Source organism: Agrobacterium vitis, assembly GCF_014926405.1.
GTDB lineage: Bacteria > Pseudomonadota > Alphaproteobacteria > Rhizobiales > Rhizobiaceae > Allorhizobium > Allorhizobium vitis_H.
On record NZ_JACXXJ020000005.1, the window covers coordinates 3094652 to 3152322 of the forward strand.

Consider the following 57671-nt stretch of genomic DNA (forward strand, 5'->3'; position numbering starts at 1 on the left):
TTGCCCTCGACCTGAAGCGATGCAATCTCCTCCTGCATCTTCTCCATCTTGGCCTGCATTTCCTTGACCTTGCCCATCATGCCCATGATGTCGCGCATATGACCTGCCTCCTTTAATATAGTCCGTTGTTCTTGGCTTCGTCTGTCAGACGCGCAGCGGTTTCACGCTTCCGCGACAGATGATAAGCCGGCTAAACTCTAAAACTCGATATCATCTCCGGGAAGAATATCGCCCTCGGCGGATTCGGCGGCCGCTGGCGGCGGCAGGGCCTCGTCCTCTTCCTCCGTGACGGTTCGGATGCGCACGTCGGTGATTTTCGCACCGGGAAAGCGCGACAGGATCGCCATCACATCCGGATCGGCGGCTGCATCGGTCATCCGCGCTTCGTGATCGCTCTTTTCCTGCTCGGCCAGGGTCTTTTCCCCCGGCTCGCGGCTAAGGATCACCATCCAGCGGATATCGGTCCATTCCTCCAGCCGCTTTTGCAGATCACCAACCAGCGATTTCGGTGCCTCCGGCGGCAGATTAATCTCCAGCCTGCCGTTTTCCAGCTTCACCAGCCGCACATAGGCGCGGGTCAAGGCTTTCAGCTTCGGATCGCGGTTTGCGGTACAGAGATTGACGATGTCATCCAGCGACCGCACAGGAACCTTGGGCTCCGGCACATCCGGTTGGATGTCAGGTTTTGTCTCTGGGCGGGCGGCAATGTCAGGCGACGGTGATGCCTTGGGTACCACCTGCAAATGCGCGGTCGGCTGTGGTTGGCCTAATGCACGTGGGGCCGGATCGCTCGATGCCCGTGCAACTGCCTGCCCGCCATAGCTGGCCGATGCGCCACCGCCACCATTACCGCCTCTGGGACTGGTCCCCTGCGGCGCACCACCGCCATCCTGCGCCATATCCAGCAGACGGCGCGCCGCTTCTTCCGGCGAAGGCAGATGGGCGGCATGAGCCAGCCGGATTAGCACCATTTCGGCGGCACCGGCCTGACGGGAGGCATTTTCCACCTCAGGAATGCCCTTGAGCAACATTTGCCAGATGCGCGACAGCGTGGTGACGGCAACGCTCTCGGCGTAGTCCGCCCCCCGCACCCGCTCGACTTCACTCAGCGACGGGTCATTGGCACCATTGGGTACATATTTCAGCCGCGTCACCAGATGGGTAAAATCAGCAAGATCGGTCAGCACCACGCTCGGGCTGGCGCCAGCTTCATATTGACTGTTGAATTCCGAAAGAGCTGCCGCGACATCGCCGAGCACGATATGACCAAACAGATCGACCACCCGGGCGCGGTCGGCCAGACCCAGCATCCCACGCACGGCGTCTGCTTCCACCCGCCCTGCACCATGGGCAATGGCTTGATCGAGCAGTGAAAGCCCGTCACGGGCTGAGCCCTCGGCGGCACGGGCGATCATCGCCAGCGCCTCGTCTTCCGCCTCGATATTTTCCTTGGAGAGAATGGTGGAAAACAACCCGACGAGATCGCCAGCGCTGATGCGGCGCAGATCGAAGCGCTGGCAGCGTGACAGCACCGTGATCGGCACTTTGCGGATTTCGGTGGTGGCGAAGATGAATTTGACGTGTTCCGGCGGCTCTTCCAGCGTCTTCAACAATCCGTTGAAGGCAGCGGTGGAGAGCATATGCACTTCGTCGATAATATAGACCTTGTAGCGGGCCGATACCGGGCGGTAGCGTACCTGCTCGATGATTTCCCTGATATCGTCGATGCCGGTATGAGAGGCGGCGTCCATCTCGATCACATCGACATGGCGGCCTTCCATGATCGCCTGACAATGCTCGCCGGGGATTTTCAGGTCGATGGTCGGGCGGTCGATCTCAGTGGTCTTGTAGTTCAGCGCACGGGCGAGAATGCGGGCGGTCGTGGTCTTGCCGACCCCGCGCACACCGGTCAGCATATAGGCTTGGGCAATCCGTCCTGTTTCGAAGGCATTGGTGAGGGTGCGGACCATCGGCTCCTGGCCGACCATCAGGTCCGTAAAATCCTTGGGGCGATATTTGCGCGCCAGAACCCGGTAAGCACCGGAGGCTTGGCCGGACGCGGGAGCAGCTTGTGCTGTTGGTTCCAGATCGGACATCGCGCTGCCAGTCTCCCCGTTTCGGGCGGGATACGGCCACGCTTGAAAAGGACTGGCCATAAACATGAAGGGTGGGAGGCTGGCACGATGACCCGTGCCGCGCTCGTTAGGGCTGCTTCCTTCCGGACCTGACCCGGTTGGCGAGTGGCTCGTCCACCACCAACCTCCCGAGCGACATATCGGCAATTCCGGCGGCAATTGCAAGCCGAGGACCAAAAAAACTGTTCGCCTTTCCGGTAAAAGTGGATATCGGCTTTACGGTCAGGCATGCGTAAAAACAAAATGACCTTGAGGAGACCGATCTTGGAGCTTTTCCGTCTCGATGAACGGCTGGCGCGCGACAGCCAGTCAATCTTGCAGCTGCCGTTAAGCGACCTGCGCCTGTCCAGGGATAGCCGCTGGCCCTGGCTGATCCTCGTGCCGCGCCGCAATGATGTCGCTGAGATTTTCGAGCTTTCCAAGGACGACCAGATCCAGCTGCTGCACGAACAGGTGCACGTCGGCGCCGCCTTAAAAACCGCGACCGGCGCCACCAAGATCAACATCGCCGCCATTGGCAATGTGGTGCGCCAGCTCCATGTTCATGTCGTCGCCCGCTTTGAAAACGACCCGAACTGGCCGGGGCCGATCTGGGGCCATGGGGTGGCAGAGCCTTACTCGGACACAGCCCTTGCGGCGATGACAACGACAATTCTGGACGCGCTGACATGACCCCAATTTCCCTGTTTGAAACCGATACACCGCATCCGGAGGCAAGCGCTCTCACCGCTTTTGCCGGCAACGGACTGGAGCGCTACGCCGAGCATCGCTCGGAAGAGAGCCTTTCCGAGGCTTTCAAGGCCGAGGGCATGCATGTGCTGGCTTTTGCCGGCAACCGGCTGGTGTTCAAGCATGAAGGACTGGTGCTGGACCCGCTATTTGCACCTTACGAGCTGACCGCCCTGCAACCGGACCTCGACAATGCCGTGCTTTTGGGGCGCCGCCCCAGCGGCGAGCCGCGCATTGCCGTACCCGTGACAATCAGCGAAGAGCAGCTTGCCACTGGCTACAAGGCTTTAACGGCGCGCGAGCTGTTTCGTGATCCCAATATTGAGGCCGAACTGGTCGGCGAAGCGGCGCAGGGTTTCAGCCTCTTACACTGGAACAGTGAGAACCGCTTCTGCGGCACCTGCGGCAAGCCGATGGAGCCGCGGCTTGGCGGCTACAAGCGCGAATGTCCTGCCTGTGGGCGCATGGCCTTTCCACGCACTGATCCGGTGGTAATCATGATGACGCTGGATGAGGACAACGACCGCTGCCTGCTGGGACGTGGAGCGCATTTTCCCGAAGGCATGTATTCCTGCCTCGCAGGCTTTGTCGAACCGGCGGAAACCATCGAAAACGCCGTGCGGCGCGAGACCTATGAGGAGGCCGCGATCACCATCGGGCGTGTACGCTACCATGCGTCCCAGCCCTGGCCGATGCCACATCAGTTGATGATCGGTTGCTATGCACAGGCCTTGAGCTTCGAGATTTCCCGCGATGAGAACGAGCTGGCCGATTGCCGCTGGTTCAGCCGGGCCGAGGTGCAGGCAATGATTGATCTTGAGACTGAAACGATAAAGGCTCCCGCGCCCGGCACCATTGCCCATCGGCTGATGAGCGACTGGCTTGACTGGGGCAAGGCTGGTTAAGGTGGTGAATGCTGCGTCTGGAACGGCCTTTAACACCATTTACGCGGAAAACGTGTGAGGCTATGGTAAGCGAATGTGATGTCATCGTCCGATGGGAGGGGTCAGCGGACGATGAAGCAAAACATCACGCGCGATAGCCTATTTCGAGGGAGGATATATCTTTGCTTTCAAAACCCAATGCCACGGTGAAACGGCGGGCTGTGCCTCGATAGGCCTTCCGCGCTCGGCCTTTCAGACATCTGTTTTTTGGCCCGTTTTTCGGCGAAAATTCATCAATTCAGGAAATCATCGATGAAAATGTTTAGCTTGGCGTCCTGCGCCATTCTGATGGCGTCTGTTGCCATCGCTCAAAACCAGCCTGTCGTCACCGCCCGTTCCGCGGCCATCCTCACGGTCGATGGAAAGACCTTCAAGGATCTTAACCGCAACGGCCGCCTGGACCCTTATGAGGATTGGCGACGTTCTCCGGCAGAACGGGCAAGTGACCTCGTCAGCCAGATGACCCTCATCGAAAAGGCCGGGTTGATGATGCATGGGACGGCACCAGCTTTGGCGTCCGGATCGGAGGCCGGACAGGGACGCGGCAGCGGTTACGATCTGGAGCGGATCAAGCCCCTGATCAACGACGCCAAGGTTGCCACCTATATTACCCGGCTATCCCTACCGCCCGAACAGCTGGCCGCAGAAAACAACAAGCTCCAGGAAATTGCCGAGGCAAGCCGACTTGGCATTCCGCTGACCATCAGCACCGACCCGCGCAACCATTTCCAATATGTGCTGGGCGCTTCGGCCCAGAGCGGTGGTTTTTCCAAATGGCCGGAAAGCCTGGGGTTTGGTGCGCTCGACGACGCGAAACTGACACGCCGGTTCGGCGATGTCGCGCGGCAGGAATATCTTGCCGTCGGCATCCAGCAGGCCTTGTCACCGCAAATCGATCTTGCCACGGAACCACGCTGGCCACGCTCGACAGGCACGTTCGGAGAAGATCCGCAGATTTCCAGGCGCATGGCAGAGGCCTATGTCGCAGGCTTCCAGAACGGCACCACGGGTCTGAAACCCGGCAGTGTCAGCGCTGTCGCCAAGCATTGGGTGGGATATGGCGCAGCACCGCAAGGCTTTGACGGCCATAACTCCTATGGTCGCCATGTGGTGTTCAAGGCTAAGGACTTCGAAAAGCATGTCACCCCCTTCAAGGGTGCCTTTGCCGCCAAGGTGGCGGGCATCATGCCGACCTATTCGATTGTCGATGGCGTCAAGCTTGATGGCAAACCCCTGGAGCCCGTCGCCGCAGGCTATAGCAAGCAATTGCTGACGGATCTGCTGCGCAAGCGCTACAAGTTCGACGGCGTCGTCGTCAGCGACTGGCTGATTACCAATGACTGCAAGGATGAATGCCTGAATGGCGAAAAGCCCGGCGACACCCCGATCATCCGGCCCGACACATTCGGCATGCCCTGGGGGGTCGAGGATCTCAGCCGGGAGGATCGTTTTGCCAAGGCGGTGAATGCCGGCATCGACCAATTCGGCGGCGTCGCCAACTCCGATATCCTGGTGAAGGCCGTGGAGGACAAGAAAGTCAGCGAAATCAGGATCGATCAGTCAGCCAAGCGGTTGCTGATCCAGAAATTCGAGCAGGGCCTGTTCGAAAACCCCTATGCCGATCCGCAAAAGGCCAAAGCCATCGTTGGCAACGCGGATTTTGTCGCCGAGGGCGAAAAGGCCCAAGCCCGCGCCATGGTTGTTCTGCAAAACAAGGGGAAGATTCTGCCGGTCAAGCCTGGCAGGAAGGTCTATCTTCTCAATGTCGATGCCGCCACTGCCCAGAAGCGCGGTTATCAGGTGGTGACAAAACCGGAAGAGGCCGATTTTGCCCTGGTCCGTCTGATGGCACCGTTTGAGCGCTTGCATCCCAACTATTTCTTCGGGGCGCGGCATGAGGAAGGCGACCTATCCTTCAAGCCCGGCAACCCCGATTACGACGCCGTCACAGCCATTGCCGGAAAGACACCGATTATTGCCACGGTGTTTCTGTCACGCCCGAGTATTCTCACCAATCTGAAGGACCAGACAAAGGCGTTGGTCGGCAATTTCGGCGCCAGTGACGAGGCACTGTTCAATGTCATCGAGGGCAAGCAGAAGGCGCGGGGCAAGCTGCCGTTTGAACTGCCGTCTTCAATGCAGGCTGTCGAGGCACAGGCGCCCAGCACACCGCATGATTCGAAAAAGCCGCTCTATAAGATCGGCTATTCGCTGAAGTATTGAATACGCAAAGCAATGGCGGCACCGCGCCGCCATTGCTTTGATTAAAACTTGCCGCGCATGGCGTGAGCCTTGTAGACGCCGAGAATGTGGACCTTCTCGGAGAAGAAGCGCAATTCCTCCAGCGCCCGCTTGACCGGCGCATCCTCTGGGTGCCCTTCGATATCGGCATAAAACTGGGTGGCGATGAATTTGCCGCCGATCTGGTAGCTTTCCAGCTTGGTCATATTGACCCCATTGGTGGCAAAACCACCCATGGCCTTGTACAGCGCTGCCGGAATATTGCGGACATTGAAAACGAAGGTGGTGATGAAGCTTTCATCCGCAGCCGTCCGCTTCAACGCCACCTCATCGCGCGACAGCACCACGAAGCGGGTGATGTTGTTTTCCGAATCCTCGACATTTTCGGCGAGAATATCCAGCCCGTAGAGCGAGGCGGCAAGGCGCGGCGCCAAGGCCGCCATGGAGCGGTCGCCCAGTTCCGCAACCTGCTTGGCAGCCCCTGCCGTATCGCCCGCCACCACGGCCTTCCAGCCATGGCTACGGATGATCTTCCGGCACTGGCCAAGCGCATGGATATGGCTGTGAACCGTGCGTATCTCATGGGCCTTCACCCCCGGCAGCACCATGAGCTGAAACCGGATCGGCATGAAATATTCACCGATAATCTTCAGGCGTGACAGCGGCAGCAGATAGTGAATATCGGCGACCCGCCCAGCCAGGGTGTTTTCAATCGGGATCATCGCCAGATCCGCCTCGCCGTTTTCCAACGCCGTGAAGGCATCCTCAAACGTAGGACATGGCAGCGGCTCCATATCCGGGAACATATCGCGGCAGGCCATGTCGGAATTGGCGCCATAATCGCCCTGGAAGGAAATTTTGTTGGTGAGCGTGACCACGGGCTTATCCTTATTTTGCAGCCAGAATGGCGCGGGCTTTTTCCAAATCCGCCGCTGTATCGACGCCAAGCGGCACAGTATCGACAATCTCGACATCGATACGCATGCCCGCTTCCAGCGCCCGCAACTGTTCCAGCGATTCGCGCTTTTCCAGCACCGAGGGAGAGAGCGCCACGAACCGTTCCAATGCGGCGCGGCGATAGGCGTAGAGGCCGATGTGGTGATAAAGCGGTCCTTTGCCATGCGGGGCGGTGGCGCGGGTAAAATAAAGCGCCCGCAGGCGATTGTCCGACAGCGGCGAGCCGACGACCTTCACCACGTTGGGATTGGTCTTTTCCGCCTCATCCTCGATCTCCACCGTCAGCGTGGCGATATCGACTGCGGGATCGTCCAAGGGCCTCAGGGCGGCACGAATCGTCTCCGGGTCAATGGTAGGCAGGTCGCCCTGAACGTTGATGATGATCTCGGCCTCGCCCTTCGGATCGACCGTCATCAGCGCTTCATAGATGCGATCCGAGCCGGATTGATGCTGCTCGCCGGTCATCACGGCTTCAAAACCGGCTGCCGTCACCGTGGCGAACACGTCAGGATGATCCACCGCCACGACGATACGTCCGACATTGGCCTCCGCTGCACGCTTTGCCACCTGCACGATCATCGGCAGACCGGCAATGTCAGCCAGGGGCTTACCGGGAAGCCTTGTGGAGGCCATACGGGCGGGGATGAGAACCAGGGTTTTGAAGCGTGTATGGTCAGACATCGGTATTCGCCTTTGAAAGCAATGGGGGTAAGTGGCAAAACGTCTCAGGGCGGCGGAGCATAATCGGGTTGCAACTGTCAAGCAAAAGTCTTAGCCTTTTCATAGATGGAGGCTTGTCCGATTTCTACTGCGCGGACTGCATGGGGAGCGATAACCAATGAATTCCTACATGAATATGGGAGCAGGCGCATTGCTTGGTACGATCTTCGTACTGATGTCGGTGTCCATTGCGTCGGAGGGGATTTTCCACGCGCCGAACCCCGAAAAGGAAGGCTATGCCATCGTGGCGGCCGAAGCGCCTGCCGCAGGCGGCGGCGAAGGTGCGGCACCAGCCGCAGCCGACAAGCCGATTGCTGAACTGCTGGCATCGGCAGACGTCAAGGCTGGCGAAGCGATTTTCAAGAAATGCACAGCCTGTCATAGCGTCGACAAGGGCGGAGCCAACAAGGTTGGACCCAACCTTTGGGGCGTTGTCGACCGGCCCGTCGCCAGTCATGAAGGCTTTGCCTATTCCGCCGGTATGAAGGATTTCTCCAAAGGCAGCTCCGAGCACTGGACCTTTGAAAACCTCAACCACTTCCTGACCGCGCCAAAGAAATTCGTGGCGGGTACGGCGATGGGCTTTGCCGGTATTCCCAAGGAACAGGACCGCGCCAACCTGCTGGTGTATCTTCACAACCAGTCCGACAATCCGGTGGCGCTACCGACCAATTGATCGACCTCTCGTCGCATGGCGACAGAGGCACCAAACACAAAGACGCCCGGAGCATATGCCCGGGCGTCTTTGTGTTTTGAAGGCTGGGCGTTTGTAAGGGTGGTTAAATGCTGGAGCCGGGTGATTGCACCCGGCTCCAACTATCGGGATGGTTACTTCTGCCAGCTCTTCACCAGTTCGTCGTAATTGATGGTGATCGGCTTTTCCTTTTCGTTGGCAAGCTTGGGCTGCGGCGCAAGGCTGCCGTGGTCCTTGGCATATTTTTCCCAATAGGCTGCGTCCTTCGGCTCGTTCAGCTTGGGGCCAAATTCGCCCTGCACCTTGGCGCGTTCCAGACGGGAGAGAATGCCCTCCTGGGCCTTGCACAAGGCATCCATGGCTTCCTGCGGGGTCTTGGCACCGGCTGCCGCATCGCCGATATTCTGCCACCACAATTGCGCCAGCTTCGGATAATCAGGCACATTGGTTCCGGTTGGCGTCCATTGGACGCGGGCAGGCGACCTGTAGAATTCCACCAGACCACCGAGTTTCGGGGCGCGGTCGGTGAAGGTCTTGTCCATGATGGACGACTGACGGATGAAAGTCAGACCGGTCTGGCTTTTCTTCACGTCAACAGTTTTCGAGGTGACGAACTGGGCATAGAGCCAGGCAGCCTTGGCGCGATCCGTGGGCGTGGATTTCATCAGCGTCCAGGAGCCGACATCCTGATAGCCGAGCTTCTGGCCTTCATGCCAGTAGGAACCATGCGGCGATGGTGCCACACGCCATTTCGGCGTGCCGTCGTCATTGACCACAGGCAGACCGGGCTTGGCCATATCGGCGGTAAAGGCCGTGTACCAGAAGATCTGCTGGGCGATATTGCCCTGGGCGGGAACCGGGCCGGATTCGGAGAAGGTCATGCCCTGCGCTTCTGGCGGGGTATATTTCTTCAACCATTCCAGATATTTGGTGACGGCATAGACCGAGGCCGCCCCATTGGTATCCCCACCGCGATCGACGCAGGAACCGGTCGGCTGATCCTTGTCGTTGACACGGATGCCCCATTCATCGACGGGCTTACCATTCGGCAGACCTTTGTCGCCATTACCGGCCATCGACAGCCAGGCATCGGTAAAGCGCCAACCGAGCGAGGGGTCCTTCTTGCCATAGTCCATGCTGCCATAGACTTTCTTGCCGCCGATTTCGCGGCCGGTGAAGAACTTGGCGATGTCTTCATAGGCCGACCAGTTGACCGGCACACCCAGCTCGTAACCGTATTCCTTCTTGAACTCTTCCTTGATCTTCGGGTCGTTGAACCAATCGTAGCGAAACCAGTAGAGGTTGGCGAATTGCTGGTCGGGAAGCTGGTAGAGCTTGCCATCCGGGGCTGTCGTGAAGGACAGGCCGATATAATCCTTCAAATCCAGCATCGGATCGGTGACATCCTTGCCCTCGCCCGTCATCCAGTCCGTCAGGTTGCGGACCTGACCATAGCGCCAATGGGTGCCGATAAAGTCGGAATCGTTGACCCAGCCGTCATAGAGGTTCTGGCCGGTCTGCATCTGGGTCTGGATCTTCTCGACGACATCACCCTCCTGAATGACGTCGTGAGTAAGCTTGATGCCGGTGATCTTGCTGAACCACGGCGCCAGCACCTTGGATTCGTAGGCATGGGTGGTCAGCGATTCGGAGACGACATTGATTTCCATGCCCGCAAAGGGCTTGGCCGCATCCACATACCATTGCATCTGCTTTTCCTGATCCGCCCGCGACAGCGAGGATTCCCCCTTGATCTCCTGATCGAGAAATTGCTTGGCCTCATCCATACCGGCATAGGCAGCACCAGTCATGGCCAGCAGCATCGCCGCCGTTGTCGTCATTAAGTGCTTTCGCATCATGTCCTCCCAGAGTTTGCGATTGCAGGCGTATTTCAAAATATTTCAGCGTTTCCTTGGAAACACTGAAATATTTTAACTCTTTGCTTTACGCATTTCCGGACGGAAAACCGCTTCACACTTTTCCTGGAAATGCTCTTACCTCTCAAACCGTCCGGAACACGCCGATGGCGTAGATGACCGAAAGACCGAGAGCCCACCACAGGCTGAGACTGGACAGCCCCAACCATGCGAGATGAATGAAGGCAGAGCCGAGCAGCGACACAAACAGCCTGTCGCCGCGTGTCGTCTCGAACCGCAGAATGCCAACGCGGGGATTGCCGCCGGGCGAAACATATTCCCAGACCGACAGGGCGATCAGCAGGGCGAGAATGGTGATGAAGAACAGCGCCGTGGGCGTGGTCCAGGCCATCCATGACAGGTTCATCGTGTCCTCCTCCTCAGACGCGGCCGAGGGCAAAGCCCTTGGCGATATAATTGCGGACGAAATAGATCACCACGGCGCCCGGGATCAGCGTCAGTACACCGGCAGCGGCGAGCAGGCCCCAATCGACGCCGGAGGCTGACACCGTGCGGGTCATGACGGCCGCAATCGGCTTGGCATCGACAGTGGTCAGCGTGCGGGCGATCAGCAGCTCCACCCATGAGAACATGAAGCAGAAGAAGGCCGCGACCCCGATGCCGGAAGCAATCAGCGGTATGAAGATCTTCACGAAAAAGCGGGGAAATGAATAGCCGTCGATATAAGCCGTTTCATCGATTTCCTTGGGGATACCAGACATGAAACCTTCCAGAATCCACACCGCCAGCGGCACGTTGAACAGGCAATGGGCAAGCGCCACCGCAATATGCGTGTCGATCATGTCAAAGGCCGAATAGAGCTGGAAAAACGGCAGGGCAAACACGGCGGGTGGTGCCATGCGGTTGGTCAGCAGCCAAAAGAACAGGTGCTTGTCGCCCAGAAACCGGTAGCGCGAGAAGGCATAGGCAGCCGGAAGCGCGCAGGCGACCGAAATTACCATGTTCTGCACCACATAGATGATCGAGTTGATATAACCCGAATACCAGGAACGGTCGGTGAAAATCGTGATGTAATTCTTCAGCGTCGGCTCATGCGGATAGAGCGTCAGGGAGCTCAGGATTTCCTGGTTGGTCTTGAAGCTCATGTTGACAAGCCAGTAGATCGGTAGCAGCAGGAACAGGATGTAAAGGCTGACAATCAGCACCGGGCGAAGGGATCGGCTGTTGTTCATGGCTTAGTCCCCTTTCGGTGCGGTAGCGCTCTGGGCGTCACTATGGGTCATGACAGTGTAGAAGACCCAGGACAGCAGCAGAATGATCAGGAAGTAGATGATCGACATGGCCGCCGCAGGTCCGAGATCGAACTGGCCGAGCGCCATTTTCACCAGATCGATCGACAGGAAGGTGGTGGAATTGCCCGGACCGCCGCCGGTGACGACGAAAGGCTCGGTATAGATCATGAAACTGTCCATGAAGCGCAGCAGCACGGCGATCAGCAGCACCTGTTTCATCTTTGGCAGCTGGATGTAGCGAAACACCGACCAGCGCGAGGCGCCATCAATCCGGGCCGCCTGGTAATAGGCATCCGGGATCGACACCAGACCGGCATAGCACAGCAGCACAACAAGGCTGGTCCAATGCCAGACATCCATGACGACGATGGTCGCCCAGGCATCGAATGGATTGGCCACATAATTATAATCGAGACCAACGGCGTTGAGGGTATAGCCGAGCAGGCCAATATCGCTGCGTCCGAACACCTGCCAGATGGTGCCGACCACATTCCACGGGATCAACAACGGCAGGGCCATCAGCACCAGGCAGACCGGCACACCGAGCCCGGTCTTCGGCATGTTCAGCGCGATCAGGATGCCAAGCGGCACTTCGATGGCGAGAATGATCATCGAGAAGATCAGGTTACGCCACAGCGCATCCCAGAACCGTTCCGATTGCAGCGTCTGGGTAAACCAATCGGAACCGGCCCAGAAGAAGTCGTTATTGCCGAACGTGTCCTGCACCGAATAATTCACCACCGTTATCAGCGGAATGACAGCGGAAAACGCCACCAGCAGCAGCACCGGCAGCACCAGAAACCAAGCCTTATTGTTCCAGGTCTTGTTCATGGCCTTACACCTCCCAATCCGGCACCGGCGAAATCGACCCGCCAGGAATTTGCGTAGATGTTGATGGCGGTCGGATCGAAGCTAACCTTTGGCTCAGCGGGAATATCGGCATCCTCCCGCAGCACGATAGAAATCGGCTGGTCGGCAAAACGGGCGCGCACGATTTTCTGGCGTCCGATATCCTCGACTTTGGAAATCTGCACCGGCATGCCCTCGCGGCCAAGGCGAATGAATTCCGGGCGAATGCCAAGCTCGGTAAGCGCTTCGCCCGGGATGACCGGACGGCCCGGAAGAGCGACCCGCTCACCGCCGATCATCGCGGTATCGCCATCGATGCCGGCGGCCAGCACGTTCATGCCCGGCGAGCCGATGAAATAACCGACGAATGTATGTTTAGGCCGGTCGAACAACTCGGCTGGCGTGCCGATCTGGACGATCTGGCCGTCATACATCACCACGACCTTGTCGGCGAAGGTCAGGGCCTCGGTCTGGTCATGGGTGACATAGACCATGGTGTAGGCGAATTCCCGGTGCAATTGCTTGAGTTGGGCGCGCAGCATCCATTTCATATGCGGATCGATCACCGTCAGCGGCTCGTCGAACAGGATGGCATTGACATCGGAGCGCACCAATCCGCGACCAAGTGAAATCTTCTGCTTCTGGTCGGCGGTCAGACCCTGCGCCTTGCGCTTGGCCCAGGCTTCGAGGTCGATCATCTTCAGGATGGTGCGCACCCTGGCATCGACTTCCGCCTCCGGCACGCGCCGATTTCTGAGCGGAAAGGCCAGATTGTCGTAAACCGTCATGGTGTCGTAGACGACGGGAAACTGGAACACCTGGGCAATGTTGCGCGCCTCGGTGGACAAGTGCGTCACATCCTTGTCGCCAAACAGGATGCGCCCATCCGAAGGCTGCAACAGGCCGGACATGATGTTGAGCAGGGTGGTCTTGCCACAGCCGGAGGGACCGAGCAGCGCATAGGCACCGCCATCGTCAAACTCGTGATGTACTTCCTTCAGCGCATAGAGCGGATTGGCCAGCCCCTTCGGGCCATAGGCGTGGCGGATATGATCGAGGGAAATTCGGGCCATCTTTTACTCCCCCTGTCCGGCAAGCGCCCGGCCACTGGCATCGAAGGCCATCAGGTGGCGGGTATCGAGATGGACCTGCACATCGCGGCCCGGTTCGATATCGTGAATGCCATGCTCCAGCATCACCCAGCGCTCCCCGGCATAATCGAGATGAATGTAGCTTTCCGAACCGGAAATTTCCGAGATCATCGAGCGGGCTACCAAAGGAGCGACCCCTTCACTCGACGAGGCTCCTGCCAGCGACAGGTGATGCGGATGAAAGCCCAGCGTCAAAGGCTCCTCCGGCACATGCGCAAGGTGCCGGGGCACGGTGAGGACCGGAATTCCGCCGATCATGAAATGCCCTTCCCGCCGGATGGCCTGAACAGTGTTCAACGGCGGATCAGCAAAGGTACGGGCGGTTTTCAGGTCCGCCGGGCGGCGATAAACGTCGATGGTCGGGCCATATTGCGTGACGCGGCCTTCCGAAAGCGTGGCGGTATGGCCACCCAGAAGCAGGGCTTCCGACGGCTCCGTCGTCGCATAGACGAAAATCGCGCCCAGTTCGGCAAAGATCTTCGGCAGTTCCTCGCGCAATTCCTCGCGCAGTTTATAGTCCAGATTGGCCAGCGGCTCATCCAGCAGCACCAGGCTTGCCTGCTTGACGATGGCGCGGGCCAGCGCCGTGCGCTGCTGCTGGCCGCCGGACAGGTTGAGCGGCGTGCGCTCCAGATAGGGTGTCAGCTTCAAAAGCTCGGCGGCTTTTTTCACTTCGCGGTCTATGGTGGCCCTATCGACCTTGCGCACCCTGAGCGGCGAGGCGATGTTTTCATAGACGCTGAGGGCCGGATAATTGATGAATTGCTGGTAGACCATGGCAACCGACCGGTCCTGCACCCGCATACCGGTGACGTCCTTGCCATCAAACAGCAGGGAACCTGACGTCGGCTTGTCCAGCCCGGCCATCAGCCGCATCAACGATGTCTTGCCCGACAGGGTCGGCCCAAGCAGAACGTTCAGCGACCCGCGTTGCAGGGTCAGGTTGGCGGGATGAATGTGAACATCCCCCGCCACCACCTTGGACAGGTTTCGCAATTCCAGCATTGTGCGTCAGGCCTCCTCCGCCCGCCGACAATGACAACGGTCTGCGTCGGAACCGACACATCCATCCGCTATCATTCTTGCATTTGCCGCGCTCAAACCCTTTGACCGACACGGTCCAGGTCCTTATGCGGCACTCCCTCTTGCGCGCCTACAGCGCCGTGCGCCATATATGGCGCACAAAGGTTCGCTGTAGCTCTTTATATCTGCTGCATAATTTTCTCTTTAAACCGATTCCGGTTTAAAGAATTATGCAGTAGCCTGTCAGGCCGCCCGCGCCTCCTCGATATAGTCTTCCAGCACTTTTGCCTGTTCGGCACTGAGGAACAGGCCCTGTTTGGTGCGGCGCCAGAGAATATCCTCCGCTGTTGCCGCCCATTCCCGAGCAATCAGCCAGTCCACCTCTGCCTGATACAGGGTTCCCCCGAAATAGCGCCCAAGCCCCTCCAGGCTTTTGGCACCATTGATGATCGTAGCGGCAAACGTGCCATAGCACCGCACGAGCCGGCGCGCGCAATGATCCTCCAGGAACGGAAAGGCCTTTTTCAACCGTTCGACTTCCGCCAGATAGCCCGTTGCCGGAAAATCGCCGCCCGGCAAATGGCTTGTCGCGGTCCAGGGCTTGCCCTTGACACCGATGGCCTCGCCGATCTTTTCCAATGCATGTTCACCCAGACGCCGATAGGTGGTCAGCTTGCCGCCGAACACGTTGAGCAGCGGCGCGGCCTTTTCCGGCGTTTCCAGTTTCAGCACGTAATCGCGGGTGGCCTCCTGGGCTTTGGAAGCACCGTCATCGTAGAGCGGTCGCACGGCGGAATAGGACCAGACAATGTCCTCAGGCCGGACCGGCTCGGCAAAATATTCGCTGGCGGCATCGCAAAGATAGTTAATCTCGGCGCTGGAAATCTTCACATCCTTCGGATCGCCTTGATAATCCTGATCGGTCGTGCCGATCAGGGTGAAATCCGTCTCGTAAGGAATAGCAAAGATGATGCGGTTGTCCGGATTTTGGAAGAAATAGGCACGGGGATCATCGAATTTCTTCTTTACCACGATATGGCTGCCCTGCACCAGCCGCACATTATGAACATTATTTCTGCCGACCGCATTGGATAGTACGCTATCGACCCATGGCCCGCCCGCATTGACCAGCATCCGCGCCTTGTAGGTGCTGCGTGCGCGGCTGGCGCGGTCCTCGACCTCGATGATCCAGAGATCACCATCCCGGCGCGCACCGATGACGCGGTTGCGGCTGAGGATCTTGGCACCACGATCCGCAGCGTCGCGGGCATTGAGCACGACGAAACGGGCATCATCAACCCATCCATCCGAATATTCAAAAGCGCGTGTAAACAACGGTTTCAGCGGTTTGCCCGCCTTATCCTTGCGCATGTTCAAGGTCTTGGTGGCGGGCAACAATTTGCGGCCACCCAGATGATCGTAGAGAAACAGGCCAAGCCGGATCAACCAAGCGGGACGAATACCGCCCTTGTGGAACGGCAGCACGAAACGCATCGGCCAGATGATGTGCGGCGCCATGGCCCAGAGCACTTCGCGCTCCATCAGCGCTTCGCGCACCAGCCGGAATTCATAATGTTCAAGATAGCGCAAGCCGCCGTGAATGAGCTTGGTGGCACCGGAGGAGGTGCCTGAGGCAAAATCGTTCATTTCCGCCAGCGCAACGGTATAGCCGCGCCCGACGGCGTCACGAGCGATGCCGCAGCCGTTAATGCCACCACCAATAACGAATATGTCGAAGACAGGATCGCCGGACACGTTTCTCTCCCGTTCGCAATGCAGCATTATAGTGCGTATGCGAAACTGGATACAGCTAAAACGAACTTAAAACGAATGTCAAACGAAAGTTTAGCAGTGTCTATTGATCAGAGGGCTATGCGGCCCTGAATGCCTCGATCAACCGCACATCATGATCACGGCAAATAGCGGCAAGGCCTTCGATATCGCAGACGTCAGTGATGAACGTGTGAACCTGGCTGAGATGGCCGATCCGCACCGGGGCGGCGCGCTCGAATTTGGAAGAATCGGCCACGAGAATCACGTGCCGGGCATTGGCGATAATCGCCTGCGCCACCTTCACCTCCCGATAGTCGTAGTCCAGTAGCGCACCATCAGGATCGATAGCCGAAGCGCCGATCACCGCATAATCCACCTTGAACTGGCGGATGAAATCGACCGCCGCTTCCCCGACGATTCCGCCATCGGAACCACGCACGACGCCACCAGCGATCACCACCTCAATGCCTGGAAAGACCCGCAAGCGATTGGCAACATTGATATTATTGGTAATGACCATCAGGTCTTTATGGTCCAGCAATGCTTCGCCCACCGCCTCGGTCGTCGTGCCGATATTGATGAACAGCGATGCATTGTTGGGGATCAATTCGGCAGCAGCACGGCCAATCGCCTGCTTTTCCGGCGCGGCCATCGAGCGGCGCGCTTCATAGCGAACGTTTTCGGCACCGCTTGGAAAGATCGCCCCTCCATGGACCCGCGTCAGCCGGCGCGTTTCGCAGAGATCGTTGAGATCCTTGCGGATGGTTTGCGGCGTCACCGAAAAGCGAACCGCCAGATCATCCACCTGCACCCGGCCTTCCGCCTTGGCGATATCGAGAATGTCGGATTGCCGGGCAGACAGAAACATGCACCCCTCCCCGTTTTCGTTTTTCTTTCATCATAATCCAAAACGAAAGCGGTGCAATGCGCCTGACGTCTCACGTGAAACGTTTATACGAACCGACTGGTAATCAGATAGCCAATCCCGGCGGCTGTGGCCGTCAGCACCGTGCCCCAGGCCATGTCGACCAGACTGAGCGTCAATGACCAGGATTTCAACGTCGCCAGATTGGTCATGTCATAGGTGCCGTAGGCGATCAGCCCCAGAAGGGCACCGCTGACCAGAGCCGTTAACAGGCTGCCGCTTTGCAGGGCTGGACCGACCGCAAAATAAACAATGCCGACAATATAAAATAGATAGAACAAGCCCGCAGCGGTGAAATTGGGCTGATCCCGCATCATATCACCGATGCGGGACTTGTAAAAACCCAGCGCGATTTTGCTAAGCCAGACGAAATCCAAGGTGAAAAACACCGCAGCCGTGGCACAATAGGCAATTGCATAGCTGCGCATATTGTCTCATTCCTTTTACAGTGTCGGCTATATACCGAGGATCGGTTGAAATAGCCGGACAAGTCGGCTCTTAAACCGCAGGGGGGCGTCAGTCACAGCCAGGCAGATGCAATCTTCGCCGTCTTCAGCAATAGGCTGATGTTCCAACTGCTCATCTGCTTCCTCCAGATCGCCACGGGCAAACCGCCCCTGTCCATCGTGGAAGCTACCTTTCAGCACCAGTGTCAGTTCGCGACCGCCATGGCTATGTTCCGGCACCGGCTTTCCGGCCGGAATGCGCAGCAGACGCACGCTGGTTTCACCATCGCGGGTCTTGATCGGAATGTGATAGGCGCCGCGCCCAAGCGACTTCCATTTCAAACCATCAAGATCCTGCCCCAGATAGGAGCGAAGCGGTTCCGGCAGGATCGCATCGCGCTGACGGCGGGTGGCGTCCGGCGACGCCTCAACCCGGCTGACGGTGCTTTCCCTTGACCGTTCGCCGGAGGCAATCAGCCTTGCTCGCATATCTTGCCAGGAGCGGTCGACGCTGAGATCAGCATCAACAGGCTTCTCCGCCTCCAACAATGCCCCGGCAGTAACCTCCATGGTCGCAAGGCGCCGGCGACAATCGGGACACAAGGCGAGATGGGTAGCAATGGCGATGCCCCAGCCTTCGGCAAGGCTGCCATTGGCGTAATCGAGCAGCAATTCATCGCTGACATGATGGTGAACAGCCATCAGCGATCCTCCTCAGAGCGGTCTTCAAGGGTGGCACGAAGCTTGGCAAACGCCATGCGGATTCTCGACTTCACCGTGCCGAGCGGCAGATTGAATTCCTTGGCAAGCGCGCTGTGCGGAATTTCGTGAAAGAAGGACCGTTGCAACAGTTCCAACTGCTCCTGCGGCAATTGTCCCATGGCCTTGTGCAGCCTTTCCGCATCCTGGCGGTTTTCCAGATCCTTGTCGGCTGGCATCACCTCGTCAGGCACGAAGGCCGGGTCGTTCGGGTCGAATTCCGGCCGGTTCTGCTTGCGATAGGCCGAAACCCGCAGATTTCTGGCAATGGTAAAGATCCAGGCGGAGACATTGCCCCGGGCCGGATCGAATAATGCGGCCTTGTTCCAGACCACCATCATGGTTTCCTGCATCAATTCCTCTGCCGCCTGCTGGTCACGCGCCTGACGAGCCATATAGGCCTTTACGCGCGGACCGTAATGGCGGAACAATGTTTCGAATGCTTCCACATCCCGTTCGCGAGCAACTGCTGCGAGCATGGAAGACATGTCTTCGGTTTCAGCCTTCATAATCATCCCGTTTGCGCCAGAAGGCACGGATCTCCCACCCAACCGGCTGCGCCTGAAAAGGCGCGGGGCCGTCACTCTCTTATTGTGGCATTCCAGAGCCGCTTGGGAAATGATTATTGTCATGAGGCTTTCTACGCCTTCTCACGAAAACTGGATCACTGCCCTAAAAAAATTCCACTCCCGGCAATCCACCCTCCTTTGGCATTCGTAAATACTGTAAACGAACAACCGGGAGGCGACCGCTCTTATGAAGATCGGATTAGACAGCGGATTGACCACAGGTGCAAAGCGCATTGCCGTGGTCGGATCGGGAATTTCCGGTCTGTCCTGCGCATGGCTATTGTCCAAGGGTTTCGATGTCACGGTGTTCGAGGCTGAAAACCGCTTCGGTGGCCATGCCAATACCGTCAATGTCGCGGGACCAAACGGGCCAGTGGCTGTTGATACCGGGTTCATCGTCTATAACGACCGCAATTACCCAAATCTGGTTGCCCTGTTCGACCATCTTGGCGTGCCCAACCAGGCCTCCGACATGTCCTTCGCAGCCTCGCTGGATGCGGGGCGGTTTGAATATTCCGGCTGCGGGCTAGCGGGTCTGCTTGGCCAGCGCAGCAATGCGATACGCCCTCGCTTCTGGCGCATGGTGGCCGATATCATGCGCTTTTACCGGGAAGCCCCTTTGCTGCTCGAGCGCCAAGACCTTACAGCGGCAACGCTTGGCGATTATCTCGATCTGGAAGCCTATAGCAATGCCTTTATCGAGGATCACCTGCTACCTATGGGCGCTGCGATCTGGTCAACAACGGCTGCCGACATGCGGGCCTATCCGCTGAACGCCTTTGTCCGGTTCTTCATCAATCACGGTCTGGTCACGTTGAAGAACAGGCCGCAATGGCGCACGGTAACGGGGGGCAGCCGTGAATATGTCCTGCGCATCAAGCAGGCGACCAATGCCGATTTCCGGGCCAACGATCCGGTCAAGGCTATTATACGCAGTGCGCTGGGGGTGAAGATCGTCACGCAAAGCGGCTATCAGGATCGTTTCGATCAGGTTGTTGTCGCCACCCATGCGGATGAAACACTGGCACTGCTGGACGATGCGCAAGGGCTGGAACGGGCGCTGCTTGGCTGCTTCGATTACACCAAAAATGTTGCCGTGCTGCATTCCGACACCAGATTGATGCCTAAACGCAAACAGGTCTGGGCCAGCTGGAATTATATCGGCGAAGAGCGCAAGTCTGGCGAAGGGCCGCTGTGCGTAACCTATTGGATGAACCGGTTACAGGGCCTCGACGCCTCGCTGCCTCTGTTCGTAACGCTCAATCCTTCGCGCGACATCGACGAGTCCAAAGTGCATCAGGTCTTCAACTACGCCCATCCGCTTTTCGATGCCAAGGCAATCGCCGCCCAGCGCCAGCTCTGGCAATTGCAGGGGCGCAACAGGACCTGGTTCTGCGGTGCGCATTTTGGCAGCGGCTTCCATGAAGACGGACTCCAATCCGGTCTGGCTGTTGCCGAACAACTGTCAGGAATTGCCCGTCCGTGGTCGGTGGAAAACCAATCGGGCCGGATTTTTGTCGAACCGATGCTGGCGGCAGCGCAATGAACTGGTCATCGGCAATATTCACCGGTGCGGTTGTGCATCAACGCCACCGGCCTAAAAAGCATAGTCTGCGATATCAGGTCTTCTGCCTGCTGGTCGATCTCGATGAACTGCCAGCTATAGACAAGTCGCTTTGGCTTCTCGGATATAATCGCCGGGCGATCTTGAGGATCGACGACCGCGATCATGGCCTTGGGATTCCCGGAGGCTTGAAGGCCTGGGTTGCCAACCATGTCGAGCGGGCCGGTCTTAATACCGAAGGCATGAAAGTGAGCATGCTCTGCTATCCGCGCATGTTCGGCTATGTTTTCAATCCCTTGACGCTTTATTATTGCTATGGGCCGTCCGGCATCCTGCTTGCCCTGCTTTACGAGGTTGAAAATACGTTTCACGAGCGGCACACCTATGTCATTCCGGCCAGCGTGGAAGAGGATGGCGCGATCCGCCACGCCTGCGCCAAGCAAATGTACGTCTCACCCTTCATGCCGATGGAATGCCTCTACCGGTTCAAAATCGTACCACCTGGCGAAACGGTAACCGTCGCCATCAACGAAGCCGATGAACAGGGGCCATTGCTCTATGCATCGTTTTGCGGAAAGCGCCGCACCCTTGATGACCGGGCCTTGGCAAAGGTTCTGGTGCGTTATCCGCTGATGACGCTGAAAGTTATGGGCGCGATCCATTGGGAAGCGCTTAAACTCTGGGTGAAAGGCGTGCCATTGCATCGGCATCGCAAGGCGCAGAACCCAATCGCCAGTTCCATCATTCCGCCTGAGGCTGCAAACGCAAGGAGCCCGTCATGACCCATGCCGACCAGCAAACCGCGACACTTTCTCTCACCTCCGCGCCGCTGTGGCAAAGGGTGCTGTGCGGCTGGGCGGGCCGCCTGACCCATGGGCATCTGACGCTGCTGTTTCCTGACGGCAAGGAACATCACGTCACCGGCCGCGAAGCCGGACCATCCGCCGTCCTCAAGCTCAACAATGCCCGTCCGGTCTGGCGGGTGATGTCGGGGGGGACGCTCGGCTTTTCGAGGTCCTATATGGACGGCGACTGGGACAGCCCCGATATTGCCGGATTTTTGGAGCTTGCTATTGCCAATGAAGGCAATTGGCATGGGCTGATGTCACCCTCTGCCCTGCTGGGCAAGCTGGCCCTGCTGCGCCATAAGCTAAGGCGCAATTCCAAGGCCGGTAGCCGGCGCAACATCGCTTTCCATTACGATCTCGGCAATGCCTTCTATCGCCATTGGCTGGATGAGACGATGACCTATTCATCGGCGCTCTATACCCACCCCCATCAATCGCTTGGCGAGGCGCAGGCCGCCAAATACCAGCGTATCGTGGAGCAATTGGCGCTGGGGCCGGACGATCACGTCCTGGAAATCGGCTGCGGCTGGGGCGGCTTTGCCGAACATGCCATCCGCGCCAGCGGGTGCCGGGTAACGGGCCTGACCCTCTCCACCGAGCAGGCCGCCTATGCGCGCCAGCGGATGCAGTCAGCAGGATATGCCGAGCGGTGCGATATCCGGCTGGAAGATTACCGGGATGTGCAGGGCCGGTTCACCAAGATCGTTTCCATCGAAATGTTCGAGGCGGTCGGTGAGGAAAACTGGCCGGTCTATTTCAACCGGGTGCGCGATCTGCTGGTCGATGGCGGCAAGGCCGTGGTTCAGGTCATCACCCTGGATGAGGGGCGTTTCGAGCAATATCAACGCGAAGCGGATTTCATCCAGACCTATATTTTTCCAGGCGGTATGCTGCCCTCCGTCGAGCGATTCGAAATCTCGGCGATGAAGGCCGGACTAAAAACCCGCGATACCTTCCGCTTTGGCCTCGATTATGAACGCACTCTTCTCACCTGGGACAAAAGCTTTACCGCCCATTGGTCCAAGATCGCACCGCTGGGCTTTGACGAGCGCTTCTTCCGCATGTGGCGCTATTACCTGCATTACTGCGCCGCAGGCTTTAGAACCGGACGGCTCGATGTGGTGCAGTTCGAGCTTGAAAAGTAAACGGTCGATCATCAATCAAAAAAGGGGGCGAAGGCCCCCTTTTTCACGTTATGACATTGTGGAAATATCTCAGGTCTTCCGCAGCATCTTGCGCGTCAACGCGAAATACAGCGGATAAGGCAAAAGTCTCAACAGCTTGAGCGACAACACCATTTGCCAGGGAAAGGCGATTTCGAATTTTCCGGCCTCCATCCCTTTTTCAATGTGATCAGCAGCTTGCTCAGCCGTCACCAGGAAGGGCATGGGGAAGTCATTCTTGTCGGTCAGCGGGGTTTTGACAAAGCCCGGATTGATGATGCTGATCGCCACGCCCTTTTCGAGAAGTCCAGGACGCAAGGCCTCGGCCAGGGTGATCATCGCTGACTTGGTCGCTCCGTAAATGCCACCTCCCGGCAGGCCGCTATAGCCGGAGACCGAACCGACAAGGCCGATCCGGCCTTTGCCACGCGCAACCATCACGGCAATCACCGCTTCCAGGCAATGCCCGGTGCCGACAAGATTGAGATCGACCATCCGGCGTAATTGCTCGGCATCGAAACGCTCGGCTGTTTCACGGATATAGGAGCCTGCGGAAAACACCGCTATGTCGATCGGGCCAAGCTTGGCTTCGATGTCGCCCACAACCTCTTTCACCGCGTTCCCATCGGTAATATCCAGTGGAAAAGCATGAATGCGGTCCGGATTTTCAGCCGCCAGCGCCATCAGGTCCTCGGTCCGTCGGGCGCTGACGCCAACGATATAGCCTTGACGCGCCAATTTCAGGGCAAGCGAACGACCGATGCCGGAACTGGCGCCGGTGATCCAGGCAACCCTGGCGCGCGGCGACGATGACATGACCATCACTTTGCAATCCCTAAGTGCTTTTGTGCCTTTACCTTTGCAGCATGGCCGGCCTTATGGAAGGATACGGTGGTCTTGGCGACCGGAAAGCCGAATTTCGTGACCCAGGCGGTGTTGAGCACAGTACCATCCGGCTTCAACACCATCTTGTCGTAGAACCGGACCTTGTTGGACTGGGTCTCGGGCGAGAGATAGACGAGATAGTTGAAACGAGCGGTATCGCCGCTCAGTCGAACCAGCGCATTGCCGACCACATCCTCACGGGTTCCGGTATAGGTCGTTGGTCCGGTCTTGATGAATCGCCAGGTTTTGCGGTCGCGCGTGCCATCCTCGAAGCGGAAATCCTCCCGCAGCGTCAGAACATGGCCATCCCATTTGCCAGTGAGATCGACAGTGAATTTGCGGCTGACGCCATTAATGGCGGCGAAATGTCCCTCGGCCACGGTCTTGCCGACGAAATAGTCCTCGAAGGTAAAATCGGCCGCAGTTGCGGCGCCAACCGAGGAAAACAGCCCGACACTCAGACCAAAAAGCGCAGATTTCAGTCCCGACATGATCAAATCTCCGGTTTATTGCTATCGTTACTTTCACTACGCGCCAAACGGGCTGCCGGATTGGTTTCTACCACTCGATCACCGAACCGTCATAGGCGAAAAAGCCCCCGGTCTGGGCGGGAGTGAGCGTGTCAAGCACGGATAACAGCAGGCCCGCGCTGTGATCCGGGGCAAACCGTTCATGACCCACGGCGAAATTGGCAGAAAGCCCGGTATCGACACTGCCGGGATGCAGGCTGACAATGACGGATTGCGGTCGTGATCGGGCGATTTCGATAGCGCTGGTATGAACGATCTGGTTGAGAGCTGCCTTGGATGCCCGATAGGAAATCCAGCCACCAAGCCGATTATCGCCAATCGAACCGACCCGAGCCGACAGAAAACCCATCAGCGACCGGCTGTTTTTCGCCAGAAGCGGCGTGAAATATTTGAGCACCAGCGCTGGGCCAATGGCATTCAGCGCAAATTGGGCTGCCATCGCTTCAGAAGTTACGGCTTTAATGGCTTTTTCTGGCCCTATGCCGTTAATAGTCAAAGCGCCCGTTGAACAAAGGATCAGATCGAAGCTGTGTTGCTGACCAGCCAGGCGCTCCGCACAGGCGGCGATGCTGGCCTCCTCCATCAGGTCGAAGCCGTTCTCTCGGCGCGACAGCGTCACCACCTCGCGGCAGGCACTATCCGACCCCAATACCGCGCAAAGAGCCGAACCGATACCGCCGGATGCGCCGATAACGAGTGCGCTATAGCTTGGGCGAAGCGATGTCATTGATGTAAAGCGACGCATTTTCCACCTTTTTGCGACATTTATTGTGTTGCCAGTCATCCGAATGCTGACGGGCTGCGTAACACCTCTACGATTCTACTCAGAACGATGGATCACAGGAGGAATTGGAATCATGCCGTTTCGACGTTTATTGATCAGTATCGCCCTGGTGGCCTGTGCTACCGGCACCGCGCAGGCCGCCAGTGAAAGCCGCTATACCTCCACCGACATCAAAAGCGATATCATCGGCAAGCGCATCTATCTCGCGACGCCGATGGGCGGGGAGTTTCCTCTGAACTATCGCACAAGCGGGGTCGTTGATGGCTCGGGAGAGGCTCTCGGTCTCGGCCGCTTCGTGAAGCCCAATGATACCGGCAAATGGTGGATCAATGGCGACCGCCTCTGCCAGCGCTTTACCACTTGGTATAAAGGCACGCCAATGTGTTTCGAGCTCTATAAAACCGGCGATAAAAGCCTGAACTGGATCCGCGATAATGGCCAGAAAGGAACAGCCAGGATCGGGCAATCCCTGTAATCTGAGGTGGCAAATGCTGGAGCCTTTTGACCAATGGGACATTCAACCGTTTGGCAAATTGAAGCCAATTCCATATACCGCACGATTTTCACTGGCGGAATATGAAACGATCAAGAAAGGTTTCATTCCAAATTGCATGGAAGATAAATGGGTTATTTTTTTCGCCGCCCATTCACTCTTTCTTCATCGGAGCTGGACAGGCGCGGCTGTATATCGCGTGGATTTTTCTGAAAGATCGAACACGTTTAATGTCAAAAATGCTTATGTGGACGAGGCTGTGTGTCAAAAAGACAATAGCGCTTATGACGCAGCACTATTGTCTTTTTTAATAGATAATATTCTACTCTCCAGGAGTTCACCCTTCCCTATGATCGAGGCAAACAGGAATTTGCCGGCCGGTGCCTACCAGCATCATATTGCAGGCACCGGATACAGGGAAACATCTTTCAAACCTCCCCGCCCCTGGTGGAGGTTTTGGGGACGGGATAATTAAGCTTTTGGCGGATTGTCGCGTTTGAAAATCCAGTCATGATCCGGGTGGTTCTGAAAGCGCCATTTGCGCATTGGACCTGCCATGACGTTGAGATAATACATCTCATAGCCATAAGGCGCACCGCAAGGATGGTGGCCCTTGGGTACCAACACCACATCGCCATCGGAGACGGCCATGGTTTCGTCAAGCGTGCCGTCTTCGGTAAAGACGCGCTGGAAGCCAAAGCCTTGAGCCGGGTTGAGACGATGATAATAGGTCTCTTCCAGATAGGTCATATCTGGGAAATTATCCTCATCATGGCGATGCGGCGGATAGGATGACCAGTTGCCCTGCGGGGTGAACACTTCCGTTACCAGCAGGCTATCGGCCACATCGCGCTCTTCCATGGCGATGGGGAAGATATAGCGGGTGTTGGCACCCTTGCCGCGCTCGGTCAGCGCCACGCCTGCCGGGCTAATCACTTGTGCTTCACGGCCCGGCTTTGCGGGGGCGGTACAGACGGCCAATGTCACATCCGTGGTGGCGGTGGCGCTCCACTCGCTGCCAGCGGGGATATAAACGCAATGGGGCGGCTTTTTCTCAAACACATTCATGCGGTCGCCAAGTTCGCCGAAGCTTTTGCCCGCACCGGAAATTTCGGCTTTGCCCTCGACCAGCACCAGAATCACTTCTGTCTCGCCGGTTTGCTCGGCAGCTTTCTCGCCCGCCTTCAGCTTGTAAAGCCCAAAGCCGACATAGCCCCAATTGGCCGATTCCGGGGTGATGTCATGCACTTTTCCGGTGGTGCCCACGGGCTTGCGCAATAGGTTGGTCATTGTTCATCTCCCTTTCCCGGTGTTTTGTAAAACACCCAGAACAGTTGCAGACCGGCATAAAACCCAAGCGCCAGCGAAATCATCGCCCAGGTTTGAGACCCGTTATAAAGCTCGATCCCCGCCCAGACCAGCGGCACCAGCACGACCAGAATGCGCACCCAGAGCGGCTTGAAAAACGGGTGGTGGGGATCGAGAAATTGCATGGGCTTACCTTGTGTGTTCGGGTCGGGGCTGGCCCTTTACCGTTGGAGGCTGTGGTGGGAGGGATATAGCATAGGTCGGTGCTTGCTTAACCCCCTTGCTCCGACCGATTAAGCCGCCTTATCCAACCCCGCAGCCTTGGCCATGGCCTTCAACGAAGCAAGGCCCAAGCTCTGGTAATCATAGGGATTGCGCACATCCGGGTCCTGCTCGGCCTCAATCACCAACCAGCCTTCATAGCCATGTTCACCAGCAATTTTCAGCACCGGCGGAAAATTCACGCCGCCTTCGCTGTCGCCCGGCACTGTGAACACACCACGGCGCACGCCTTCAAGGAAGGAGAGCTTTTCATCGCGCACTTGTTTGGCAATCACGGGGCGGATGTTCTTGGCGTGGATATGACCCACGCGGCCCATATAGTTGGTTGCCACGCGCTCCGGGTTGCCACCGCCAAACAGGCAATGGCCGGTATCCAGCAACAGCTTGGCATGCGGGCCAGTGTTGGCCATCAGCTTGTCGATTTCCTCTTCGCTCTCGACAATCGTGCCCATGTGGTGGTGATAAACCAGGGCAATGCCTTGGGCTGCCGCAAATTCGGCCAATGCTTCCACGCCTGCACCGAAACTGGCCCACTCAGAATCGGCCAGTTTCGGGCGATCATTCACCGGCTTGCCATCATCGCCATGGATCGCATTCGATGTTTCGCAGACGATGATCACCTTGCTGCCCATGGCCTTGAGCAGATCGAGGGCAGGCTGCATCGCGGCCTTTTCGTCTTCAATCGAATTGGTCAACAGGTTCAGCGAATGCCAGCCGGAGACGTAGCGAAGGCCGCGTGGCTGCAGCACAGCCTTCAGGGCCGCTGGTTCCTGCGGAAATTTGTGGCCCTTTTCAATGCCGTCGAAACCGATTTTGGCGGTTTCATCGAGGCATTGGTCGAGGCTGATATGGGCACCCAGCGTGCGGTCGTCGTCATTGGACCAGGCAATCGGGTTGGTTCCGTAGAGAATCATCTTACTGTCTTTCCTTGAGCGCTGCCTCGTAGCGGGCGCGAGCCTGTTGCACTTCATTGCGGTCTGAAACTTCCGGCACCGCCACATCCCACCAGTATCCGCCAGCCTCCGGCGTTGGATAAGGATCGGTGTCGATGACAATCACGGTGGGTCTTGTCGCCTCGCGAGCACTCTCTAGAGCGGTTTCCAGATCAGTGATGGTGGTGACCTTGCGGCTATTTGCCCCCATAGATGCCGCATGGGCGGCAAAATCGATCTGTGGCGCGTGGATATGCGAGGTATGGGCGTAGAGATTGTTAAACTCGGCCCCGCCGGTGCCCATTTGCAGACGATTGATGCAGCCATAGCCCCGGTTATCGGTGATCACCACGGTGATTTTCACGCCCAGAGCGCAGGCCGTCACCAGCTCGGAATTCATCATCATGTAAGAGCCATCTCCAACCATGACGATCACGTCACGCTCCGGCTCTGCCATTTTGATGCCCATGCCGCCTGCAATCTCATAGCCCATGCAGGAAAAGCCATATTCCATATGGTAGGACAGCGGCAGTTTGGATTTCCAGAGTTGGTGCAACTCGCCCGGCATGGTGCCAGCGGCGCACATCACCACCGTATTGTCATGCGAAGCGCGTTGCACGGCACCAATCACTTGCATGTCGGTGGGTAGGCTGTTGCCATCCTTCGGCGGTGCCGTGACAGCATCGGCTTTAGCAAACCAATCGGCCTTCAGGCCTGCATCCGGCATTGCAAAACGATCATCACCCAGAGCTTTTGAGATCAATTCCAGACCGATTTTCGCATCCGCCACCAAGGGCAGAGCGTCATGCTTGGCACTGTCATAAGCCTGCACGTTGAGCGCAAGAATCTTGCGGTTCGGGTTCTTAAACAGCGCCCACGAACCGGTGGTAAAATCCTGAAAGCGGGTGCCAACACCGATCACGAGATCCGCAACCTCGCAAATCGTGTTGGCACTGGCCGCACCCGTCACGCCGACGGGTCCGAAATTCAGCGCATCGTCCCATGGCAGGGCCGATTTTCCGGCTTGGGTTTCCACCACCGGAATCTGATGCTTATGTGCAAAATCGCGCAGGGTTTGGGTGGCACCGGAAAAATGCACGCCACCGCCTGCGACAATCACTGGGCTTTTGGCAGATTTGATGGCGGCAATGGCCGTTTCCAGCTCAAACGAATCCGGCTGTGGACGGCGGATGTGCCATATTTTGGGTGCAAAGAAGCTCTCGGGGTAATCGTAGGCTTCTGCCTGTGTATCCTGACAAAAGGCCAGCGTGACCGGGCCGCAGTCGGCGGGATCGGTCATGGTGCGAAAGGCGCGGGGCAGGGCTGTCAACAAATGTTCAGGCCGGGAAATGCGGTCGAAATAACGGCTGACGGGGCGAAAGCAATCATTGGCCGACATCAGGCCATCATTGAAATCCTCCACCTGCTGCAACACCGGATCGGGTCCGCGATTGGCGAACACATCACCGGGCAGCAGCAGCACCGGCAGGCGATTGACATGCGCCAAGGCCGCAGCCGTGACCATGTTCAGCGCACCGGGACCAATGGAGGAGGTAACAGCCATAGCGCGGCGGCGGCCAAGCTGTTTGGCATAGGCAATGGCCGCGTGGGCCATGGATTGCTCATTCTGGCCGCGCCATGTGGTGACGCTGTCTTTTGCGCCCTGCAAGGCCTCGCCCAGACCCGCAACATTGCCATGGCCAAAAATGGCCCAGACGCCAGCAATAAACGGCACGCCTTCCGGCGTCATCTGATTGGCAAGGTAGCGCACCAGAGCCTGAGCGGCCGTCAATCGCACCGTTTTCCCAGCGGTAGTCATTGTCTCTCTCCCTGAAATTCTAAAGGCTCAAGCGTTTGAACGCGCCCGATCCCAGACCTGACACAGCGATGTGTATTTGCCCACCATGTCAGCAATCGCATCTTCATCCGATAATGTGCCAGCTAACCACTTGCGGGCCGCATCGCCAAAAATGGTGCGCCCAACCGCAAAGCCCTTGACCAGATTAAAGCTAGCTGCGGTTTTAAAGCTCTCCTCCAGCTCGGCGGCGGGCGCATCCAGACCCAGCACAACAATGCCCCGTGTATAGGGATCGTTGCGGGAAATGGCGTCAACCGCCTTGGCCCATGCGCCTGTCGTTTTCATCGGTTCCAGCTTCCACCAATCGGGGTAGACGCCAATGTCGTAGAAGCGCTGGATAATCGTCGCTGCCGTATCATCATCCGTTGAGCCAACCTTGGACGGAATAATCTCCAACAGCATTTCAAGCCGGTTACGGCGTGCAGCCGTGAAAAGACGTTTTACCGTATTTTCTTGTTGTTCCTTCAAAGCCGCATCATCATCGGGATGATAGAAGCACAGAACCTTCACCACATTTTCCACCGGCCATTCGGTCAGGCCACCGAAATCCTCGCCCAGTTCCGGCTCCAATGTCAGCGGGCGAGAGCCCGGCCATTCCACCGGGCGGCCAATCCAAAGACCAGACCCGGAGGCCTGATAAAGCGCATCACGACCCAGACGGCTATCACACAAAATGCCATAACCGGGTTGACCATTGGCCACCTGCTGCGCGGCTTTCAGGCAGAGTTGCTTGAAAGCCCCGATCTGCTCATGCGAAACGCCCGCCTCATCACACATGGCTTCCAGCTGCATGCGGTGATCGAAGGCAAACACCCGCATCTGCGGCCATTCACCATCGCGGTTGGTGGACCAATGCACCTGTTCCAGCGCCGCATCCTTGCGCAAAGCCTTGTTGCGAATGCCGGTTTTGAAGAAATAATCCAGCTCTTCAAGGCTGGGATAGGCGGGCGTGCAGCCGTGGCGCGACACAGCAAAAGCGCCGCAGGCATTGGCATATTTCAAGGCTGTGGGCCAATCCTTGCCCGTCAGCCAGCCTTTGAGCAGGCCAGACATGAAGCCATCGCCAGCGCCCAGCACATTGAAGACCTCAATGGGGAAGCCTTCGCCGGTCTGGCCATCATCAAGACTGTCGGGAATTGCGCCATCAAATACCACAGCGCCCAAGGCACCGCGCTTGCACACCAGCGTGGCCTTGGAAACATTCCGCACCGCCCGCAGCGCTTCCACCGTGTTGGTAGAGCCGCCCGCAATGTGGAATTCCTCTTCCGTGCCGACAATCAGATCAAACCAATGCAGGGTGGATTGCAGCTTTGCCGTCACGGCCTGTGATTCGATAAAGCGGCTTTCACCATCGCCATGACCCGCCAAGCCCCAAAGGTTGGGGCGGTAATCAATATCCAGCGCCGTCTTTGCGCCATTTTCCCGCGCCAACCGCAGCGCTTTCAGCACCGCAGCTTCGGTATTGGGGTGGGAGAGATGCGTACCCGTGACGCAAACACACCCGGATTCAGCCACAAAAGCCGGATCTATATCATCCTCGCACAGCGCCATGTCGGCGCAGTTTTCGCGGTAGAAAATCAGCGGAAACTGGTGCTCATCACGAATGCCCAGCAAAACCAGTGCGGTCAACCGTTTGGGGTCGGTCTTGACACCCCGCACATCCACGCCTTCGCGTACCAACTGCTCGCGGATAAAGCGGCCCATATGCTCATCGCCCACGCGGGTGATGAGAGCCGATTTCAAACCCAACCGGGCGGTGCCAGCCGCAATGTTGGTGGGGGAGCCGCCGATATATTTGTTGAAGGAGGCCATATCTTCCAAACGGCCACCCACTTGCGCGCCGTAAAGATCAACGGACGAACGGCCGATGGTGATCAGGTCAAGTTTTGGCACGCTTTCCTCCTTGGACGCGACAGGGCTTGCTTTGCCTGCCGTCAATGACCTCACTCCCGGAAGGTCATTCTATTATCGCTTAAAAATGGACTATATATTCTATTTTTGAACCCATCAACACAAATGTTCAGTCCTGTTGTCGGGCCGTTCCCACCGCAACCGAGAGCGCAATGGCCAGACAAAGCGTGGCAGAGAGTGAGCGAAATGCGCCAAAATCCACCTCGGCGACTGAGAGGGTCATTGCCCCCAGTTTACGCAGCGGATTGACCACCGTATCGGTAATTGCCACCACGGAAATGCCCCGCGCTGAGACTTGCTCAACCAGATCCAGCGTCTCGGTCGAATAGGGCGCAAAGGTAATGGCCAGCACCACATCACCATCACGGATGGCATGCTGGCTTTCCAGCTTGCCAACGCCGCTGTGTAACATGGCCGGAACCGCCATTTTTTCAAAGGCATAGGCAATATAGCTTGCCACCGGAAAGGAACGGCGCAAGCCAACAATATGGATCATTCCAGCCGTGCTGAGGCAGGTCACGGCCTGTTCCAGCAGGTGCGGATCGACCGTTTGCAGCAACCCTTCCAGCGACACGCGCCCCGCCTCGACAAATTCCGCCAAAAGCGCCGATGGGCTGCCGGATGCTGTTTCCCGCAAATGGTGCAGGCGGGTGGAATAATCCGGCCAGCCGCCGACAAAAGAGTCCCGAAACAGCTTTTGCATTTCGGAAAATCCAGAAAAACCAAATATTTGGCAAAATCGCATAAAGGCAGAGGGCTGCACGCCCGCCCCTTCCGCCATTTCGGCCACAGTCGAGACGGCAATGCGGTCCTTATTGGCGGCCACATAGTCCGCGCATTGCTTGAGCCGCTTGGGCAGCGTGTCCGAGACCTGCATCAGCCGCTCTTCAAACGCCTTGACGCTGTCGGGGGCTTTGATGCTGTCGGTATCGATGCCCTGCGGCATTGTGTCTGACATCATTGTTTCTGACATGGCGGATATAGGGCCTCAAGTGTTGGCACGGGGGTGGTAATGGCGTGAAACCTGTCGAGGCGGCATCACAGCCTGCCTTGACATAAACACGATCCCAATCTAGCAAAATAGAACGTATATTCCAAACGAGGAGTGACGCAAGAGCTGGCGATTGTCATGGTTCGTGTCGTTTGGTTTGAGATTTTAACGTGTCATGTGCTTTGCGCCCCATCGGGTGCAGGCCAGGGAGGAGAAGAACGATGGTAAAGAAACTGGCCCTTCTGGGCGCAGGCCGTATCGGCAAAGTACATGCCAAGGCCATTGGCGAAGACAAGCGCGCCCAATTGGTGGCCGTTGCGGATGCTTTCCCCGAAGCCGCCAAGGCGATTGCCGATGCCTATGGGGCCGAGGTCAAGACCATTGAAGAGATCGAAGCCGATGCATCGATTGATGCCGTGCTGATCTGCACGCCCACCAACACGCATTCCGATCTGATCGAACGGTTCACCGCCGCTGGCAAGGCCGTGTTCTGCGAAAAGCCGATTGATCTGGATGTGAAGCGGGCAGAAGCCTGCGCCGAAGTGGTGCGTGCCAACGGCGGCAAGGTGATGCTGGGCTTTAACCGTCGTTTCGATCCCCATTTTCAGGCGGTTCGCAAGGCGATTGATGATGGCAAGATCGGCAAGGTCGAAATGGTCACCATCACCAGCCGCGACCCCGGTGCGCCGCCGCCAGACTATATCAAGGTCTCCGGCGGTATCTTCCGCGATATGACCATTCATGATTTCGACATTGCCCGCTTCCTGCTAGGCGAGGAAATCACCTCCGTCATGGCCTCTGCCTCGGTTCTGGTGGACCCGAAGATTGGCGAACTGGGCGATTATGACAGCGCCAGCCTTGTGCTGACCACGGCCTCTGGCCGTCAGGCGATTATCTCCAACTCCCGCCGCGCCACCTATGGCTATGACCAGCGCATTGAAGTGCATGGCTCGGAAGGCTCGGTGGCCGCTGAAAACCAGCGCCCGGTCTCCATCGAGATCGCCACCAAGGATGGCTACACCCGCCCGCCGCTGCATGATTTCTTCATGACCCGCTATACGGCGGCTTATGCCGCTGAAATTTCGGCGTTTCTCGATTTCATCGAGAGCGGCAAAGCACCTTCGCCATCCATCGAAGATGGCCTGATTGCGCTGAAACTGGCGGATGCAGCGGTGAAAGCCGCCAAGGAAAAGATCGTCGTTACGCTGTAATCGAGAGTATCCCCAAAGGTTAATAGCCGGGTTTTTCCAAAACCCGGCTATTTGCAAGGCATGTTGCCGATCATCAATCCCTGAACATTCTTGACTGCATCATTCCTTAAATCTGACCCGATTTGAGGAGAGGATTATGCAGCAAATTTAAAGTGCTACAGCATCCTGCCAGTGGATTTCAGCCTCGGCAAGATTTGCAAAGCAACGGATGTTTCAGGAAGATGCGCATGACATTCACTCCCAAATTTTTCAAATTCATCAGACTTTTCTCCGTCTTCGCTTTGTCATCGGCCTCTTCCCTGGCTATGGCCGCAGAAGGACCATCACGCCTTCCAGACTGGCTGAAAGACCACGTGGGGGAAGGAACCGGCCAGATCGCCCCTGTCGTCCTGGAGAGGGCGCGTGCGCTCTATCTCGCTAGAGTGGCGGAAGGCAAGGTCAGCAACGCATGTTATTTCGCGATGGATGCCACCCGGCCAAACGACCGTACTGACGGCACCTCCGGAGGCCGCTTCTATGTCATCTGTGAAGCGCAGCGATCCTTTCGGGTCATATCAGCGGGACACGGTGGCGGGCGCAATCTCGGAGGCGTCGTCAATTTCTCAAACGGGCGAGAATGCGCCAAGAACTTTGGTAATGCCCTGGATTCAAATCTGACGGCGGGCGGCGCTTACATGACGAGCGAAATCAAGACGACGTTCAAAGGCTATTACCGCACCTCAGCCAATCAGGAATCTTTCCTGACGAGATCTTTCGTACAGTTCGATGGAACCGGTGAGACCGCCAATGCCCGCCAGCGCGCAATTGGCGGGCATGCGGCGGCATTGGTCTCCGGGATTTGCATGCTGAAAAAGCCTGACAGCACTTACGCCAATCGAGACGGCTATGTCCCGCGCGGTAATCTCGTCACCTATCCCGCTGGTCGCAGTGACGGTTGCACAAGTTGGTCTCCGGACGACGCGCCCCAAGTTCTGTCACTGGTCAAGGATAACCCGACCACCCTCTATATCTACCCTGAGTCACGAGACATCAACGCAGTTTCCCGGGACTTGACGGCAGGCCGGTCCACTTCAGGGAATAAGACCTATTGGAACAACGCCTGCCTGAAGGAAATTGGCTCCCCGCAGTTCTGGCCTAAGGAAAAGCTCGAGCCGATTATCGCTCAATACAAGATGGATCATCCCGCACCTCCTCCGCGCCCTATCCCGATCTGCGACGTGCCATCTCATTGATTGCCGATTGTCACCGACAATTGGTTAGAAGCAGATATTAAAATGCTACAGCACCGGCTTAGCCGTCGATTTGCGCGGGATAAGCGTCGGAGCCGAGATCCGTATCCTGTCTTCAGCCGAAACCGCCTCACTCAGCAATAGATCCAAAGCATGCGATGCGATCTGGTCGAAGGGAACCCGAACCGTTGTCAGCGGTGTGGGGAGATGATTGACAATCGGAATGTCATTATATCCGACCACAGAAACCTCTTTGGGTACGGAAATTCCGAGGCGCGAAAGCCCCGAGAGCGCACCAATAGCCGTGTTGTCATTGACGGCAAAGATTGCTGTCGGACGGTTATCCAGCCGCATCAGATATTCAGCGGCTTCCGCGCCGGCGTCGAGCCCGAAGGTCGATGGAACGATTGCCTCTGGAAAGACCGGAAGTCCTGCTTCGTGCATTGCCTGCCTGTAGCCTTCCACCCGCCCAACCGCGCTGGAAGCATAAGATGGTCCTGCAATCACCCCAATATGACGATGGCCCAGGTCTATCAGGTGGCGTGTTGCCAAGTATCCCCCCAACCTGTCATCGCCAACGGAACAGAGGCTTGCCCCAGCCGTGCGAAGAGCGAAGACATGGGGTACTCCCCGAGCGATGAGGTCATCAGCAAAATCATCATCCAGCCGCGCTGTCGAAAGGATGAGCCCATCCACTCCGCGGTTCAAAAGTGATTCGGCAGCAAGCCTGTCGGCCCTGGGCTTATCATCGGTTGTCGCGACAATTGCAAAGCGGCCGCTTCTGCTACAGGCCTTGGCCAGCGACTCGTAAAGCATGGCCATGACTGTATCGGTCAAGCGTGGCACGATGATGCCGACCGTCATCGTGCTACCACGCCTCAAGCTCGCCGCCGAGATATCCCGCACATATCCCAGCTCTTCAGCAATTTTGCGGACACGACGGGCCGTATCGTTATCGGATCGGGGAAGACGTTCATCGAGAATGCGCGATACCGTCGATTTTGAGACACCAGCAGCCGACGCAACATCGAGAATTGTCACACGTCCCAGACGCCCCGCATCTTCGGTCCTTACATTCATTCGAGGTTCTCCGCTGACAGCCCTGCGCAATTGCAGCTTCAACCATGCATTAAAAAAAATATTGACTCCAGTAAAATCAGAAACGATAGTGGGAACGTTCCCATTAACGATCCTATCGCCGGTCGCTAAAGCGGGCGGCGGCTATCTGAGGAGGAGATACCCGATGCAACCAATGGATATGAGAGGGCTCAGCCCGGCACCAGTCACTGCTTTCACCCGCGATGGTGAGGTCGATTATGCTGCCAATATCCGTATTGCCAAATGGCTTGCACGAATGGACGGCGTGAAAAGCCTTGTCATTCTTGGCCATGCTGGCGAAGGTACTTTTCTGACGGAAGAAGAGCGATTGAAGCTCATCCGCACCTATGTAGAGGCGGTTGATGGTCGGATTCCGATCATTGCTGGTATCACCGGTGAAGGCACCCGGGTCGCGGCGGAAGAAGCCAAGAAGTGCAAGGCAGCCGGGGCAACTGGCGCACTTGTTTATCCCAACCACGGCTGGCTCCGTTTCGGCTTCCAGAAGGGCGCCCCGCAGGATCGCTACAAGGCGATCTGGCAGGAATCCGGCCTGCAATGCATTCTCTTCCAGTATCCGGATGCGACCAAAGCATCCTACGACCTGGACACCCAGCTTGCCATCGCGACCCAGGATGGGGTCGTTGCCACCAAAAACGGTGTGCGCAACATGAAGCGCTGGTATGTTGAGATCCCCGAGCTCAAAAAGGCCAATCCCAATCTGCAAATCCTGAGCTGCCACGACGAATGGCTGCTGCCGACCATGTTCGATGTTGATGGCCTGCTCGTTGGTTATGGAAATATCGCACCAGAACTCCTGATCGACCTGATCAAGGCGGGCAAGGCGCAGAACTATCCCGAAGCACGCAAGCTTTTCGAGCAACTCCTTCCGGTTACACGAGCCGTGTGTGTTCCGGCGTGCAAAATTGACCCCATTAGCGGGGTAATCGGCGTCCAATTTTGACCCCCTTCGGATTTATCTGACCATCCGTCTTTTGACGGCGGATGGAGAGGGAGTTGAAGCGAGTGGATACGATTGCGCGCGTCCGGCGGGCCTTTCATGTTCAAGGTTGGTCGATGAAGAAGATCGCCCGTGAACTGCATGTTTCCCGCAACACGGTCCGCAAGATATTGCGCAGCGACGAGACCGACTTCTCCTACGAGCGCGAGCGGCAGCCTTTGCCAAAGACGGGGGCCTGGCAGGCGGAGATCGAGCGGTTTCTTGCGACGAACGAAGGCAGGCCATCGCGCGAACGGCTAACGCTGATCCGGATTTACGAGGAGCTTCGAGCGCTCGGATATGACGGCAGCTATGATGCGATCCGCCGTTACGCCAAGGGTTGGGCGAAGAACCGGGGATCAGCGACGGCGCAGGCCTATGTGCCGCTCTACTATGCACCCGGCGAAGCCTACCAGTTCGACTGGAGCCACGAGATCGTGCTGATCAACGGCACGACGACGACCGTGAAGGTTGCTCATGTCCGGCTCTGCCACAGCCGCATGATGTTTGCACGTGCCTATATGCGCGAGAGCCAGGAGATGGTGTTTGACGCCCACGACAAGGCGTTTGCCTTCTTCCGTGGTACCTGCACGCGTGGCATCTACGATAACATGAAGACGGCGGTGGAGGCGGTGTTCGTGGGCAAGGAGCGGCTATACAATCGCCGCTTTCTGCAGATGTGCAGCCACTACCTTGTTCAGCCTGTCGCCTGCACCCCGGCGTCTGGTTGGGAGAAGGGCCAGGTCGAGAACCAGGTTGGCCTGGTGCGCGAACGCTTCTTCACGCCGCGCCTGAGGGTTAAGAGCCTTGAGGAATTGAACGTTTGGCTGCTCGACAAATGCGTCGCCTATGCCAAAGCGCATAACCATCCGGAACAGGCCGACCAGACGATCTGGCAGATGTTCGAAGCCGAACGCAGCAGCCTCGTCCCCTATGTCGGTCCGTTCGACGGCTTTCACTGCGTTCCGGCCTCGGTCTCGAAGACCTGCACGGTCCGTTTCGACAATAACAAATACTCGGTCCTCTCAACGGCTGTCGGCCGCCCGGTCGAAGTCCACGCCTATGCCGACCGGATTGTGGTCAAGCAGGATGGCACGGTCATCGCCGAACATCGGCGCAGCTTCGGCCGCGGCGAGACGGTCTATGATCCCTGGCATTATGTGCCTGTCCTGGCCCGTAAACCCGGCGCTCTTCGCAATGGCGCGCCGTTCCGCGACTGGGTAATGCCGGCGGCGATGGAGAAGGTCCGCAAGCGATTGAAGACAGTCGATGACGGCGATCGGCAAATGGTCACCATTCTCGGATGCGTACCGGGCGACGGTATCACGACCGTTGAGGCCGCCTGCCAGGAGGCGCTTGATCAGGGCGTCTGCTCGGCTGCCGTCATCCTCAACATACTGGCGCGGCGTCGTGATCCTGCTCCGGCTGCGCCCCTGCAAATCCCCGATGCACTGCGGCTGACCCATGAGCCGGTCGCCGATTGCGCTCGCTATGACAGCCTCAGGAGGGCAAGCTGATGGAACGCACACAGGTTCTGGAATTGATGAGCACCTTGAAGCTCTACGGCATGCGCAGCGCCTATGACGAGGTCATGGGCAACGGCATCAAGCGCCAGCATGAGCCGCCGCGTATCGTTGGCGATCTTCTGCAGTCCGAGATCGCCGAGAAGCAGGCCCGCTCCATCCGCTACCAGCTCAGCATCGCCAAGCTGCCGCTCGCCAAGGATATCGACGACTTCGACTTCACCAACACGCCCGTCAATGAAGGCCTTGTCCGCGACCTGGCCACCGGAGCCTTTGTTGCCGATCAGCGCAATGTTGTTCTCGTCGGAGGCACGGGCACCGGCAAGAGCCACCTGGCCATCGCGATCGCCCGCGCGCTCATCCGCAACGGCACACGCGGGCGCTTCTACAATGTCGTCGACTTGGTCAATCGGCTGGAGACGGAGACGCGCAGCGGCAAGCAGGGCCGGACGGCGGACTATCTCAACCGCCTCGACTTCATCATCCTCGACGAACTCGGATACCTGCCATTCGCCCAGGCCGGCGGCCAGCTTCTGTTCCACCTGATCAGCAGGCTCTACGAGCGCACATCCATCATAGTCACCACCAACCTGGCATTCGGCGAATGGCCAACCGTCTTCGGCGACGCCAAGATGACCACCGCGCTCCTCGACAGGCTCACCCATCACTGCGAGATCGTCGAAACCGGCAACGAGTCCTGGCGCTTCAAAAACCGCTCTCAAAGCTAAAGCCGAAGAGCCCCATCACCCGCACCTGTTTCGCCCTCTGCAACCCCGGCCAGCGCCGGGCGATCCAGGTGCTGATCGTCAACACGGGGGTCAACATTGGACGCCGATATGGGGTCAACTTTCCGCGCCGATTGACAGCCGTGTACCATCGAGGTTCTCACATGGAGGGCACCGTGGCCCTTAAGCTCGGTCTCGTCCATCGTGGTGTCCTGGAGCACGCCACGATCCGCGAGCCCCTGAAGAATCTCGGCGAGAAGGCCGAAGCTGAAATCTTTGCGGCCTTCGATGCTGCCGGTATTGGCCGCGTTGAGCAACTGATGGCGGCTGAATAGTCAGCAATTCCCTGCTTCTCATATCAAGGCTTGACGATGCACTCGCATCTTCGCCTTGAGGGCAACAAAGGAATACGAACGGTCATTCCACTGATCGTTCGTATCAGGCGGGGGCATTCCAAGGGGAGGACATTGCGGCCGCATCTGGGAGTGATGCGCCGCATCCGCACCGACTGCCAGGCTTGGTGCGTCTTTCGCCATGAAGAGCCGCGTCCTCCGGGTTCTTGGTCATCCTGTGTCCAACGATCCGGAAGTCGAGACAATCAACGCGTAGGTTCGACGCCAGGCTGGGAGAATGGGCCAGGCAGAGGGAGGATATCATGAATATTGAACAACGGATCACAGCAGCGGCGCCGCTTGTTGACCCGCAAGCTGAAATCAGTGCGCGCCTTGAAAGGCTGCCGGTCACCCGCGAGGTTTTCTGGGCACGGAACATTGTCGGCGCTGCAACCTTTTTTGACGGCTACACCGTGATCGCAATCGCCTATGCCATGCCGGTCCTGGTTCGCGAGTGGAACCTCACTCCGGGACAAACCGGCATGATCCTGTCTATGGGCTACCTCGGGCAGCTGATTGGCGCGGTCTGCTTCGGTTGGATGGCTGAGAAGATTGGCCGCTTGAAAGTTCTGCTGTTCACCATTCTGCTTTTTGTCAGCATGGATATCGCGTGCTTGTTTGCGGCAGGTGCTGGCATGATGATGGCATTCCGGTTCGTACAAGGAATTGGTACCGGCGGTGAAGTACCGGTCGCCAGCGCTTATATCAACGAGTTGATTGGCTCTAAAGGGCGCGGCAGGTTCTTTCTGTTGTACGAGGTCATGTTTCTGCTTGGCCTGGTGGGCGCAGGCTTGATCGGATACTTCATGGTTCCGCTCTATGGCTGGAAAGCGATGTTCGTCGTCGGCCTGGTTCCCGCAATTTTGATGATCCCGCTACGATGGTTCCTGCATGAATCTCCTCGTTGGTTGGTTGCCAATGGTCGGTACGAAGACGCTGATCGTATCGTCTCCAAGTTGGAGAACAGCGCTAGGGCCGCCGGCAACGAACTGCCTGAGCCAAAAATCGTCGCCGCGCCCATGCGTCGCAAATCCGACTGGCGCGAGCTGTTTCAGGGTATTTATCTTAAGCGCACATTGTCGATATGGGCCATGTGGTTCTGCGCTTATATGGTGGCCAATGGCACGATCACCTGGCTTCCAACCCTCTATCGCCAGACATTCAATCTCCCGCTTGAAACGAGTATCCTCTACGGCTTTATCACCTCTGTCGGTGGTGTAATCGCAGCCATTATCTGCGCATTTCTCATCGACAAAGTGGGACGTAAACGCTGGTACACCGGTGCACTTCTGATCGCCCCGATCCCGCTGTTTATTCTCGCCTGGCTAGGAGCGACCTCAGCGGTTCAGGTTCTGGTCCTTGCGGGACTTGCCTACGCCATTGTCCAGACGGTGACGTTTTCGCTGTATCTTTATTCCTCGGAGATCTACCCGACACGTCTGCGTGCTATCGGCACGGGCACAGGCAGCGCCTGGTTACGGCTCGGATCTTCTGCCGGCCCTATTGCTGTCGGCTGGGTTATGTCGTCGATGGGAATCCAATATGTATTCGGGGCCTTCGCGGTAATTCTGCTGGTAGGCGCTCTCGTGACAGCTCTCTTCGCGGTAGAGACTAAAGACCGCGTTCTTGAGGAACTCTCCCCCTGACACTGCTACTCTGGATGGCTTGGCGACCACCGCCAAGTCATTTGGCGATTTTTCTACTCATGGCATCCATTTCAAGATGCCGCACTGTGAACCATCCCACCTTTTGGACCAACAGAAGTTTCGATATTCAGCATTCGCCATGCTTGCGGCAAAGCTCAGAGACCGGCGTGCCTGCCTCATGCTCCTTCAATATCCCGATAATCTGCTCGTCTGTGAAACGGTTGCGCTTCATTCTCTGGTCCTCTCAATGGGCCAGAGCTTACTTCAAAATGGATTAGTTCAGCGGGGCAAGGTCACAAGGACAGGGTCGAGAAGATGGATTATTTGAACCTGCTCGAGGCCGTCCTCGCAGAGGAGGAGACTTCATGGCGCCGGTTACAAGTCTCAGTGGTTGCGGGGGCTCGCAACTACCGATACCGACATTCGTTGCAGGTTGCCGTCTGAACTACATCGCATCCCCGCAACCAATGCCGGCATAAAGCCTTATCGTCCAAGTCTAAAAAGTACTCACGGCTGAATGGCAGACCACAGAGAACCCCGTAAGCAGATCGCGCTGGGGCTTTTTTTGCGTTGCATTGCAACAGGAGGATAATCCAGGCATCAGTCGTCGTTGATCAAGCTCTCGTGGTGTCCGATCGAACACCTGTTTGTCGCTCATAAAATAAGCACCCCCAACGAGAAATCGATGCATTTTTGTGCATCGCAGCATGCAAATTCAATCATTGATTGTCAGATGAACCTTCGCGAACATAGTCAAGCTGTGCACAGGAGAGAAATTTATCCCATAGCGGTTAAGTAGGCATTGTAACCTTGGAGACTTCTGATGCCACATACTTCAGCGAATGGTAAGAAGCATATCAGAAACATTATCAATTATGAAGAAATTGAAGAAAACCTACGAAATTACCAATTATATGCAAACATATGGCTAGAAGAATCGTGGGAGCGTGCAAAAAATACAAAATTTTATTCAGGAATTGGAGATTTTTCGCCAGAGCATTTCTCATCCTTACCGGTTGTTCCAAAGGGTGTTTTTAAAACGTTCTCCTTCGATTTTGAAAACACGAACATCCACGGAATTCTGAAGTACTACGAAACTTCTGGAACCACTGGCCGACCCACGCCAACGAAACGAACGCAGTTAGACTTAGCATGGAACTATGCAGGTGTCGCGCTGCTTTGGTCTGAGATTGTCAGCGCCGATGATCGCTCCGTTATCCTGCTCCCATCTGATATTGCTCCGATCGGCGACCTTGTAGCTGGTTGCTGCGAAATCATCGGCTGTGTGACGGCGCGTGCATATCCATTCACGCAAGGTATGGTCACATGGGACCGCTTGGAGGCGTTATTCCAGAGCTTCCAGCCAACTGTCGTTTGGTCTTCTCCCGGTACACTTCTTCAATTCACGCGTATCCTAAGGCAGCGTGGGACGTTCGACGAAGTGTCTAGGCACGTAACAAAAATCATGCTTTCCGGAGAAGTTGTTACGAAAGGTTTGAAAGAGTCTCTTGAGAACTGGTGGTCTGCAAAAGTTTTTAATGCGAGTTACGGGTCAACTGAGACTGGGACTATTGCAGCTGTCGGCGCAAATGGTGATCTCAATGTCCTTCAATATTCGTTTCTGTGCGAGATCATGAAACCAGACGGGTCGATTGAGCCAATGTCAGCGGGGGCTGAAGGTGAACTGATTATATCTTCTCTGCACGGCTATGCCCGACCGTTTCTCCGTCTCGGTACCGGCGATATGGTCCGGATTCTGCCCCGATTAATGAACTGTACCGCCTGCAAATTCTCGGGAGACGAGAGGAGACGATCTCGATTGGAGGCAGGGAATACCTCGCGGGTGATATAGAAGATCTTATTTATCAAGTCCCGGATGTCACGGGCTATCTCATCCAGACCGCAGACGGAGAAGCTTCACGGATTGTTCTTGAACAACTCCCTCGTGGAGCCTCGTTCGATGATATCCGAAACTCGGCGCAGGAGCTTCTGCTAACCTCAAACATCGAAGTCCAGATCGACGTCGTTAGTCAATTGCCCGTGACCACGAAAAGCGGCGCAGGTCTAAAAAACTGGAAGAAATCCAACATCGTTCGAGTAAGCCAATGATCCAGCCAGCAACATTATCTGCAAGCGAAGGATTTCGTTTCCTCCGAACGACTGATGGGGGAGCTGGCACAGGCAGTTCTGACCTTTGGGCGACCTATGCCGCAATCCGAACCTTAACCTGGCTCAAACGGCCGCCGAGTGCGGAACGGTCTGAAGAGATAAGCTCCTACGTTATCTCATGCCAAAATCCCGACGGTAGTTTCTCGTGGCAGAGAGGATTGCCTTCAGACATTTGGGCGACATTCTATTGCACACAGGCTTTAGGCGACATCGGCGTCGAGATCAAGCCCACCAGTTCATTGATCGATTGGTTACATTCTCTCCAGTCACCGGAGGGCGGTTTCGCTATGAAGCCGGGACAGACTCCAGACGTCTGGGCCACCTATTATGCGACACGGGTATTTCGTGAGATCGTGGGGGTTCCCGTTCCCAATGTCGAAAAGTTAGCCAAATGGTTGTCTGGTCTTCAGTGTTCCAATGGCGGATTGGCATGGAATCCTGCCAGCGCGGGGGTAGACACAAGGGCGACCTACTACGCGGTTCATGCAAAGCATGTTGCTGGAATCGTAGAGCCTATATGGAACGTATCGGATTTGGTCTCCTGGCTCCAGTCGATGCAAGATCCAGTCGGCGGTTTCCGATTTGGGCCAGAATATAAGCCATGCCTTTGGGCGACATTTCGAGCAACTCGCGCACTAACAAAGGTTGATGCAAGGCCCCTTGACGTTACCAAATGCCGAGACTGGATTCTTCAAAGGTATAATGGTCGAGGGTTTGTCCGATGGGAGGATTATCAGGCCACAGATGTCTGGGCCAATTTTTCTGCCGTAGGTGCTTTGCAAGCAATAGGAGTAGACGTTTCGGCGTCGGTTACTGCGGCGGTCGAGTCTACCATTGAGCAGTTTGGGATTTCAGGAGGCGGATACACCTATCGGGAACCGGTAGCAGCCGGTGATGCGTTAACAACAGCATCAGCTTTAATTCATGCATATAATCAACAGGATACTTCGAGCGTTGACGTCCTTTCAATGTGGCTGAGAAGGGCCCATATGCCTTGGGAAGATGGCATCATGTACATGCCGGGGCGTGGAGCTGAAGTGCGCTGCACTCTTTGGGCAATCGCATCGCTAGGGTATATTGGACGCAAATTGGACTCTCCGCCAAGAGTCGCCAAATGGATTGGGGAACTTCAAAATCCGGATGGTGGATTCGGCTATTGGCAAGGCCGTGGCTCCGATCTTGTTTCAACGAGCGCGGCGGTTTCGATTCTTTATTTGCTTGGAAACGATATCTCGCAAACGATTGATGTCAGACAACTATCGATGTTCGTGAGGAGTTGCCTCAGAGGAACATGGGCGTCGAATATACCCGGCGGCCCAATGAACACCTCGGCGTCAGCGCAAGCAAGTCGCCTCCTATGGATTTTGGGTGAGTTTCAAGCAAGCAAGACCTTGCTCACCGGGCTGAACGGTCGCGTCCGGCTCGGAGGATATTTCGAACAGGACGGCGGATTGCCAACACTGTATGCAACCTACCAAGCTGCGCTGGCTCTATCGGAACAAGCGCAGCCTTTATCCCCTCAGCTTTCCCGTTTTTTGGACCGGCTGTGCTCTCCAAGTGGGGTAATCGGATGGACGCCCATGGGCGCCATTCGACAAGATCCGCTAGTGATCCCGCTGTACTCTCTTCTTCGGCGAAAGCTGCGAGAACCGGCTTTTCGCCTTCCACCGTTAGTCTTGTGAGACGCCATGCCCACGATTCAAATTAAAAGCGACATTTCGGATCTAAAAAAACGGCGGAATATATGTAGGAAGATGACGGTGATCTTCGGTCGCCTCGGTGTCGATGTCCGCCATCTATTGATTCTTTGGCAGCCTATAACACAGGCTGACATTTATCCTGGTCCATTAAGCATTGCTGAGATGAACAAGGCGTGGGCTGGCCCAATAGCCTACGTTAGTGTCGCGATATCGAATGAACGATCCGACTCTTGGCGGGCGCAACTGCTCCAAGAGTTGAGTGATCTTTTTGCCGATGGGGGGCGAGGAGAGTACGTTTTCATCGAATTGCTGCCAGTTGCTGCCAGCGATTTCAGCACCCCAATGTCGAGACAGCATGCACCCCCAAAAGGAGTCGCCTAATGACAGGTGAAGAAATTCGTCGGAAACTGAACCAACAAATCCTAAGCAACTTTGATGTTGATGCCTCCACGGTCGATGCAAGCCTTCCTTTCACGGAAATTGAGGGATTGAACTACGACAGCCTCCGTGCCTTGGAATTTGTCGAAATGGTGGAAGCGGCATTCGAGGTTCAGGTCGATCTTTACACCGATGATGTCCAGGTAAACTTTTCGAGCTTTAAAGAACTTGTGCCGTTTTGCGAGCGCAAAATCGCTGACGCGTCAACGTTACTCGGTCTTTAGGCATAGGGGAAATCAGCAAATGCCAATGATTAGACGATATTCGAACGAGGAGTTTCTAACGGTTTTGCTCGATACGAAATCGGGTGGTAGCCTCGTTCCCGAGCTTCCCGCGGAATTATCGAACTCACAGTGGACAGTGGATGCGAATGGCAACGGCTTTGCATCCTTCGAGTTGATACCCGAAAGCATTGTATTTACAACGTCCGGATCGACGGGAAAGCCCAAGAACGTTAGGAAGAGCCGATCTCAGATAGCGCTTGAAGCCCAAGCAGTTTTGGCGATTGTGAGTCACGGTACGTCGATGCCGGATGAGGTTATCTCGTTCGCGCCACCTAATCACGCATTTGGATTTCTGTGTGGTTTTGCTCTTTCACTACGACTAGGTGTACCCTTTACTTACAATCCTATTAATGCGGGAATCCCGCCTGCTGGTGCTGGTATCAACTCGTCACTTATCTTGGCGCTCCCTGCTTCGTTTCGTGCCCTTGAAAAAAGTGAGGATGCGTTCACGTCAAGAAGCCGTACCGCGATACTGCAATCGGCTGGGCCTGCATCCCCCAGATACGCTGCAACTATCGAAGCACTTCGAACAAACTCCGTCGAAGGCTTCGAAATCTATGGCTCGACAGAAGCCGGTGCAATTGCCCACCGAAGAACTGAGGTCGCGCCGAATGCTTGGACGTTGTTCAACGATGTCGAATTGCTCCCGTCTGGTGACGTCAGCGGAGTAACCAGTGAGATGATTGTTTCAGGACCGCGCTGCGCATATGAGTCGCAGGAAGGAAATATGGACATTCTTCACTCTAACCAAAACTTCTCTGTGCGAACTGGCGATATCGCCCGCTTCACAGGAGAGCGCCAGTTCGTCTTAGTCGGAAGGATGGATAGGGTAATCCAAATTAACGGAGTGAACACCGATCTCGACGTCCTGCAACAGCAGTTGACGTACTATTTTCAGGATGTCGACTTCTACGTCGAAAAAAAACTTGATGACCTCCGAGGGCACGGCTTTGTGGTGCACTTCTTTTGCGGCGGTACGGTGGGTCACGTCGAAAGAATTAGGCAGGAGGTTGCTTACATCGTGAGCGAGGCATATCCCAGAAGTATATACCCGTCCAAAATCGAATTGAGTCGCGAACCATTCCGAAGATCACCTTCCGGTAAGGTTCTTGGACTTCCGAGAAGTCAATTTAGTGGCGCTCGCATAGATGTTCTTTAGAAAATTATCAATATTACTTGGCGACGTTTAGAGACTTACTTTCGGAAAACGAAGTTTCAAAGAGAACGGATATGATTAGAGAAGCAACATTTGATGATGCCTCTAGCCTTGCAGCGATAAGTCTTGAAATTTGGTTTGGTACCTTCTTGCAAAATGGTATCAATGCATTTTTTGCAGACTACGCACTTCAGAGGTACACACCAGATCGTTATAAAGATATCCTTTCCCGAAGCAGCGACAAAATCTGGGTTTCGCAAAACTCCGAGGGGATTGACGGATTTATACGCGTCATCACAGGATCAGTTGCTCCGGCGACCCCATACAGCGATACAGAGATTTCCACCCTTTACGTACAACCGCAACATCAGCGGCAGGGCGTAGGTAAAGAATTGCTGAAGGAGGTGCGTCATTTCTGTGCCCAAACTGATCGACCAGATGTTTGGTTAAGTGTGAACGCGAAAAACGAAAGAGCCATAAAATTTTATTCGCGCTGCGGTTTCGAGAAGTTTGGAGAAACAAACTATCGGATAGGCGATCAAACCTACCCAAATGATATTCTCCGACTAGTTCTGTCAAATGCTACCACATGACAATTCGAACTGATGCCGTTTAGGCATTAAGCTATGCAGCCCGACTTCTTGATGGGCGACCGGATTTGAGTAGGTTTATCTCAAATCGATTGTAGTTCGCGGGATTCCTCCATTGAGAAATATTTCTGCAGAAAGAAGACATTTATCGCCTTTTGCTCCACTCGCTGTGAGAGCTCAGGTGACATCACACTCGGCATACCTTCGGGAAAACTGGTCGAGATTATTTAATGAGTACGTTAGCGTCGTGAATTCTAAGGTATCCGCCTTAATCGGAACAATAGAATCACATACACATTCAGATGATGGCGAAACGTCAGCCTCTTATAAAGATTTAATTGCAGTAAAACGACTAGAAAGCAGATTTGGCAGTAAAACTATTTCAGCAATACCAGACGCATCAGCATCAATAGTAATCGCTTTTGAAAAAGCTGGAATCTACACGCAAGGTAAAGCTCGAACAACGGAGTTCGGCGTCGGAAATAATTTTTCCGACTGCGTCAACCCCCTTTTCCCGCTATTTTCGCCAGGTGGATCTAGTAATGGCTCAGCCGCTGCGGTGGCGAGTGGCATCAGTGATGTATCGTTCGGCACCGACGCCGCAGGCTCTGTACGCCGCCCAGCTTCTTTCTGCGGAGCCGTGGCGCTCGTCTTTGGTGAATCGGAAGAATATAAGCGGGGTGTGGTCCCAGTCAGTTCTTCGCTGGAGCGGATTGGGGCAGTCGCCAGAACAGTCGACGATATGCTTTATTTGTGGGATCGCCACGATCTTTCAAAAATTTACTCTCAACAATCTGCGGAAGTTGAGAAAATCTCGCTCGCCGCTCCGTATCTGCCGAAACAAATCGATGATGAAATTGCTCAATCCTTTGAGGACTACGTCGCGCAAATCCGTTCTGCTGGAGTTTCAGTTGAAAGGTTCGATTGGGAAATCTGGCCTCAGCGTCATCTCGGCTGGAAAATGATTGCCTATGAGCTGAATCGATTTTTCGAAGAACATAAGGAAACCTTTCCCCTCAACCAGCTTCGTCCGAGCACCAGGCAAACGATCGAAAGTGGCGGATGCATTTCATTCAATGAATATCAAGACGCCCGAGATAGCCGCAATATTTTGGTTTTGGAGGTTGAGAGGCTTTTCGCGAGCAGTGGATTTTCTGGGGTTTTGCTACCGGTCGATCCCTACCCAGTTAGTCGAATTCCTGTCCAATCCACCCAGCACATGTTGCCACTTAACTCCTCCGACCGGTTTGATCCTTGGAATTATATGATCATCGCAAATCTTTGTAACCTTTCGGCTATTTCTTACCCCTATCGCGTAAGCAGTCGCGGTTTTCCCATGGCCGTTCAGATCTTTGCCCGAGCGCAAAGAGAAGTTGGCGTAATGAAAACAGCAAAGGTGTTGTCCGACTTGTTACCCAGTTGGATCGAGACTCATGAACTCAATGCAAGACGCCAATTCTTTGATGAGGCAGCCTTGTATGTGACCGCGAAGCATAATGGACGGGCCATATAGATATCCTTCAACCCTTCAATTGCGTGGTGCAGTGAAGTAGTCCGCACGCGTCGTGCAACTCTCTTAACTGCGAGTGCAGTCAGATAAGTTGCTTCGACACTCTGGAAGCCAATCACGTCCATTCATGTCGGATATCTCTCCGTCTGAGCCCAGAGGAAAGCTTGAAATGCATCCATCATCCGTTCTTGGCGCTGAAATGCCAGCATTTCAAAAGGGTACATTCGTCGTTACCTGCGTGGCTACTTTGCTTGGCTTTTCCATGACAACAAGTCAGGCATTTTTGCCCGGAGTGATGGAGGCAAAAGGCATTTCCGCTTCGATAACGGGGTACGCGATGGCCTCAACGGCGATTTTCGCTCTGATATTTGGCTTGCTGGCGGCACCGCTAATGGCTCGCTTAGGAACAACAGTTCTTATGTTTGCGGGAATGGCGATTATGTGTATTTGCCACTTAAGCTTCGAGGTTTCTTCACAAATTTCCGGCGGGATATTTTTGTCGCGTATGGTGTATGGGATGGGTGCCGGTATTTTTTACCCGGCGGCGCTCACTTTTGTAAAAGGCATGTTAAATGGGCCGCGCACGGTGACATTGTTTGCCATCTATACGTCAACGATCCCAGGGTCTAACTTGTTAGGTCCGCCTTTAGCCGAATGGTACATTTCAAACTATGGTAGTGCGCAGTACTTTATCGTTACGGCATCACCCGGATTTATATCCCTCGTTCTGTTTTTTTTAATATGGGTTCGGGGGAGCGATAAGTACGGCACGTTCGACGCGACGGCAAATTATTCTACTATACTTCTAAAGCCTGCCTCTTGGCTCCCGCTTCTATGTTTGTTTATTGCAGGAAGTATATGGGGATATGTAATATCCTTTCTTCCCTACGCAGCAAGAAGTAGAGATCTCCCGGGTTCGCTTTTTATTGTAGCAGCGACTGTTGGCCTTTTTGCTTCGCGGTTTTTCATCGTAAATTTTCTCAAGCAGTTTAATGATGCCTACGTTTCTGGCTGGGCGATCGCCTCGATGGCCATATCTCTTATGGCTATGGCTTTGGTTAAGACTCCAGAAGCAGTCGCCGTTTGTGGGGTGATTTTCGGAGTTTCTTATGCACTTTCGTATCCTTTCATTTCGATTTGGATACTTAGCGCTTTCGATCAACAATCCCATCACATCGTCATTTCATTGACAAATGCGTTATTCAATTTTTGTATGTTTTTAGCGCCTTTATTTGTTTCATTTTTTACAAGCTCTATACATCTAGCGATCGACCAATATCAAATCATCCTCTCATTTTCTGGTCTGATTCTGCTCGCAGCGGGCTTTCTGGCGCAATTTTTGTTTTCCTTGGGGAAGAAGTACATCTAAATTCCGCATTTCATTCTCGTGTGGTCTATTCAATTACTTCTCTTCATCACTGTTTTTTCGTGAATGACGGAGTGTACTCATGCGGCCGCGATACTACCCGAGGAGTGACCTTCGGTCCGTCGACCTTACTGCCTGCACCCGAGCTCAAAGTCCTCTCGCAATTTTGAGAAATAACTTCAGAGATTGCTTTCTATTTAATCGATCGTAAAACGCTGCGAGATCAAGGTTCAACGACTCAGGATAAGGTATCAAAGGTACACGAACTACTCTTTCTACATGGATGCTTCGTGTATGAAATGGGGCGAATGCGATGCCCAATCGGGCGGAAACGAGACTATGGATGGTATGCATCCGGGTAGCAACGTGCGGTACTTTCATTTCTTTTCCTGCCTTCCGGCATAGATCGCGAAACTTGTTGTAGAAAACTGGCCCTTCATTTTCAGGAAACAAGATGAAGTCTTCGCCTGCAATTTGGTCGAACGAAACGGAAGTATCGGTAGCCAGCGGATGCCCCTCATAAAAGAGGACATCATAACCATCAGGTCGGAGTATATCGACTGCTACCCGGTCTCCGGCGGTAACAGGGGGATGCCCCAATCCGATGTCAATGTTTCCGCCTTGCAAAAAGTCTATTTGATCGTTGGTTGTTTGCTCCATAAGCTCTACATGTACGTCAATGAGCGCACGCATCTGCCGAATTGTTTCCGGAAGAATCTGAAATGTTGCGGCTGACACAAATCCAATACGAAGAGTTTCTCGTTCCCTAAGGTGAGCTGTCCGCGCAGCGTTGATCGCGCGCTGTTGTCCATGCAGAATTTCAAAAGCTTCGGTGAGGAAGGCTTTGCCTGCAGGGGTAAGCGCGACACGCCGACTTGTTCGGTCGAAGAGTCGCACTGCGAGCTCAGCTTCCAAGCTTGCGATTGAGCGGCTTAGATGCGGTTGCGCAATACCTAGCTGTTGAGCACAGCGACCAAAGTGTAACACCTCACTTAGAGCAACAAAGTGACGCAGTTGCGCAAACTCCATTTCGATGCCTCCGTCGCATTGAGCGATACAAGTATGCGTCTTGATCTATCAATAGTCTACTAATTTAATGGAAAATAACAGCTTTTGGAAAAATGATGTGGCATACGCAACTAGCTCATCAACAGACTTCTGCCGGTGACAACGCAAGCGAACACTGAGGGCAATGTGATGAATCTCTCCAACCAAGAAAGTTTGATTCCAGATTCTGAAATTTCGTCAAGCATCGTTCAATTGGCCGCAGGGATTCCCGAATTGGCCGACGCATATGCCCCATTCCAACATGGCGCGTTGCTAAGTTCGCTACCAATTCTCCAAAAATCAGACTTTAGAGCAATGAAAGAAAGCTTGCTGGCTCGCGCCCGATCGCAACCAGCAGGAGCAATAGTTCTAGGGAGCGGAGGAACTACCTCCGAACCTCTTATCAGCGTAATCCCTAGTGGGATGTTTCTTGATAGAATTACTCGTGTCTGGGACCCGCTCGAAGCTAATGATGTTGTAATGAACTTAAATCTAGGCGCTGAGCTCGGGTCGATGTCCCCTTTTTTCAATGCCCTTAGTCATAGCGCAGGCGCAATCGGCGTTCCCCTCGGCCCTTTGGGAGACCGCGAAGCGGTCGACCGGTGGTTACCATTCTTCGAAGCGGTTGGTGCGACCACATTAGCCGGCACCCCCACCCAGATCGGCCTAGTGCTTGGGCGCCTGAATGAAACTCAAAAACGACTGACGACACTCAAAAAGATCATCTGGACAGGTGAAGCCTTCAGCAAAGCCGCGCTAGATGAAGTTACCTCCTACGGAAACCTCGACATTTATGGCGCATATGGCTCCACAGAAACATGGGTGATTGGAGTAAGTTATCCGCAATGTACCGTTGGGACGTTTCATGTCGTACCTTACCAGCACATTGAATTTGTGGAGGGGCAGATAACAATTACTTGCCTGGATGAAAGTTGCATCAATCCAGTGGTTCGTTACCAGCTTGGAGACCGAGGACGGGCGTGTGTCTGCAATTGCGGTCGCTCTGGTGCGTTCATGGTGGAAGGAAGATCGGACGAGCAGGTCAAGTTTCTCTCGGTCCTCTTCTATCCTAAAGAGCCATATGAAGTTGTGGTAAGCCACCCACAGGTTCGAGCAGCACAAATCATCTTGGTGAATTCCGGTTCGTCGCAGGAGCGGATGGAAATCCATATTGAGCTCAACCAGCATGCCGCAATGGAACCAATAGACAAGGTTTCAAAGAGCGTGCGTGACCATCTCCTTGGGAAGTTATACCGACTAGCCCACGAGGTTCACGACAGGCCGGAACGGATCAGTGTGCATGTGGTAGATCAACTCGCTACGAACCGAAGGTCTATGAAAACGCCGTATATTATTTATTCGATAAGCAACCAGTGAGGCCTTGTAATGTCGAAGCTCGCAATCGTCAGTGGCGGTGGAAGTGGAATAGGCGCGGCAATAGCTGATAAGCTTGTGATGATCGGATACCGCGTACTTATCGTGGGGCGGCGTGCAAGCGCCCTTGAGAAGACGAAAGAGGCAATTGGTAATTCAATCGATTCATTGGTTAGCGATGTATCCGACCCCGAACAAGTATCTGAGCTCGCCAAATACGTAGAGAAAAACTATGGCGGCGTTGACGCTTTGATCAACAATGCTGGTGGAAACTTTGAGCTTTTAACGCCGTCCGCCACTACCGACTTGGAAGGGATCGCAGCAAACTGGATCGGGAACTTTAAAGTCAATGTATTAACCACGGTACTTTTGACTGAGGCTCTCTCCCCTCTACTTAGAGAACGCGGCAGGGTAGTATTAACCAGTTCAATTGCAGCATTTCGGGGATCAGGGACAGGCTCATACGCTGCTGCGAAAAGCGCACTCCATCCGTATGTATATGATCTGGCAAAACGGCTCGGATCTCGTCGGATTACTGTCAATGCAATCGCCCCGGGCTATGTCGCGGAAACCGAATTCTTTGGTGACCGACTATCGAGCGCGCGTCGGCAACAACTCCAAGCCGAAACCCTTACTTCGGATGTTACGCATCCGAAACAGGTCGCAAGTTTAATTGGTTGGTTGTCAACCGACGATGCGGCCCAAGTTACAGGCCAAATTCTCCAGATTAATGGAGGAGCCCAACTGGGCCGATGAGCAGCGTAACATTTTGGATGGGTTATCTAGATGAGCGAAGATACCGTAGTAATAGTAGATTCATATCTTCCTACCAATCGCGGCAGAGGAAGCTTGCTTGAAAGTTTTACGCAAGCCGGGGCTAAATGCGTTCGGGTTCAAAGCTCACCCGAACTCCCAATTGTTTTTCGATCATCTTTGAAATTAGATGGTTATGTCGCCAACATTACGCACACAGGCGATCTGACCGACACCCTTGATGCGATTGCTCATTATTCTCCGTTGGCTGTCGTGCCGGGGTCGGAGGTGGGCGTTGAGTTTGCAGACATTCTCAGCGAGCGTCTTAACCTCCCGTCCAACGGCACAACTAAGAGTCCGGCCCGGCGTGACAAATTCAGAATGATCGAAACTATCCGGGCTGCTGGGCTTACCGCGGCGGCTCAAATCAAGGTTGACGATGACGACCATCTTCGTGAATGGCATAGCAAGCTCGGTCGACGGGTAGTCCTTAAACCTATTCGCGGAGGCAATGGAGGGGGTATCCACTTCTGTGATACGGTCGACCAATCCGCAAGAGCCTACCAAGAGCTAATCAGCGCCGGAAATGTTTACACCTCCCAAAACGATGCGGTCGTCGCGCAGGAGTACCTTTGGGGTCCCGAATATATGGTCAACACCGTAAGCTGCGATGGCGCGCATCATGTATGCGACATCTGGCAGACCAATCGTCTAAGTACAAATAATGTTCTCGATCTTTGCGGATCGATTAGCATTCTGCCGCGCGATCGCGGTCCAGCTGATACTCTCGTCGAATATGCATATGGAGTGCTTGATGCACTCGATATTCGAAATGGGCCTGCTCATCTTGAGATCAAGATGACACCTGCGGGGCCTTGCCTCATCGAGATCGGCGCACGCACTGCCGGCGGTGATCTCCAACATCATGCAAGGCTATCTACTGGAGAATCACAGCTTGAGTGGACAGTGGACGCTTATCTGCGCCCCGATCGGTTTAAGCGGCGAGTCAACGAACCGTATAAAGTACTCTCGCATTTCACGTCTGTTGCGTTGATTTCCCCGCATTCGGGCATTCTCAACCGTTACATAGGCCTTGATGAAATAGTGCGGCTTGAATCCGTTCATGAGATTCGGCAGCTTGTTCAACCAGGGGAACAACTTCACCGAACCGTTGACGACCTGACCTATCCGGTCATTGTGACCCTCATGCATTCCCTCGAAGAAATAGTGCGCCGCGACGCCGAAACTATCCGCTACCTTGACGGATCTGCCTTTTATCAACTTAAGGAATGACGACCCAGAGTTCGTGCATGTAGGGGTAACGACCCACTTTCTATATGACCTTGTCCGCTGCAACAATCGATCTGGCTTGCCAGCCTCATGGCACGTCATCAACCGCCAGCGTCTGTTTCAGCCGGGCCGCAATTTCGGAGAGCCTTAGCTTTCTGTGAAACAGAACTGCATGTAACCCGCGCCATAAACTCAGATAATCGATTGGTAAAAAGAGACATTTTGATTCTGACTGGGGTCTCAATCGGCGCAGCTCGGGACGCTGCTGATTTCGAGATTATCTCTTATTTTCAATAATATTCGTAGAATCCGAGGAGGTCCCGCTTTGATCTGTTTTACAATCAAAACGAGGTTTTCTAGCTATGAGGCCGATCCTCAACTACATCCAGCTCGTGCAACTTCGCCAGGCGCTGATTATCGCAGAGGAAGGGAGCTTCATTCGCGCCGCCAAGAGACTCAATACCCATTATTCTCAAGTCAGCCGGAAAATCCGAGCGCTGGAAGAATCGGTTGGCATCAGCATATTTACTCGCAGGGGTAATGGCGTGACGCCAACCCCAGAAGGGGCCGATTTTCTGCACGGAGTTCGCCGTGTGATTACTGATCTTGAAAGCGTTCTAAGCTTGGCTAATACAGCGCGGACAGGAACGAGCGGGAGGCTTTCGATTGGCTTTTATATTTCAATGTTAGATGGTGAACTTTGCGATATCGTCAAACAGTTTATCGGCCTCTATCCTGAAATCTCCGTCCAGTTTCTGGAGGCGCCACGGTCTGATCTTGCAGTAGCCCTAAACAATAATGCGATTGACGTGAAAATTTCGACGTCGCAGGCTGGCGTGGGTGATTCCTGCCTGCCGTTGTGGCGTGAGCGCGTGCTTGCGGCCCTTCCGATCCATCACCCTTTGGCAACGAAATCGACTATTAGTTGGGAGGATTTAGCTACGGAGAAAATCATTCTTCGTCGCCATGAGCCGGGAAATGAGCTGCGGGACCTGCTACGTTCGAGTGTCGGTGAAGCTCCGGAAATGCAGATTGTCCATCATGATGTGGGACGAGATTCGCTGCTCGGGCTTGTCCGAAAAGGCGATGGGGTCGCACTTGTTTATGAGACAGACACTGGCATTGTCCATTCGGAGATCGCTTATCGGGAAATCCAAGCAAATGGCCACATGGCGCGAGTTCATCACCTTGCTCATTGGCGCTCCGACAACACAAACCCAGTGTTGAAGCGCTTTATTCATTTGCTCCACGAACGCTATATCTTTGTAGGTCACAAAAAAATATTGAGGTAATCAGGTCGTGGTTTTGTCGGATCGTTTCGCTTTCCTGAACCCCTTGTCGGTCGCCATAAAACGCTGCAACATTGGGGCAATGAGCTTCGCTGGATCGGGCGGCGTGGGATCGTCACCGGCAATATGGGCCAAAATCCGGCTATACGCCTGCAAATCCCGAAACACATCTGCCGGAAGCTCGACGGTGATCTTCACCGGCCGGTCGTCGGGAATGGCGGAGAGCTTCAGCTTGGTCATGTCGGCTCCTTCGCAGCACCATATACCTGCATCAGTAAATCCCGCTGAACGATCACCCGCACCGGGAAACCCGGCCGGATGGTGAGCGTCGGCTGGATGTTGAGCTGGCGGCGGACGATCTGCTGTCCTACGTCGGACGCGGTATCCTGCGCGCTTTCGCGGATCGCCTTGGCGATTTCGTTCTCGTCATTGCTGGAGCCGATCTCGGTTCCGATGCCAAGCAGCGTCGAGAGCGCCGCCGCCCTGAACAGTTGGCCCCAATGGTAATCGACACCATCCTCAAGGCCGGAATAGCCTTGGGGATCGGCACCCTGAAGGCGTTCGAGGACGATGGATGTGCCATCGGGCATGATAAGCCTGTTCCATACCAGAAGCACACGGCTTTGGCCGAACGCGACCTGGCTGTCATACTGGCCGATCAGGCGGGAGCCTTGCGGGATCAGTAGATGCGATCCGGTCGGGCTGTCATAGACGTGTTCAGTGACCTGCGCGGTGATCTGGCCGGGAAGATCGGACTTGATGCCGGTCATCAGCGCGGCGGCGATCACGGTTCCCGCCTGCACGATATAAGGGGATGCTTTCTCCTGCACCCGGTCGGCACTGACCGTTCGCTTGTCGCTCTCTGCATTGACGAAGGCAAGTTTGCGATCCTGCATGTTCTGCGCCGAACCGGAATCGAGCGGCGGCGTCTCGGCCGGAAGAGTGAGGCCGGTCGCCGGATCAATTCCCGAACCTGTTGTCGTCGCCACCGTGGCGGATGCGACCTGCTGATTACCAGTCGTCCTCTCTCCCCGGCTGTCGGTGAACAGTTTCGCCAGCCGCGCCGCCTCGATCTCGGCAAGGCGACGCTGTTCTTCGGGATCGACACGCGGCGTCTGGATGTTTGGCGCAGCAACCGGCTTGCCCTGTTCCTGCGCCCGTAGGATGGGACGGCCAAGGTCGCCCGGAAGCGCGGGACCAAGCTTCGGTATGTTGGTATAATCCTTCGGCAGACCGGCCAATCCATCTGCC

53 protein-coding genes, 1 other RNA gene and 4 pseudogenes (2 of these 58 running past the window's edge) are annotated in these 57671 nt (G+C 55.6%); 28 read left to right on the plus strand and 30 right to left on the minus strand.

The features are described from left to right. The 3 genes from IEI95_RS25735 to ffs all read right to left on the minus strand — a co-directional run. Positions 1-98, minus strand: the 5' end (the start) of a protein-coding gene (locus IEI95_RS25735; RefSeq protein WP_156537873.1) for a YbaB/EbfC family nucleoid-associated protein. Its footprint begins 226 nt before the window's first position; the window shows 98 of its 324 coding nt (coding positions 1-98); its start codon is at positions 96-98; its stop codon lies off the left edge, out of view. Positions 99-197: 99 nt separating this feature from the next. Then, positions 198-2096 carry a DNA polymerase III subunit gamma/tau gene (locus IEI95_RS25740; protein WP_156532530.1) on the minus strand — a complete coding sequence of 633 codons (1899 nt, stop codon included), beginning with the start codon at positions 2094-2096 and terminating at the stop codon, positions 198-200. 71 nt (positions 2097-2167) lie between these two features. Beyond that, an RNA gene (gene ffs, locus IEI95_RS25745) (signal recognition particle sRNA small type) lies at positions 2168-2264 on the minus strand. Positions 2265-2399: 135 nt separating this feature from the next. On the opposite strand from ffs, the gene IEI95_RS25750 reads away from it, so the two are divergent. From IEI95_RS25750 to IEI95_RS25760, 3 genes are all read left to right on the plus strand, one after another. Further along, positions 2400-2807, plus strand: coding sequence for an HIT family protein (locus IEI95_RS25750; RefSeq protein WP_156532531.1), 408 nt, complete (start codon positions 2400-2402; stop codon positions 2805-2807). Beyond that, complete coding sequence (gene nudC / locus IEI95_RS25755) at positions 2804-3769, plus strand: NAD(+) diphosphatase (protein WP_156537875.1); 966 nt, start codon at positions 2804-2806, stop codon at positions 3767-3769. Before IEI95_RS25750 ends, nudC begins: the two co-directional genes overlap by 4 nt. Positions 3770-4060: 291 nt before the next feature. Further along, positions 4061-6031: a glycoside hydrolase family 3 protein gene (locus IEI95_RS25760; RefSeq protein WP_156537876.1), complete on the plus strand. Its 1971-nt coding sequence runs from the start codon at positions 4061-4063 to the stop codon at positions 6029-6031. Between the two features lie 41 nt (positions 6032-6072). Here the strand turns inward: IEI95_RS25760 and IEI95_RS25765 are convergent, their stop codons facing one another. Both IEI95_RS25765 and IEI95_RS25770 read right to left on the minus strand, forming a co-directional pair. Next, complete coding sequence (locus IEI95_RS25765; RefSeq protein ID WP_180603910.1) at positions 6073-6927, minus strand: prephenate dehydratase; 855 nt, start codon at positions 6925-6927, stop codon at positions 6073-6075. Positions 6928-6937: 10 nt separating this feature from the next. Further along, positions 6938-7687: a 3-deoxy-manno-octulosonate cytidylyltransferase gene (locus tag IEI95_RS25770; RefSeq protein WP_156532534.1), complete on the minus strand. Its 750-nt coding sequence runs from the start codon at positions 7685-7687 to the stop codon at positions 6938-6940. Between the two features lie 157 nt (positions 7688-7844). Here IEI95_RS25770 and IEI95_RS25775 point away from each other — a divergent pair, with 157 nt between their 5' ends. Then, positions 7845-8402 (plus strand): c-type cytochrome, encoded by a 558-nt coding sequence (locus IEI95_RS25775; protein ID WP_156532535.1) that lies wholly within the window; start codon positions 7845-7847, stop codon positions 8400-8402. Between the two features lie 152 nt (positions 8403-8554). Here the strand turns inward: IEI95_RS25775 and IEI95_RS25780 are convergent, their stop codons facing one another. The 11 genes from IEI95_RS25780 to IEI95_RS25830 all read right to left on the minus strand — a co-directional run bounded on the left by IEI95_RS25780 (position 8555) and on the right by IEI95_RS25830 (position 19024). Next, positions 8555-10276, minus strand: a complete 1722-nt coding sequence (locus IEI95_RS25780; RefSeq protein WP_156537877.1) for an ABC transporter substrate-binding protein — start codon at positions 10274-10276, stop codon at positions 8555-8557. Positions 10277-10421: 145 nt separating this feature from the next. After that, positions 10422-10703 carry a DUF2160 domain-containing protein gene (locus tag IEI95_RS25785; protein WP_070164113.1) on the minus strand — a complete coding sequence of 94 codons (282 nt, stop codon included), beginning with the start codon at positions 10701-10703 and terminating at the stop codon, positions 10422-10424. A 13-nt stretch (positions 10704-10716) separates the two neighbouring features. Next, positions 10717-11529 (minus strand): carbohydrate ABC transporter permease, encoded by an 813-nt coding sequence (locus tag IEI95_RS25790; protein ID WP_081341579.1) that lies wholly within the window; start codon positions 11527-11529, stop codon positions 10717-10719. A gap of 3 nt (positions 11530-11532) precedes the next feature. Continuing rightward, positions 11533-12420 carry a carbohydrate ABC transporter permease gene (locus IEI95_RS25795; protein WP_156532537.1) on the minus strand — a complete coding sequence of 296 codons (888 nt, stop codon included), beginning with the start codon at positions 12418-12420 and terminating at the stop codon, positions 11533-11535. After that, a complete protein-coding gene (locus IEI95_RS25800) occupies positions 12417-13511 on the minus strand; it encodes an ABC transporter ATP-binding protein (RefSeq protein ID WP_156532538.1) in 1095 nt (364 codons plus the stop codon). The genes IEI95_RS25795 and IEI95_RS25800 overlap by 4 nt, the downstream gene beginning before the upstream one ends. A 3-nt stretch (positions 13512-13514) precedes the next feature. Next, positions 13515-14594 carry an ABC transporter ATP-binding protein gene (locus tag IEI95_RS25805; protein WP_156532539.1) on the minus strand — a complete coding sequence of 360 codons (1080 nt, stop codon included), beginning with the start codon at positions 14592-14594 and terminating at the stop codon, positions 13515-13517. 261 nt (positions 14595-14855) lie between these two features. Continuing rightward, on the minus strand, positions 14856-16394 hold the full coding sequence (locus IEI95_RS25810; protein ID WP_420481797.1) for a glycerol-3-phosphate dehydrogenase: 1539 nt from the start codon (positions 16392-16394) through the stop codon (positions 14856-14858). Between the two features lie 88 nt (positions 16395-16482). Next, a complete protein-coding gene (locus IEI95_RS25815; protein WP_156532541.1) occupies positions 16483-17253 on the minus strand; it encodes a DeoR/GlpR family DNA-binding transcription regulator in 771 nt (256 codons plus the stop codon). Positions 17254-17336: 83 nt separating this feature from the next. Continuing rightward, on the minus strand, positions 17337-17738 hold the full coding sequence (locus tag IEI95_RS25820; protein WP_156532542.1) for a DUF2177 family protein: 402 nt from the start codon (positions 17736-17738) through the stop codon (positions 17337-17339). Positions 17739-17765: 27 nt separating this feature from the next. Further along, complete coding sequence (locus tag IEI95_RS25825; RefSeq protein WP_156532543.1) at positions 17766-18458, minus strand: ChrR family anti-sigma-E factor; 693 nt, start codon at positions 18456-18458, stop codon at positions 17766-17768. Beyond that, positions 18458-19024: a sigma-70 family RNA polymerase sigma factor gene (locus tag IEI95_RS25830; RefSeq protein WP_234644390.1), complete on the minus strand. Its 567-nt coding sequence runs from the start codon at positions 19022-19024 to the stop codon at positions 18458-18460. Before IEI95_RS25830 ends, IEI95_RS25825 begins: the two co-directional genes overlap by 1 nt. Before the next feature lie 247 nt (positions 19025-19271). On the opposite strand from IEI95_RS25830, the gene IEI95_RS25835 reads away from it, so the two are divergent. The 3 genes from IEI95_RS25835 to IEI95_RS25845 are packed head-to-tail and all read left to right on the plus strand — an operon-like array spanning position 19272 to position 22641. Next, positions 19272-20630 (plus strand): NAD(P)/FAD-dependent oxidoreductase, encoded by a 1359-nt coding sequence (locus tag IEI95_RS25835; protein ID WP_156532544.1) that lies wholly within the window; start codon positions 19272-19274, stop codon positions 20628-20630. Next, a complete protein-coding gene (locus IEI95_RS25840; protein ID WP_156532545.1) occupies positions 20627-21430 on the plus strand; it encodes a DUF1365 domain-containing protein in 804 nt (267 codons plus the stop codon). The genes IEI95_RS25835 and IEI95_RS25840 overlap by 4 nt, the downstream gene beginning before the upstream one ends. Beyond that, complete coding sequence (locus IEI95_RS25845; RefSeq protein WP_156532546.1) at positions 21427-22641, plus strand: class I SAM-dependent methyltransferase; 1215 nt, start codon at positions 21427-21429, stop codon at positions 22639-22641. Before IEI95_RS25840 ends, IEI95_RS25845 begins: the two co-directional genes overlap by 4 nt. A gap of 69 nt (positions 22642-22710) precedes the next feature. On the opposite strand, the gene IEI95_RS25850 is transcribed toward IEI95_RS25845, so the two are convergent. The 3 genes from IEI95_RS25850 to IEI95_RS25860 form a co-directional block, all read right to left on the minus strand. Further along, a complete protein-coding gene (locus IEI95_RS25850; protein WP_337926573.1) occupies positions 22711-23475 on the minus strand; it encodes an SDR family NAD(P)-dependent oxidoreductase in 765 nt (254 codons plus the stop codon). Positions 23476-23480: 5 nt separating this feature from the next. Continuing rightward, positions 23481-24035 carry a DUF3833 family protein gene (locus tag IEI95_RS25855; protein WP_156532548.1) on the minus strand — a complete coding sequence of 185 codons (555 nt, stop codon included), beginning with the start codon at positions 24033-24035 and terminating at the stop codon, positions 23481-23483. Positions 24036-24102: 67 nt separating this feature from the next. Continuing rightward, positions 24103-24801, minus strand: coding sequence for an SDR family NAD(P)-dependent oxidoreductase (locus IEI95_RS25860; RefSeq protein WP_156537893.1), 699 nt, complete (start codon positions 24799-24801; stop codon positions 24103-24105). Between the two features lie 130 nt (positions 24802-24931). Here IEI95_RS25860 and IEI95_RS25865 point away from each other — a divergent pair, with 130 nt between their 5' ends. Both IEI95_RS25865 and IEI95_RS25870 read left to right on the plus strand, forming a co-directional pair. After that, positions 24932-25333, plus strand: coding sequence for a hypothetical protein (locus tag IEI95_RS25865; RefSeq protein ID WP_012654565.1), 402 nt, complete (start codon positions 24932-24934; stop codon positions 25331-25333). A gap of 13 nt (positions 25334-25346) precedes the next feature. Then, on the plus strand, positions 25347-25826 hold the full coding sequence (locus tag IEI95_RS25870; protein ID WP_156532549.1) for a hypothetical protein: 480 nt from the start codon (positions 25347-25349) through the stop codon (positions 25824-25826). On the opposite strand, the gene iolB is transcribed toward IEI95_RS25870, so the two are convergent. From iolB to IEI95_RS25900, 6 genes are all read right to left on the minus strand, one after another. Then, positions 25823-26641: a 5-deoxy-glucuronate isomerase gene (gene iolB, locus IEI95_RS25875; protein ID WP_156532550.1), complete on the minus strand. Its 819-nt coding sequence runs from the start codon at positions 26639-26641 to the stop codon at positions 25823-25825. The genes IEI95_RS25870 and iolB overlap by 4 nt on opposite strands. Continuing rightward, positions 26638-26844 (minus strand): hypothetical protein, encoded by a 207-nt coding sequence (locus IEI95_RS25880; protein ID WP_012654562.1) that lies wholly within the window; start codon positions 26842-26844, stop codon positions 26638-26640. The genes iolB and IEI95_RS25880 overlap by 4 nt, the downstream gene beginning before the upstream one ends. A gap of 108 nt (positions 26845-26952) precedes the next feature. Continuing rightward, positions 26953-27855 (minus strand): myo-inosose-2 dehydratase, encoded by a 903-nt coding sequence (gene iolE, locus IEI95_RS25885; protein WP_156532551.1) that lies wholly within the window; start codon positions 27853-27855, stop codon positions 26953-26955. A gap of 1 nt (position 27856) precedes the next feature. Beyond that, the gene (gene iolD, locus IEI95_RS25890; protein WP_194417180.1) at positions 27857-29692 is read right to left on the minus strand and encodes a 3D-(3,5/4)-trihydroxycyclohexane-1,2-dione acylhydrolase (decyclizing); all 1836 of its coding nucleotides are present in this window, start codon (positions 29690-29692) and stop codon (positions 27857-27859) included. Positions 29693-29719: 27 nt separating this feature from the next. Further along, positions 29720-31624 carry a bifunctional 5-dehydro-2-deoxygluconokinase/5-dehydro-2-deoxyphosphogluconate aldolase gene (locus tag IEI95_RS25895; protein WP_194417181.1) on the minus strand — a complete coding sequence of 635 codons (1905 nt, stop codon included), beginning with the start codon at positions 31622-31624 and terminating at the stop codon, positions 29720-29722. A 127-nt stretch (positions 31625-31751) separates the two neighbouring features. Beyond that, the gene (locus IEI95_RS25900) at positions 31752-32600 is read right to left on the minus strand and encodes a MurR/RpiR family transcriptional regulator (RefSeq protein ID WP_234890978.1); all 849 of its coding nucleotides are present in this window, start codon (positions 32598-32600) and stop codon (positions 31752-31754) included. Positions 32601-32854: 254 nt separating this feature from the next. Between IEI95_RS25900 and iolG the strand changes: the two genes are divergently transcribed. Both iolG and IEI95_RS25910 read left to right on the plus strand, forming a co-directional pair. Further along, a complete protein-coding gene (gene iolG, locus IEI95_RS25905) occupies positions 32855-33844 on the plus strand; it encodes an inositol 2-dehydrogenase (RefSeq protein ID WP_156532553.1) in 990 nt (329 codons plus the stop codon). Positions 33845-34071: 227 nt separating this feature from the next. Next, entirely contained in the window at positions 34072-35076 is a 1005-nt protein-coding gene (locus IEI95_RS25910; RefSeq protein ID WP_156532554.1) for a hypothetical protein, read from the plus strand. A gap of 45 nt (positions 35077-35121) precedes the next feature. On the opposite strand, the gene IEI95_RS25915 is transcribed toward IEI95_RS25910, so the two are convergent. Then, complete coding sequence (locus IEI95_RS25915) at positions 35122-36153, minus strand: LacI family DNA-binding transcriptional regulator (protein WP_156532555.1); 1032 nt, start codon at positions 36151-36153, stop codon at positions 35122-35124. Positions 36154-36316: 163 nt separating this feature from the next. Between IEI95_RS25915 and IEI95_RS25920 the strand changes: the two are divergent. From IEI95_RS25920 to IEI95_RS25940, 5 genes and pseudogenes are all read left to right on the plus strand, one after another. After that, a pseudogene (locus IEI95_RS25920) lies at positions 36317-37075 on the plus strand (dihydrodipicolinate synthase family protein); the annotation flags it as partial. A 110-nt stretch (positions 37076-37185) separates the two neighbouring features. Further along, positions 37186-38752 (plus strand): annotated as a pseudogene (istA, locus tag IEI95_RS25925) (IS21 family transposase). Further along, positions 38685-39419, plus strand: coding sequence for an IS21-like element helper ATPase IstB (istB, locus tag IEI95_RS25930; protein ID WP_156543945.1), 735 nt, complete (start codon positions 38685-38687; stop codon positions 39417-39419). The pseudogene istA and the gene istB overlap by 68 nt, the downstream one beginning before the upstream one ends. 137 nt (positions 39420-39556) lie before the next feature. Next, positions 39557-39751, plus strand: a pseudogene (locus tag IEI95_RS25935) (dihydrodipicolinate synthase family protein); the annotation flags it as partial. Between the two features lie 320 nt (positions 39752-40071). Continuing rightward, positions 40072-41454, plus strand: coding sequence for an MFS transporter (locus tag IEI95_RS25940; RefSeq protein WP_156532556.1), 1383 nt, complete (start codon positions 40072-40074; stop codon positions 41452-41454). Positions 41455-41590: 136 nt separating this feature from the next. On the opposite strand, the pseudogene IEI95_RS25945 reads toward IEI95_RS25940, so the two are convergent. Continuing rightward, positions 41591-41686 (minus strand): annotated as a pseudogene (locus IEI95_RS25945) (transposase); the annotation flags it as partial. 591 nt (positions 41687-42277) lie between these two features. Between IEI95_RS25945 and IEI95_RS25950 the strand changes: the two are divergent. The 8 genes from IEI95_RS25950 (at position 42278) to IEI95_RS25985 (ending at position 50670) form a co-directional block, all read left to right on the plus strand. Next, positions 42278-43306 (plus strand): phenylacetate--CoA ligase family protein, encoded by a 1029-nt coding sequence (locus IEI95_RS25950; protein ID WP_194417182.1) that lies wholly within the window; start codon positions 42278-42280, stop codon positions 43304-43306. 253 nt (positions 43307-43559) lie between these two features. After that, a complete protein-coding gene (locus IEI95_RS25955; protein ID WP_194417183.1) occupies positions 43560-45305 on the plus strand; it encodes a prenyltransferase/squalene oxidase repeat-containing protein in 1746 nt (581 codons plus the stop codon). 6 nt (positions 45306-45311) lie between these two features. Beyond that, positions 45312-45704, plus strand: coding sequence for a hypothetical protein (locus IEI95_RS25960; RefSeq protein WP_156537136.1), 393 nt, complete (start codon positions 45312-45314; stop codon positions 45702-45704). Next, on the plus strand, positions 45704-45985 hold the full coding sequence (locus tag IEI95_RS25965; protein WP_156537137.1) for a hypothetical protein: 282 nt from the start codon (positions 45704-45706) through the stop codon (positions 45983-45985). Before IEI95_RS25960 ends, IEI95_RS25965 begins: the two co-directional genes overlap by 1 nt. A gap of 19 nt (positions 45986-46004) precedes the next feature. Beyond that, positions 46005-47204, plus strand: a complete 1200-nt coding sequence (locus IEI95_RS25970; RefSeq protein WP_194417184.1) for a class I adenylate-forming enzyme family protein — start codon at positions 46005-46007, stop codon at positions 47202-47204. Between the two features lie 71 nt (positions 47205-47275). After that, positions 47276-47794, plus strand: coding sequence for a GNAT family N-acetyltransferase (locus IEI95_RS25975; RefSeq protein ID WP_156538680.1), 519 nt, complete (start codon positions 47276-47278; stop codon positions 47792-47794). 244 nt (positions 47795-48038) lie between these two features. Next, the gene (locus tag IEI95_RS25980; protein ID WP_234934266.1) at positions 48039-49304 is read left to right on the plus strand and encodes an amidase family protein; all 1266 of its coding nucleotides are present in this window, start codon (positions 48039-48041) and stop codon (positions 49302-49304) included. Positions 49305-49470: 166 nt separating this feature from the next. Beyond that, complete coding sequence (locus IEI95_RS25985) at positions 49471-50670, plus strand: MFS transporter (RefSeq protein WP_194417185.1); 1200 nt, start codon at positions 49471-49473, stop codon at positions 50668-50670. Between the two features lie 144 nt (positions 50671-50814). Here IEI95_RS25985 and IEI95_RS25990 read toward each other — a convergent pair whose 3' ends face one another. Beyond that, on the minus strand, positions 50815-51696 hold the full coding sequence (locus IEI95_RS25990) for a LysR family transcriptional regulator (RefSeq protein ID WP_156538683.1): 882 nt from the start codon (positions 51694-51696) through the stop codon (positions 50815-50817). 168 nt (positions 51697-51864) lie between these two features. Between IEI95_RS25990 and IEI95_RS25995 the strand changes: the two genes are divergently transcribed. From IEI95_RS25995 to IEI95_RS26010, 4 genes are all read left to right on the plus strand, one after another. Continuing rightward, positions 51865-53091, plus strand: coding sequence for an AMP-binding protein (locus IEI95_RS25995; RefSeq protein ID WP_156538684.1), 1227 nt, complete (start codon positions 51865-51867; stop codon positions 53089-53091). 9 nt (positions 53092-53100) lie between these two features. Then, the gene (locus tag IEI95_RS26000; RefSeq protein WP_156538685.1) at positions 53101-53844 is read left to right on the plus strand and encodes an SDR family NAD(P)-dependent oxidoreductase; all 744 of its coding nucleotides are present in this window, start codon (positions 53101-53103) and stop codon (positions 53842-53844) included. 30 nt (positions 53845-53874) lie between these two features. Then, on the plus strand, positions 53875-55134 hold the full coding sequence (locus tag IEI95_RS26005; protein WP_156538686.1) for an ATP-grasp domain-containing protein: 1260 nt from the start codon (positions 53875-53877) through the stop codon (positions 55132-55134). A gap of 359 nt (positions 55135-55493) precedes the next feature. Continuing rightward, positions 55494-56423 (plus strand): LysR family transcriptional regulator, encoded by a 930-nt coding sequence (locus tag IEI95_RS26010; RefSeq protein ID WP_156538687.1) that lies wholly within the window; start codon positions 55494-55496, stop codon positions 56421-56423. Here the strand turns inward: IEI95_RS26010 and IEI95_RS26015 are convergent, their stop codons facing one another. Together IEI95_RS26015 and IEI95_RS26020 are read right to left on the minus strand one after the other, a co-directional pair. Continuing rightward, entirely contained in the window at positions 56424-56660 is a 237-nt protein-coding gene (locus IEI95_RS26015) for a DUF2274 domain-containing protein (protein WP_156538688.1), read from the minus strand. Continuing rightward, on the minus strand, positions 56657-57671 hold the 3' portion of the coding sequence (locus IEI95_RS26020; RefSeq protein WP_156538689.1) for a TraB/TrbI/VirB10 family type IV secretion system protein. Its footprint extends 218 nt past the window's final position; 1015 of the gene's 1233 nt are visible here — the last part of the coding sequence; its start codon lies beyond the right edge, outside the window; its stop codon occupies positions 56657-56659. Before IEI95_RS26020 ends, IEI95_RS26015 begins: the two co-directional genes overlap by 4 nt.

Bases quoted from the DNA above. Each gene is read 5' to 3' on its own strand.
- IEI95_RS25740 (WP_156532530.1), bottom strand. From the start codon at position 2,096: ATGTCCGATCTGGAACCAACAGCACAAGCTGCTCCCGCGTCCGGCCAA.
- nudC (WP_156537875.1), top strand. From the start codon at position 2,804: ATGACCCCAATTTCCCTGTTTGAAACCGATACACCGCATCCGGAGGCA.
- IEI95_RS25760 (WP_156537876.1), top strand. From the start codon at position 4,061: ATGAAAATGTTTAGCTTGGCGTCCTGCGCCATTCTGATGGCGTCTGTT.
- IEI95_RS25770 (WP_156532534.1), bottom strand. From the start codon at position 7,687: ATGTCTGACCATACACGCTTCAAAACCCTGGTTCTCATCCCCGCCCGT.
- IEI95_RS25775 (WP_156532535.1), top strand. From the start codon at position 7,845: ATGAATTCCTACATGAATATGGGAGCAGGCGCATTGCTTGGTACGATC.
- IEI95_RS25780 (WP_156537877.1), bottom strand. From the start codon at position 10,276: ATGCGAAAGCACTTAATGACGACAACGGCGGCGATGCTGCTGGCCATG.
- IEI95_RS25785 (WP_070164113.1), bottom strand. From the start codon at position 10,703: ATGAACCTGTCATGGATGGCCTGGACCACGCCCACGGCGCTGTTCTTC.
- IEI95_RS25790 (WP_081341579.1), bottom strand. From the start codon at position 11,529: ATGAACAACAGCCGATCCCTTCGCCCGGTGCTGATTGTCAGCCTTTAC.
- IEI95_RS25795 (WP_156532537.1), bottom strand. From the start codon at position 12,420: ATGAACAAGACCTGGAACAATAAGGCTTGGTTTCTGGTGCTGCCGGTG.
- IEI95_RS25800 (WP_156532538.1), bottom strand. From the start codon at position 13,511: ATGGCCCGAATTTCCCTCGATCATATCCGCCACGCCTATGGCCCGAAG.
- IEI95_RS25805 (WP_156532539.1), bottom strand. From the start codon at position 14,594: ATGCTGGAATTGCGAAACCTGTCCAAGGTGGTGGCGGGGGATGTTCAC.
- IEI95_RS25810 (WP_420481797.1), bottom strand. From the start codon at position 16,394: ATGCTGCATTGCGAACGGGAGAGAAACGTGTCCGGCGATCCTGTCTTC.
- IEI95_RS25815 (WP_156532541.1), bottom strand. From the start codon at position 17,253: ATGTTTCTGTCTGCCCGGCAATCCGACATTCTCGATATCGCCAAGGCG.
- IEI95_RS25820 (WP_156532542.1), bottom strand. From the start codon at position 17,738: ATGCGCAGCTATGCAATTGCCTATTGTGCCACGGCTGCGGTGTTTTTC.
- IEI95_RS25825 (WP_156532543.1), bottom strand. From the start codon at position 18,458: ATGGCTGTTCACCATCATGTCAGCGATGAATTGCTGCTCGATTACGCC.
- IEI95_RS25830 (WP_234644390.1), bottom strand. From the start codon at position 19,024: ATGAAGGCTGAAACCGAAGACATGTCTTCCATGCTCGCAGCAGTTGCT.
- IEI95_RS25835 (WP_156532544.1), top strand. From the start codon at position 19,272: ATGAAGATCGGATTAGACAGCGGATTGACCACAGGTGCAAAGCGCATT.
- IEI95_RS25840 (WP_156532545.1), top strand. From the start codon at position 20,627: ATGAACTGGTCATCGGCAATATTCACCGGTGCGGTTGTGCATCAACGC.
- IEI95_RS25845 (WP_156532546.1), top strand. From the start codon at position 21,427: ATGACCCATGCCGACCAGCAAACCGCGACACTTTCTCTCACCTCCGCG.
- IEI95_RS25850 (WP_337926573.1), bottom strand. From the start codon at position 23,475: ATGTCATCGTCGCCGCGCGCCAGGGTTGCCTGGATCACCGGCGCCAGT.
- IEI95_RS25855 (WP_156532548.1), bottom strand. From the start codon at position 24,035: ATGTCGGGACTGAAATCTGCGCTTTTTGGTCTGAGTGTCGGGCTGTTT.
- IEI95_RS25860 (WP_156537893.1), bottom strand. From the start codon at position 24,801: ATGACATCGCTTCGCCCAAGCTATAGCGCACTCGTTATCGGCGCATCC.
- IEI95_RS25865 (WP_012654565.1), top strand. From the start codon at position 24,932: ATGCCGTTTCGACGTTTATTGATCAGTATCGCCCTGGTGGCCTGTGCT.
- IEI95_RS25870 (WP_156532549.1), top strand. From the start codon at position 25,347: ATGCTGGAGCCTTTTGACCAATGGGACATTCAACCGTTTGGCAAATTG.
- iolB (WP_156532550.1), bottom strand. From the start codon at position 26,641: ATGACCAACCTATTGCGCAAGCCCGTGGGCACCACCGGAAAAGTGCAT.
- IEI95_RS25880 (WP_012654562.1), bottom strand. From the start codon at position 26,844: ATGCAATTTCTCGATCCCCACCACCCGTTTTTCAAGCCGCTCTGGGTG.
- iolE (WP_156532551.1), bottom strand. From the start codon at position 27,855: ATGATTCTCTACGGAACCAACCCGATTGCCTGGTCCAATGACGACGAC.
- iolD (WP_194417180.1), bottom strand. From the start codon at position 29,692: ATGACTACCGCTGGGAAAACGGTGCGATTGACGGCCGCTCAGGCTCTG.
- IEI95_RS25900 (WP_234890978.1), bottom strand. From the start codon at position 32,600: ATGTCAGACACAATGCCGCAGGGCATCGATACCGACAGCATCAAAGCC.
- iolG (WP_156532553.1), top strand. From the start codon at position 32,855: ATGGTAAAGAAACTGGCCCTTCTGGGCGCAGGCCGTATCGGCAAAGTA.
- IEI95_RS25910 (WP_156532554.1), top strand. From the start codon at position 34,072: ATGACATTCACTCCCAAATTTTTCAAATTCATCAGACTTTTCTCCGTC.
- IEI95_RS25915 (WP_156532555.1), bottom strand. From the start codon at position 36,153: ATGAATGTAAGGACCGAAGATGCGGGGCGTCTGGGACGTGTGACAATT.
- istB (WP_156543945.1), top strand. From the start codon at position 38,685: ATGGAACGCACACAGGTTCTGGAATTGATGAGCACCTTGAAGCTCTAC.
- IEI95_RS25940 (WP_156532556.1), top strand. From the start codon at position 40,072: ATGAATATTGAACAACGGATCACAGCAGCGGCGCCGCTTGTTGACCCG.
- IEI95_RS25950 (WP_194417182.1), top strand. From the start codon at position 42,278: ATGCCACATACTTCAGCGAATGGTAAGAAGCATATCAGAAACATTATC.
- IEI95_RS25955 (WP_194417183.1), top strand. From the start codon at position 43,560: ATGATCCAGCCAGCAACATTATCTGCAAGCGAAGGATTTCGTTTCCTC.
- IEI95_RS25960 (WP_156537136.1), top strand. From the start codon at position 45,312: ATGCCCACGATTCAAATTAAAAGCGACATTTCGGATCTAAAAAAACGG.
- IEI95_RS25965 (WP_156537137.1), top strand. From the start codon at position 45,704: ATGACAGGTGAAGAAATTCGTCGGAAACTGAACCAACAAATCCTAAGC.
- IEI95_RS25970 (WP_194417184.1), top strand. From the start codon at position 46,005: ATGCCAATGATTAGACGATATTCGAACGAGGAGTTTCTAACGGTTTTG.
- IEI95_RS25975 (WP_156538680.1), top strand. From the start codon at position 47,276: ATGATTAGAGAAGCAACATTTGATGATGCCTCTAGCCTTGCAGCGATA.
- IEI95_RS25985 (WP_194417185.1), top strand. From the start codon at position 49,471: ATGCATCCATCATCCGTTCTTGGCGCTGAAATGCCAGCATTTCAAAAG.
- IEI95_RS25990 (WP_156538683.1), bottom strand. From the start codon at position 51,696: ATGGAGTTTGCGCAACTGCGTCACTTTGTTGCTCTAAGTGAGGTGTTA.
- IEI95_RS25995 (WP_156538684.1), top strand. From the start codon at position 51,865: ATGAATCTCTCCAACCAAGAAAGTTTGATTCCAGATTCTGAAATTTCG.
- IEI95_RS26000 (WP_156538685.1), top strand. From the start codon at position 53,101: ATGTCGAAGCTCGCAATCGTCAGTGGCGGTGGAAGTGGAATAGGCGCG.
- IEI95_RS26005 (WP_156538686.1), top strand. From the start codon at position 53,875: ATGAGCGAAGATACCGTAGTAATAGTAGATTCATATCTTCCTACCAAT.
- IEI95_RS26010 (WP_156538687.1), top strand. From the start codon at position 55,494: ATGAGGCCGATCCTCAACTACATCCAGCTCGTGCAACTTCGCCAGGCG.
- IEI95_RS26015 (WP_156538688.1), bottom strand. From the start codon at position 56,660: ATGACCAAGCTGAAGCTCTCCGCCATTCCCGACGACCGGCCGGTGAAG.